Below are 56,733 nucleotides of genomic sequence, written 5' to 3' on the forward strand. Positions count from 1 at the left end.
CTCGAGTGCCCCCGTGCGCTGTCGTCCATACTCGCGTTCGGTTCCTGAAGATCAATAGCCCGTCGGTCCTCACTTGAGTTCGAGCGATCGGACGAACGGCAGGTCCGTGAGTTCGTTGATCAGATCGCCCGGGAGTGGCTGGTCAGTAACGATGTACAGCCGTGGCTCGTCGGTGAATTCGGGATCCTCGCTGATCGTCTGCCGGATCGAGACGCCCTCCTCCGCGAGCAGTGTCGTCACCGTCGCGACGATGCCTTCCTGTTCCGCGTCGGTGACCTGGATCGAGAGGACGGTGAGATCGAGGACCGGAGCCAGATCCATCAGGCTCGGCACCTGTGAGATGTTCTGGAAGATCCGACGTAGCTCCTCGTCGTCGAGTATCGCGTCGGTCGTCGAATCGACCACCCGACGGTCGACATCGATCTCGCGGGCGATACCGGTGTTGGGAATCTCGATCCCACCCGAGACGACGCGCCCCTCGTCGTTGACCGAGAAGCCACGCTCCAGCAACAGGCGAATAACTGCCTGCTGGGAGGGGCTTCCTCGAACTTCTCCATGATCTCGTCGAACATTCGTGTCCGTCCGAACGTCCGGGGCGCACTTATAAACAGGGTCACGGATCGACGCTCGACCGGGGAATGTGAACCACTCACATGTATTGATGGAGTTTATAAGTCGACCGCACTTGTGTGTAGATCAGTTCATGCGTCCCACGATGGACGTGGTCTACGCTGGCGAGGCGGCAACCGATCGTGACGCCCGATCGGTCCGGTCCTCAGGGCGAGACGGCGTGACCATACGAACGACCACAACGGTTGACGAAACCCTCGACGCGCTCAAAACGCGACTGCCGGACGTCCTCATCGTCGAGCACGAGTTAGCAGCCGATGGAACGACCTGAACGTGGTCATCGGCCACGCCGAACACCTGGCCAGAAACACCGACGACGAGGAGAGTGCCGCGCAGGCGAGGACGCTGATCGAGCAGGCCCAGTCGCTGGTTGACCTCGGCGACAAGGCGAGACAGACCGAACGAGTGCTGATCCCGATACCAAAGTGTACGCGGAGCGCGCACAGTCGCTCCTGACCGGCCTCGTCGAGGAGGACGAGAGCCAGCACGACGGCGTCTCGATGGTCACCGAGTTCGCCCACGACGAACCGTTCGAGATCGATCAGCGGGTCCGGATCGCCGTCGATAACCTCCTCGAGAACGCCATCGAGCACAATGAACGACCGGTGACGGTGACGCTCAGGACCGAACGGGACGGCGATGGCCGCCTCCGTATCAGCGTCGAGGATGACGGCTCCGGCATCCCCAAGACCGAGCAGTCCGTTCTCATGGGCGAACAGGAGATCACGCCACTCAGTCACGGCAGCGGTCTGGGGCTCTGGCTGGTCGTGTGGGTCGCACAGACCGTCGGCGGCGAGGTCGAGTTCGACGAGAGCGAAACGGGCGGAAGTGTAATAACGCTAATTATTCCTCACCGCCAGACGGATCTCGACGAGAGCGACGGGACGACCTCGGACGTTTAGAGTTCTCCTTTGGTGCTCGGCGTATCGCTGCGCCGCTCGTCGATCCGGGTCGCGTCGTCGAGCGCGCGGGCGGTCGCCTTGAACAGCGCCTCGATCTCGTGGTGGGCGTTCTCGCCAGTGACCTCCGCGTGCAGGGTGAGTCCGGCATTCATCGCCAGCGAGCGCAGGAAGTGTTTCGCCATGTGGCTGGTCATCCCGCCGACGGCACTCTGTGAGAACTCGCCGTCGAACTCGAACAGCGGGCGACCGGAGACGTCGACGACGATGCCGGCGACGGCCTCGTCGAGCGGTACTTTCCGGTCTGCGTAGCGGACGATACCGCGCTTGTCGCCGAGCGCCTCCGCGAAGGCCTCGCCGAGGACGATAGCCACGTCCTCTATCGTGTGGTGGTCGTCGATCTCCAGGTCGCCGTCGCAGTCGACGGTCAGATCGAACAGGCCGTGCTTGGCGAACGATTCGAGCATGTGATCGAAAAAGCCGATCCCGGTGTCGACGGCGGCGTCGCCGTCGCCATCGATTTCGACGGTGACGTCGATCTCGGTTTCGGCCGTCTCGCGGGTGGCTGCCGCGGCGCGGTCGGTCATACCGGCGTCAACGCACCCGAGCACTATGGTTCCTGCGTCTCTCGATGTCGACACGAGGGGCCGAAGGCTCAGTCCAGCGCCGCCCGCGCTTCGTCGAGGGTGAACTCGCCCTCGTACAGCGCGCTCCCCACCACGACCGCGCTCGCACCGGCCTCGCGCAGGTCGCGGATGTCCTCGATGGAGGCGACGCCGCCGCTGGCGATGACGGGGATGTCGACCGCCTCGACGACAGCGTTCACCGGTTCGGTCTGAACACCGTCCAGTCGCCCCTCGACGTCGACGTCAGTAAAGAGAATAGCGCCAGCACCGAGGTTCTCGTACCGGGCGGCGGCCTCGGCGGGGTCGATTCCCGTCCCCTCGGTCCAGCCCTCGACGACGACCTCGCCGTCTTTCGCATCGAGGCTCACGACGACGCTGCCGGGATAGGCCTCGCTGATCTCGGCAACGAGGTCGGGGTCGTTCACCGCGGCGGTGCCCATGATGACGCGGTCGAGACCGCGGTCGAGCAGGTCCGTGGCGTCCTCTGCGGTGCGGATGCCGCCGCCGAGTTGGAGGTCGACGCTGGTCGCCTGGAGGATTCGCTCGACGGCCTCGGCGTTCGCTCGCTCGCCCTCGAACGCCCCGTCCAGATCGACGAGATGGAGCGTCTCCGCGCCTTGGTCGATCCATCGCTCGGCGGCGTCGACGGGGTCGCCGTAGCGTTTCTCGGTGCCGCGCTCGCCCTGCACCAACTGGACGACCTCGCCGTCCTGTAAGTCCACCGCCGGAACGACCTCGAACTCGGGGAATGCACTCATGTGGGTCCGCAGGCGGGGCGGCGGCCTAAACCCTCCGAAGCAGTGGCGTCGGCTCTCCGACAAAAGCTACCGTTCACCACGACCGTCACTGTCAGGCGGTGTGGTTGGCGTATCGGGCAGATTAAGTTCTGGGTGGTACTCTATATGTTTATGATCGCACCTCTATTACTTATTGGCCTCGTCGTTGCGGTTTTTGTCGGCTACAATATCGGTGGTTCGACGACCGGACCGGCGTTCGGACCGGCAGTCGGGGCCGACGTAATCACCAAGACGGCAGCGGCGGCGTTCATGTCCCTCTTCTTTTTCATCGGCGCGTTCACCATCGGGCGACAGGTCGTCACGACGCTGAGCGAAGGGCTAGTCGAACCGGGCGTGTTCACACTCGAAACGAGCATCACCGTACTGTTTTTCATCGGCTTCGCACTGTTCATCGGGAACCTCTTCGGCGTCCCGGCATCGACGTCGATGACGACGGTCGGGGCAATCGGCGCGCTGGGCTACGTCAGCGGGACGCTGGACTGGGCGGAACTCGGAGAGATCGTTACCTGGTGGCTCGTCGCACCGCTGATCGGCTTCTGGGTCTGCGGAGTGATCGGACGGTATTTTTACCCCGGATCAACGCGTGGATCAACATCCAGCGCACTGACAACGAGTTATTTATCATCGACACGTCGAAGATGATTCCCCGGGTCGGCGTGAGCAGTGAGGCGACCAATCGCGAACTGTTCGGCGCAGGTACCGTCATCGCAATCGGCTGTCTGATGGCGTTCAGTTCGGGGACGAGCAACATCGCAAACGCCATTGCACCGCTGGTCGGGAGCGGTGATCTCGAAATGAACGCCGGGATCATCCTCGGCAGCATCGCCGTCGGCGTCGGCGCGTTCACGATCGGTCGCCGGACGATGGAGACGCTGGGCAACGATATCACCCATCTGCCGCTGACGGCGGCGATCGTCATCGCGACCGTTAGTTCCTTCATCGTCGTCTCGCTGTCGGCGCTGGGCATCCCCGCGAGTTTCGTCGTCATCGCGACGATGGGGATCGTTGGCCTCGGTTGGGGGCGGGCGACCCGAACCACGAGCGTCCGCGAGGGAGTGCGAGGAGAGAAATCGACGACCGTCTCCGTTGGCGCGCTGTCGGCCGACGAGGAGGGTGAAGAACTACCGGAGATCGGTGAAGAGGACCCCGAGGACATCCCGAGCGCGGGGGACCTGTTCAACCCGAGTACGACCGGTCGCGTGATTTTGCTTCAGAACCTCGTTCCCGGGATATCGACGGTCGGAGCGTATCTCGTCTTCGAGTTCGTGCCGGTGTTCGGGTTTTAAACCCTGCTAGAACAAATATAGGGCGTTACTAACTCGTACCGGGGGAAATCCGGACGTTCGGGAGGCCGTGCAAAACAATAACTTCTAACCGTTAGGACTTCTGAATGTCAGCCTGATGCCCACTGTAGAATACCTCAATTACGAAGTGCTGGACGACCAGGGCTGGGAGATGGACGACGACGACCTCTTCGATCAAGCCGCAGACGCTGGCCTCGACGCCGAGGACTACGGCTCTCTCGAAGTTAACGAAGGCGAGTATATCCTCGAAGCCGCCGAAGCGCAGGGCTACGATTGGCCGTTCTCGTGCCGTGCTGGCGCATGTGCGAACTGCGCAGCAATCGTCTACGAGGGCGAGATCGACATGGATATGCAGCAGATCCTCAGCGACGAGGAAGTCGAAGAGAAGAACGTTCGACTCACCTGCATCGGTAGCCCCGACGCCGAGGAAGTGCGGATCGTCTACAACGCGAAACACCTCGACTACCTGCAGAACCGCGTCATATAACGACAGTTCGGCCCGTTCTGGCCGACCATCATCTTTTATGCGGTAGCGGGCGCGAGCGGCTCGATAGCCGCTGCGCTCCTCGGATCGCAATCGGGGGCGCTTCCCGACTGCCGTGCGATCAGTCTGACGTACGATCGAGATATGCCCGGATCCGATCGTCGTCGATGTGGTCGAGTAGCCGCTCGTAGCCGCGCTGGCGTCGCTCCTCGATCTCTGCGTCCGACTGGCGGGTCCGGAACGCTCGGTCGATATACGCTTCACGCAGTTCGTCCAGGTCCTCGCGCTCGTCGTCGATCTGGTTATCGAACCACTCCCGCCAGCGGTCCCGATCAGCCCACTCGCCGGTGAACTCTGACGCAGGTCGGAGCCAGTCGTAGTGCGTCGCGACCGCATCGGGAAAACCCACCTCGGCGCGCACGTCCTTGATCAGGGACCGGGCAACGTGGGCTCCCTGGCCCGCCGAGACGATGGCCTGTGCGTTCCGGGTCCCGTTTGGCGACGCGACGTAGAGTCCGTCGATAGGCGTCCGTCCGTCCGCGTCGGGATACTCGGGGTCGAAGCGCTCCTCGCGCTCACCGTGGTGCTCATGCAGTTCGAACATCGCCTCGTCGTCGAGCGGTCGGAGATAGTCGCCGTCGTACCACGTCGCCGTGACGACATGGTCGGCCAGAACGGAGCTTCCGTCCTCGGTATCGACTGCGAACCGCCGGCCTGCGTCGCTTCGTTCGACGGAGTCGACCAGTTCCGGGACGATATCGGAGCCAGCCGCTTCGGCATGTGCATGCATCAGATCGTAGAACGTGTCGACCTCGATGCCGCCCGGAAAGCCGAGATAGTTCGTCAGATACGCACACCGACGTAGCGCCGAGTTCCCGCGGTCGAAGACGACGGTATCGAGTCCGTAGCGGGCGGTGAAGACGGCGGCCGAACAGCCTGCCGGTCCGCCACCAACGACCGCAACGTCGCACTCGCTCGGCACACGTCCGCCGGCGTCGCTGTCGGAAGCCATCAGATGTTCCCGTTGACGATGTCGCTGACTCGCTGGCGGTCGAAGAGCTGTTCGTCGCCGAACTCATCGGGGTAGACGTCCTGTGCGGCCTGTTCGAGCTGAAAGAGATTGATAATCGGTCCCTGATAGATCCGCCCGCCGTCGATTACGCGGCCGTTCTGCACCGCAGAGAGTTTGCTCGCGACGGGGTGGTCTTCCATGTGTTCGACGATGTCGCTCTGGAAGTCGGCGTCGTGAACGCCGTCGTCCTGCCGAATCGCGATGATGTCGGGGTCGACCTCCAGTAGCGTCTCGTAGTCGATGGTCCCGCGCGAGGCGGCGAAGTCGTCGACATCGCTCTCGGCCAGTGCGCGGCCCACGTTCAGGTCGTTCCACTGTTTGGATTGTGTCCCGGAGCCGATCGTGTACGGGTAGAACGCTTCCGGTGGGAGCGATTCGGGGAACAACACCGCCACGTCGGGACTCTGCTCGGGACGGCGGGACTGCACGTCCGACAGAACCTCGTCGTGGAGGTCTGTGAACGCCTCGTAGCGGTCCCGTTCCTGAAACACGTCTGCGACTTTCTCGAAGGCCTCGTACAGGCTGTAGCGGGTATAATCGTGCCAGTCGTACCCCCTGAGAAGATAGTGTTCCCCATGAACGGCGCGATATCGGTTTCGATATCGTCGATGTACTCCTCGTTCCAGTCGAGGCGGTTGATCATGAAGTTGGGGTCGATCAGATGGAGATCAGCGTTCAGGGAGTAGAATACCTCTCTGTCCGTGCTTCCCTGCCAGAGCTCCGTCAGATCCTCTTTCTCTACCGAGACGTCCGGTAGCTCGTCGTAGAAGTGGGTGGCGTATCGGTTCCGGATGCCGATCGCCGAAAGCCCGTCGCCATGACCCAGCGCGACGCCCATGTCCGCGTAGTCGGCAGTGTACGAGAACCACGTCTCGGGGACCGAGTCGAACTCGACGGTACCGACCGGCTCCATCGAGACCGAGTAGCTGCCGCTTTCCTCGGTCCCGTTCTCGTCGCTGTTTTCGGTCCCGTCCTCGTCGCCGTTTTCAGTCCCGTTCTCGTCGCCGTTTTCGGTCCCGTTCTCGTCGCCGTTGCCGGACCCGTCGTCCCCGTTGGGTTCGTCGAGCGTGGTACAGCCCGCGAAGACGCCGAACCCGGCCGCCCCCGCAGTCGTTCGAAGTACGTTTCGTCGCGTTCGGTCTGCTCTGTCGACCATCAATTTTTAGGTCAGCCTAAAAATTTAAAACTCTTCCGAAACGCCGGGCGGTCACTCCGATTCGTTCGACAGCGCTGCTTTCGGCTGGATACGCACGTCAGGGTCGTGTCGGACCGCCGCCTCGACGTCGAAGACATCCGCGAGCAACTCCTCGGTGACGACGTTTTCGGGCGGTCCCCAGTCGTATAGCTCTCCGTCGTCTAGCGCGATCAGGTAATCCGCGAACCGGGCGGCCTGGGAGATGTCGTGAAGGACGACCGCAACGGTGACGTCTTTTTCCTCGTTCAGTTGGCGGATCGTTTCCAGCACGCGAAGCTGATGGTACAGATCCAGAAACGTCGTGGGTTCGTCGAGCAGGAGGACATCGGTGTCCTGGGCCAGCACCATCGCGATCCAGGCGAGTTGCTTTTGCCCGCCGCTAAGCTGGCCGAGTTCCGCATCTCGGAGGTCGTCGACGCCTGCGAGTTCGAGGGCCCGGTCGACGGCATCCCGGTCGTCCGCGGTGACGCTATCGAAGAACCCGCGGTGCGGATAGCGCCCGTGGTAGGCCAGGTCCTCGACAGTGATGCTGTTTAGCGAATCGTTCTCCTGTGAGAGGTGACCGAGTTCACGGGCAGCTCTTTCTGGCTCATCGACTGGATCGACTCGCCGTGCAGATAGACCGCCCCGTCGTCCGGCGTGAGATGATTCGAGAGCGCTTTCAACAGCGTGCTCTTCCCGCTTCCGTTGGGGCCGACCAGTGCGGTTACCGCCCCTTCGGGGATGTCGAGTCTGCTACAATCGACGACGGCCTCGTCGCTCGTCGGATAACTCAGTGCGAGGTCCTCGGCGACGAGCGCGCTGTCGATAGCGACGCGGTCGGTTCCCGTTGGCTCCGTACTACCTTCGACATCCGCGTCAAGACCCTGTCGTGCCATTATAGTTCACCCATCGACTGCTGTTTGCGCATCAGATAGAGGAAATACGGCCCACCGAGGAGTCCGGTGACGACGCCGACCGGCATCTGTGCGCCCCCCAGCGCGAGTCGCGCACCGACGTCGGCGGTCACCATCAGCGCGGGCCCGGCGAAGAGACAGCCGAGCATCAACTGTCGGTAGTCACTGCCCACGATGTTGCGGACGATATGAGGGACGACGAGGCCGAAGAAGCCGACGATTCCGGCCACCGAGATGGCGGCGCTCGCAGCGAGGATCGCCACCGCCGACAGCAGGAATCGGACGCGTTCGACGCGCATCCCGAGCGAGCGGGCCGTCTGCTCGCCGAGCAACAGGACGTTCAGTTGTCGTGCGCCTGCGAGCGCGAAGACGATTGCCACGATTGCCGGAAGGATCGCGATCCGCACTTCCGACCAGCCGGTTCCCGTGAGCGACCCCGTCGTCCACGCGATAGCCGTCTGGACGACCCCGAGGTCCTCGGCGAAGAAGAACAGTCCCTGCTGAAGCGACTGAAACACCATATTGACGATGACGCCCGCCAGAACCAGCCGAACCGGACTCGTCCCCCCTTCCACGCGATGAAGTAGACGAGCAGAAACGCCAGCGTCCCGCCCATTGCGGCGATGAGCGGCAGGAACGGGGCAAACCCACTGAAGACGACGAGCGTCGCCAGCACGGCGAATCCAGCCCCCGAACTCACGCCGAGGACGAACGGGCTGGCGAGTTCGTTACGGGTCACCGCCTGAAAGATCGCACCCGATATCGCGAGCGTCGCGCCGGCGATGATTCCGACGACGACCCGTGGCACCCGAAGGTTCCAGACGACGGTACGCCGGGTGCTCATCTCGGGGAGTTCACCGTCGAGCAGAAACGCGTTCCAGACGTCGAGGTTGAACAGTACGGCCGGATCGATTACCGTGTCCCACGCCTGCGCGATGGTCATCGAGTACGTCCCGAAGCTAACCTGCACGATGCCTGCAACAACCGTAAGAACTGCACTCACCAGACAGAACCCGACGAGGGTGCTCGTCAGCCAGCCACGCGACGACCCACGAGCGTGAACTGCCGACGACTGCTGTTCGTTCATCGTTTTAGGTATACCTAAAACAGGATAAAACCGTTACGATGTAGGGACACACGGGGAGAATCATCGACGTCGGCCGGAATCCCTCGGCCTCAGTGGCGCTGGGCAACAGCCACGGAGCTATCTGCCGCGAAGCGCAGGTCCGCGTCTCACTCCGCCTCGGACGGTCCGGCGTGGTAGGACGTCTCGGCCGAGCGTTCGAGCAGGTCGTCGACAAGCCGTGTGAACCGGTCGACAAGTCGATCCGGGATCCGTGGAGTGACCTCCGGGAGCACTCTCGCAGTTCGCTCCCTGTTCTGCAAGGCGAGCGTCACCCGATTCCGCTCGTCGTAGCGTTTCTCGACGATGCCGCGTTCGACGAGGTGATCGAGATGGTGTTCGAGCGTGCTACGGGCGATACCGAGCGAGTCGGCGACGGCATCCGGCGTGGCCGGTTCGTGCTCGATCAGGTGGACGACGATCGACCGGGCAGTCTCGCGACGGAACAGCGCAAGCGCACCGCGCTCCCACTCGTCGTACGACGGCGGGTAGTAATGCGTCTGCCCGTAGAACTCGTCGCGGACCAGTTCGCCCGCGTCGATCAGTCGGCGGACGTGATACTGGATCTGTCCCGGCGCGTACTCCGACTCGCGGACGAGTTCGTTGAAGTGGATCCCGGCGTCGTCGTAGATCTGTGCGCGGATCTGTGGTCGTGTGTCGGTCATCTGTTCTCGACCGCAATAAGGAAAGCTACGAGTTCCATGATACAGGGTGTTTCGTTCCTTCCCAGCGGGCGAGAACGCTGACCGAAGAACATAGTACTGCACCGCTCTAGTCACCAACGAATGGCTCCAGTGAGTTGGATGGCACTTGTAAACCAGGTGCCAGCCGTGAGCACGCCCGGAAGCGCGTGGCTGACCCACAGCTGCCCCGGTGCTCGTTGCCGTCATCGTACTCGCCGTCGCCGGGACGACACTGCTGTTTCTGGCCGGTCTCGTCGCCTACTCGCGGCGGCAAACGCGACGGTATCTACTGATTACGGTCGTGCTGGGCCTGCTCGTCGGCCGCTCGGTCGTGGGACTGGGGACCGTCCTCGGTGCCGTTCCGATGACGGCCCACCACCTCGTCGAGCACGGCTTCGACTTCCTGATCGCCGTGCTCATCCTGTACGCTGTCTACCGGAGCGGGCCGGAGCAGACCACGCAAAGCGTCGGTACGACCGACGATTGATCCCCGAAGTCGGTACGTATAAATCGGTACCGGACAGCGTTGGGAACGTGATAGAGTTCGGACCGGTGTTTGCCGCGACGAGCGATCTACTGCGACTGCTTGCCGTCCCCGTCTTTGCGTGGGCCGCGTGGCGGGACATCCAGACCCGGCGCGTTCCCAACGTGATCTGGCCCCCACTGGCCCTGCTGGGGCTTCTGTTGCTCGTCTGGGACGGCTGGCGGGCGTTCGGCATCGGCGGCTACGACTGGCAGTTCTTTCTCGTTACGACGTCGATCAGTGTCGGTCTCGTGGTCCCACTGGCCTACGCCTTCTGGCGGATGGGCGGCTTCGGCGGCGCGGACGCGAAGGCGCTGATGACCATCGCCGTCCTGTTTCCCGCGTTTCCGTCCTACTACATCGGGACGAGCGTGTATCCGCCGATACAGACCGATGTCGGCGTCTTCTCGTTTACCATCCTCACGAACGCCGTCCTGGTCGCACTCGCGTTCCCGGTAGCGCTAACGCTCTACAACGCCCTACAGGGCCAGTTCGCGTCGGCGATGGTGGTCGGCCGCGTGCGACACTGGTCCGACCTCTCGACCGTCCACGGCCGGATGATGGAGGAGCCGGATGGCCTCACCCGCGACGGACTGGATCTCGACGCACTCCGGATGTATCTGCGCTGGCGCGGGCTAACGCTCGCCGAACTGCGAGAAACCCCGGAGCGCTACCGGGATCCCGAGACGCTATCCGACGAGCCGAATCCGCCGACTGACGGCGCTGTAACCGCCGGTGAGGCGCTCGTTCCGGACGGCGGCGAACCTACAGGGAGCGAGAGAGAGGAGCCAGCCTACGAGGACCCCTGGGGGGCGGCCGCGTTTCTCGACGATATCGAGGGGACGGCCTACGGGACGACGCCCGAAACGCTCCGGGACGCCCTCGACACGCTCGTCGAGCGAGATGAGGTGTGGGTCTCCCCAGGAATCCCGTTTATCGTCCCCATCTTTCTCGGGTTCGTCGTTGCACTCGTCTACGGCGACCTGCTCTTTCGGATTCTCGGGCTGCTGGGACTCGTATAGCGGCTCTCGCTCGTTCTGTCGACCAAAAAGCCTACCTCTCGGAGGGGCGTTCACTCGGCCATGAGCGAGACACGTGCCGACGTCGAGTTGGATTTCGGCGACGATGGGCTGGTCCCCGCGGTGGCACAGGATGCCGAAACCGGCGAGATCCTGATGCTCGCCTACGCCACCCGCGAGGCCCTCGAACGGAGCCGAGAGACCGGCCGGGCCCACTACTACTCCCGGAGCCGCGAGGAGCTATGGGACAAGGGCGCGTCTAGCGGTCACGTCCAGCATATCGAGGACATACTCGTCGACTGTGACGGCGACGCCATCGTCTACCAGGTCGACCAGGAGGGTGGCGCATGCCACACCGGCTACAACTCCTGTTTCTATCGGACCATCGACGGCGACGTCGTCGGCGAGAAAGTGTTCGACCCCGAAAGCGTCTACGAGTAACGTCGAGAGATGAGTGAGCACACTGCCAGGGAGTTCGACTCGGTCACGACACTCGATAGCGCCTATGATGAGCTACAGGAACTCCGCGAGGAGCTAGAGCGGATCGGCGAGAGCGAAGTCGAAGCGGCCGTCGACGCCTATCGTGACGCCCACCGAATCCTCGACCGGTACGCCGACGAGGCTACCGGAACTGGCGATTTTAGGTCCTACGTCGAGTTCCGGGGGCAGTACTCGACCTTCGTCGAGGACCTCCCCGAGTGGCTGCCACGGCGGGAGGTGTTCGAGAAGTCGCTCGAAGCGGTCGACAAACGACGGCTCAACGAGGGTGATTTCGCCCGCGCTCGCGAGACGCTCGACGGCGTCGACGACCTCGTCGCGATGATCGAAGACAGGGACGACGCCCGGGAGCGCTACCGCGAGGCCCGCCTCGACGCCGCCGACCGACTAGACGCCATCGACGAGGAGGTCGGCGATCTCGAACACGTCCTCGAACTCGGTGAGGCGGATCTGGATGCCCCGGTCGAGCGGCTCCGCGCCCCTATCGAGCAGTACAACGAGAGCGTTCGCAAGGCGTTCCGGGAGTACCGACACGAGGCGAGCGCCCGCGAGTTCCTGTCCTTCGTCGACCGGACGCAGTACTTCCCGCTGGTGGCCATGCCACGGCCGCCCGAGGAGCTTCTGGCGTTCGTGCGCGAGAGCCCCGACGGGACCGAGACGGTTCCGACACTGCTGGAGTACGCCGAGTACTCCCGCTCGAAGTTGGTTCATTACGCCGACGACGCCGATGCGCTCAAACGGAAGATAGCGACCCAGCAGACCTATCTCGACCGACTCGACGCCGATCCGCTGACGCTCGCATGGCCGCCAGCGGAGGCCTCCCTCCTGCGCTGGCGGGCCGACGAACTCCGCCGGGTGATCAGCCGGTTCGCCCCGGAGTCCGTGATCGCGAACCTCCGCAAGGTGCGGCGACTGACGACCGAGGAAGCGGAGTTCGAGCGGCTCCGGAGGGCCGCGATAGCGCTCGACGAACTCGACGAAGAGACTCGCCAGCGGCTCGAAGCGGGAGCGGTCGAGACGGATCTCGAACGGCTACGAGCCGAGAAACGTACGCTCCAGGAGCGCCTCGACGAGTTACCGGAGCCCTGAGCCGTTTTTTATACTGGTCAGCGAGGCGAATACCCCGACCCACCGTGGTCGGGGATGAAGCCGACAATCGCTGACACAAACCATTAAGTCAACACATTTCTAATCAGGAGATCGCGATGGAACACAGTCACCGCTACCACGCCTACCCGACAGAAGAGGTAGCGGAAGGGCTGGAACACCATCTCGACGTTCATCGCCAACTCTACAACCACGTCCGCTGGGACTACGAACAAGCCCCAAAAGACGACAAACCGAGCGAGTACGACCAGAACAACAAACTCCCCGAGTGGAAACGCAAGTGGTCGGTGTTCAGCGACCTGCACTCGAAAGCCGCCCAAGCCACCGTCGCACGCTTCCACCGAAATCTCTCGAACCTCCGCAAGCAGAAAGAGAAGGGATACAACGTCGGTCGGCTCAAACGACAATCACCCACCGAATACCGGAGCGTGACGTACAGTCAGTCTGGTTTCGACCTCGATGAAAAGAGGGGCCACGACAAGTACGCATACGTCCGCTTCAGCAAAATCGACTGGCTCAAAATCCGTTACTCGCGTCCGTTTCCCGACCACGCCACCATCAAAGAAGTCACGTTCAAGAAGGAGACGACCGGCGAGTGGTTCGTCTCCTTTGGCCTCGAAACCGACGACGCTGACCTACCCGAGAAACCCGACGTTGGCTCGTTGGATGCGGGCAATAGCGTCGGTGTTGACCTCGGTATTCTCAACTACATTCACACCAGCGACGGGAAGACTGTTGAATGGCTCGACCTCGAAGGCGAATACGAACGACTTCGCCGCGAACAACGGAAGTTGTCGCGGAAACAGAAGGGGTCGAACAACTACGAGAAGCAACGCCGAGAAGTGGCGAAGGTCAAGCGTCACATCAAGCGGAAGGTGCTGGACTACCAGCATAAGATAACGACGTGGCTCGTCAAAGAGTACGACGCCGTGTTCGTGGAAGACCTGAACGTCCAGAGTATGCTTCAGGGCGATGGAAACGCTCGCAACAAGCAGGATGCGGCGTGGCGACAATTCATCACCCTGCTCGAATACAAAGCCGACCTGCACGGAACGCACGTCGTGCAGGTCGAATCACGAGGGACGACCAAGGAGTGCGCGGCGTGTGGCGTGGAGACGGCGAAACCCATCTGGGTCAGGGAACACTCCTGCCCGAGTTGTGGATTCGAGACAGATAGAGACGCGAACGCGGTTGTCAGACTACGTCTGACGGGCAGCAAAATCGCGTGCGATTTTGCGACGGCGATGAACGTCCTGAAGCGTGGTTTTTCTGAATTAGGGCTGGGATGGCCCGAAGATACGCCTGTGGAGACTGTGACCGCTACGGACACGACTGATTTTCAATCAGTGTCTGCAAGTCACGTCGTAGAAACAGGAAGCCTACCCTCGTGAGAGCAGGATTCGCCGCGCCACCGTGCGCGGGGTAACATTCAATCGCTCCTGCGACCGCGTTCGAGCGCCTCGCGAGCCTCGGCGAGGAGTTCTTTGACACGCTCCTCGTCGTGGGCCTCCGCGTAGAGGCGGATCAGCGGCTCGGTGCCGCTGGCCCGCGTTAGTACCCACGCGTCGCCGAAGTCGAGCCGGACGCCGTCCATCGTCGAGCGCTCCGCATCGACGGTTTCGGCCCACTCGGCGGCGGCGTCGAGCATCGCGTCGCGCTCGGTGCGATCCGCGTACTCGACGTTGACACGAACGTTGTGATAGCCCGAGTACGGCGCGACGATGTCGCTCGCTCGACGGCTGGCGACCAGTTCGAGAAAGCGGGCGGCCGTGAACGCGCCGTCGCGGGCCAGCCGATAACGGGGGAAAAAGAGGCCGCCGTTGCCTTCGCCCGCGACCGGGATCGAGACGCCCTCTGCCTGGAGTTCGCGGATCCGGCTGACGATGTAGGTGCTGCCGATCGGCGTGAGTTCGAGTTCGCCGTCGGCTGCCGACACCGCGTCGACGAGCCGCTGTGAGACGTTGACCGCCGAGACCGTCGTCTCGCCGGGATCGAGTTCGGCTGCGACCAGCGCGGCCAGCGTCGCGTCGCCCTCGATGTACTCGCCCGTCTCGTCGAAGAAGATTGCGCGGTCACCGTCGCCGTCGTGGGCGATACCCAGATCAGCGTCCGTGGCGCGGACGAGGCGGCCGAGATCATCGAGGTTCTCCGGGATCGGCTCCGGATTCCGTCCCGGGAAGTGGCCGTCAGGCTGGGCGTTGACCGTGACGACCTCACAGCCAAGCGCGCGGAAGAACTCCGGACTCGTCAGTGAGCCAGCACCGTGACCCGGATCCAGCGCCACGGTCAGATCCGCCTCGGCGATCCGTTCGCGGTCGATGGCATCGAATAGCTCTGCCACGTAGTCGTCGTTCGCAGTCTCGATGCGTCTGGACATGCCGACCTCGTTCCACGGCGACGTGTCCGAACCGCCTTCGAGATACGTCTCCTCGATGCGTTCGAGTTCGGGAACGGCGAGGCCGATGCCATCCGCGCCGACGAGTTTGATGCCGTTGAACTCCGGCGGGTTATGTGATGCGGTGACGATCACCACGGGAACGCCGGCCCGCTCCGCGTAGGCCTGTGCCGCAGGCGTCGGCGTGACGCCGAGGCGGTCGACATCGGTGCCGATGCTCGCCAGTCCGCTGGCGACCGCGTCGGCCAGCATCTTGCCGGTGACTCGCGTATCGCGGGCGACGCCGACCCGCTCCTCGTCCCAGACCGTCCCCGCAGCCTGTGCGACCTGCATCGCGAACGTCGGCGTCAGCGACTCGTTGACGACCCCCGCGTTCCACTCGACCCGAAAACCTCCATATATTGGGATGTGTGTGGGCGATCTTCAAAGCCGTTCCGACACCGTCTGCGGGGGACAGACCCGCTCGGTCGAGACGAAAGCCGAATAGTTCATGGGGGCGGGTTACCTACCCAGCAGGTATGAGAGAGCAGCGTTCTCGTCGGCGGTTTCTGGCTATCGCGGCGACCGGCATCACCGGCGCAGTAGCCGGCTGTCTGGGTGGCGGATCGCCGGATACGGACGGAGAAACGGTGGACGAGCTACCGACACCGGTACAGGGCGATCCCGATGCCGACGTGACCGTCGCAGCCTACGAGGACTTCAGCTGTCCCCACTGTCAGACGTATCAGTTGAACGTCTACCCGTCGGTCAAAGAGGAGTTCGTCGATACCGAGCGCATCAGATACGAGCACCACGATTTCCCGGTCGTCAACGAGGACTGGTCGTACCAGATCCCGAGCGCGGCCCGGGCGGTACAGGATACCGAGGGTGACGACGCCTTCTTCGAGTTCGCGCAGGAGATTTTCACGTATCAGGGCGAGTACTCGTTCGACGTCGTCGAGCAGGTCGGAAACGAGGTCGGGGCCGACGGCGGAGTCGTCAGCGATGCTGCCGAGAACCTCACCTACTTGCCGGTGATCGAGGCCGATAGCGAGGCGGGACAGGATCTTGGTGTCAGTTCGACGCCGACGCTGACCGTCAATGGAGAACTCGTCACGCCCCAGCAGGGCGAGGACTTCTACCAGCAGATCGCAAGCGCCATCGAAGCGGCCGAGTAGCGGCGACTGAGACGGTACGCTTTTTTGTACGAGCGGCCCAGTATCGGTCGATGAGCGATCTCGACCGTGCGGCAGCCGCGATCCGCGATGGCGACCTCGTGGTCTACCCGACGGAGACGGTGTACGGCCTCGGAGCGGACGCTCTCGATCCGGCCGCCGTCGAACGCGTGTACGAGACGAAAGTACGGGATCGGTCGAACCCGATCTCGCTTGCAGTGCCGGACGTCGACGCGGCAACGTCCTACGTCCGGCCGACCGAGCGCGAACGGGCGTTCATGGAGCGGTTTCTCCCGGGGCCCGTCACCGTGCTCTGCGGGCGTCGTGAGGTAGTCCCGGACGTGCTGACCGCCGGTAGCGACCGGGTCGGCGTGCGCGTGCCCGATCACGACCTCGCGCTGACGTTGCTCGAACGCGTCGAACCGATCACTGCGACGAGCGCGAACGTCAGCGGCCGCCCGAGCGCGCGCCGCGTCGAGGATGTCGACGAGGAGGTCAAGGACGCAGCGAGTGCCGTCCTCGACGGCGGCAAGACGGGGGCGTCGAGAGCACTGTCGTCGACGTCGCATCGGGGGAGCTTCACCGCCTGGGCGCGCTTGGCGACGAGATCGAGACGTGGCTGGCCGACCACTGAGAAGCAGCACAGTCCTGGGTTCTGTTTGCTACCCGAACCCCAGTAGCGACCGCAACGTCCGCGTCTCGACGCCACACTGGTCGCTGTACTCGCAGGCCGAACACTTCGAGTCGTCCTGCAAGCGGGGTGGGGGTGAGCCCAGCGACTCGATGGTGCGGATCGTCTCTCTGTACCGGGCTTTTCGGCGGCCATCGATCGGAACCGAGCGGACGACGCCGTGTGTCGGGTACTCGACGTAGGCCCGCTCGACCGGTCGTTCTCGCTCCCAGGCGAGGGCTTTCGCCGCCGCGACGGCGTGGACCGACTGTGGCTGCCAGACGCCCTGTTCGGGCGGCGCGCCGGTCGAGACGAGCGACGGGACCGGCGGGTCGGCGAGACACTTGTGGACGACGCCGCGACACTCCCGCCCGGTGAGGAGGACGTCCCGCCGAGGGGGTCCACGAGGTCTTGCCAGTCCTCGACTCGGGAGCGAGCGCGCTGGAGGGTACGGCGAAACGTCGACGGGTCGACGGCAAGCGGGAGCGTTTCGAGCGTCGCATCGGATGCGTCTATCAGTTCGTCGTAGCGATAGGCCAGCGCTCGGCGGCGCTCGACATCCGGCGGCGGTGCGCGGTCGTCGTCACGGCGCGCATAGTAGAGCTGTCGCGGGCAAAACGCCGCGCGGCGGAGGTCGCTGAACGCGTGGGTAGCCATACCGGGGCTGGCTCGGGATCGGATAAAAGGGTCAGGCACAAACCGGCGGGAACTGGAGGTCAGGCGGCGATACGAGAAGACCGACCGAGGGTCAGAAGGAGACGTCTGTCTCCATACCCTCCGTGGCATCGTCGAGGCCGTCCTCCTGGACATCTTCGGTCAGATGCGCCGAGAGGTCGGCCTCGCCGATGATGCTGTCGAGTTCGTCACGATACCGGTCGTTGGCCTGTCGGGACTCGTTCTGTGTGGCGACGACCCGCCGATACCGCCGGATCGTCGACTCGCTGACGTCGAACTCCTCGGCGAGTTCGCTAGTCGAGGGGTCGTCGTTGACCCGACGGCGGAACTCGTCGAGGTCGAACGGCGCATCCGTGTCACGGTCCCGGATCAGGTGGATATCCAGACGGGCGCGGACGATAGTAGTACGCGACTCGTCGAGTTCGCGAGCGATTTCGGCGTCGGAATCCCCCGCGTAGAAGCCGTCGACCAGTTCGCAGAACTGTTCGTTCGAGAGATCGGTCTCGAACTCATAGCGGTCGCGCATGCTCTCGACAACGCTCTCGACACGTTCGCGGATCTCCTCGTTGTCGGTGTCTGTGATCGATCCACGGGTATCCTCCTGCGATTCCGTTACGGACTCTTCATCCGTCACGTCGATGAAGATGTCCCGGAGTTCTTCGGTCTTCTCGTCCATCGGTAAGAGGTGTATCAACCGGTGGCTGTATAAAAGCTTGTTGACGAAGGGGGCTTCGTAAACCGAAGTATTAACATTGGTTTACCAACATCGAACGGGTATGAACGAGACAGAAAGTGGCGTAGACCTCGTCGATGCCGAGAACGTCGTTGGGATCGCCGGTGCCGCGCTGATGGCTGCACTAACTGGTGTACTGGCGTATCTCGCGGTACCGTACCCGTACTCGCCGGCACCGATCACCCTCCAGATCCTCGGCGTGTTTCTCGTCGGACTGTTCCTGGGCGCGAAGTGGGGCGGCGTGTCGATGGTGCTGTACCTCGTCGCCGGTGCAGTCGGCGCACCAGTGTTCTCCCTGGGTGCCGCGGGAATCGGCCACCTGTTCGGAAATTCCGGCGGCTACCTGTTCTCGTTTCCGATCGCCGTGGTCGTGATCGGGTACGTGATCTACGGTGATAGCGGGATGCACTCGCCGGCCGACGTTGGGGTAGCGCGACTGATCGCCGGCCTCGTCGCCGGCGCGGCAGTCGTCTACGCGCTGGGGATCGTGGGACTGATGATCGTGCTGGAGGACTGGACCTCTCCGAAGCGATCATCGGGGGTGCGGTCGTGTTCTTCCCCGGCGAAGCCGCCAAGATGGTAGCGGCGATTGCCATCGCACAGGGCGGACACGTCGTCGGCTGGCCGCCACGGAGCATCACCGGGTGATCCAGTGACCGCCGAGCGAGGGGACGACCGATGATCGGGACCCGCAACCTCGTCTTCGAGTACGGCGACGTCCGCGTCCTTGACGAGGTCTCGCTACGGATCGACGACGGCGAATTCGTGGTCCTCGCGGGCGCAAACGGATCCGGGAAGACCACTCTCGTCCGCCAGTTCAACGGGCTATTGACACCTGACGAGGGGACCGTCACAGTCGACGGGACGGATGTCACCGAGGATCTGCTCTCCGCGCGCCAGCGCGTGGGAATGGTGTTCCAGTCACCCCGCGACCAGTTCGTCGCCACCACCGTGGGGACCGACGTCGCCTTCGGCCCGGAGAACCTCGGCCTCGAACGGACCGAGATCGACCGCCGCGTGGGAGAGGCGCTTTCGGCCGTCGGGATGGATGGGCGGGGTGACGAACGGATCGACCAGCTATCGGGCGGCGAGCAAGAGCGGGTCGCCATCGCGGGCGCGCTGGCGATGGAGCCGGACCACCTCGTGCTCGACGAACCGTTCACCGGCCTCGACGAGCCAGCGCGACAGTCGGTGTTACAAAAGCTGCGGCCCTCCGCGAGCGCGGGACCGGCATCGTCGTCGTCACACACGACCTGCGTGACGTGCTCGAACTGTCCGACCGCGTCGTCGCGCTCGTCGACGGGCAGGTAGCGGTCGATGCCACGCCGGACGCCGTCGGGACGGCCCTCGACGGGATCGGTATTCGGGTGCCGGCAGGCCGATGACGGGAGAACGCCAATGTTGAGCTACGAACCGGGCGAAACGCTCGCCCACCGGTTCGACGCGCGGGCGAAACTGGGCTTTCAGATCGCCTTCGCTATCGGGGCGTTCGGTCACTCGACGCCCGAGGCGATGGCGGTTCTCTCCGTGCTGGCGCTGGTCGTTCTCGCGTCGGCCCGCGTCTCGCCCCTCCGAGCGGTCTGGTCCATCAGGTTCCCGCTGATACTGCTGGCGTTCGCACCGCTTCTCGCCGCGGCGACGCTCGGCCCACCGTGGCTCGACGTCGAAGACGGTCTGGTGACGGCGCTCGCAAGCTATCGCGTCGTCCTGCTCCTCCTCGTCAGCACCGCGTACGTCGTCACGACCGCACCGCGGGCCTCGCGCGCCGCGATCCAGTGGGCGGTGCCCGGCCGCCCCGGCGTCGTTCTGGGAATCGGCGTCTCGCTCGTCTTCAGGTTCCTGCCGGTCCTGCAGGCGGATCTCCGGCGGATCCGCGACGCCATTGCGGCGCGAGGTGGCGAGACGGCCAGCTATCGACGGCGCGTGCAGTTGATCGGCGTGCTCGGCGTCGCGCGGACGTTCCGACGCGCGAACCGCCTCGCGCTCGCCTTACAGGCCCGGTGTTTCTCGTGGAACCCGACCCTGCCCGCGCTCTCGGCCGCTCGACTCGACGTTCCCGTGGTCGTGATGAGCGCCGTACTCTTGCTGTCGCCGCTTCTCTGAGTCGGTGATCACGGATTCACTCGGATCGCACGGCGAGGCGGGTGAGGTTTTTATAAACAGAGAACTTGTTTCAGATTCGCGCACGACGTGAACGGGTCAGTCATAATCCGTGGGAAGATTTATTTATCAGCTACTCCCGTGATAATACATGACATTTATCGCGCAAAGCGGTGGCGAGATAACTCGGCCGACGTTTTACGGGATCAGCCACGTCGGCGAGGTGATCTTCTACTACCTCGCAGTCGTCGCGATCCTGATACTGCTGTACGGCGCGTACGAGCGCGTGACCAGATACGCACAGGGCGCGGAGGACTCGAAGGATCGCCTCGACAACATCGTCGGTCGGATCGTTTCCGCGGTGAAGATCGTCGGCTCGAACGAGAAACAGTTCAACCGGGATTTCTACGCCGGCGTGATGCACACGTTCATCATGTGGGGCTTTCTGACGCTCCTGATGGGGACGACGATTCTCGCCATCGACATCGACTTCTACCGGCCGCTGACGGGCAGTTCGTTCTGGGTCGGCGACTTCTATCTCTCCTACGAGTTCGTGATGGACGCGATGGGCCTGTTGTTCGTCGTCGGTATCGGGATGGCGATGTACAGCCGATACTGGGTGCGGAAGGTTCGCCTGTGGGGGAAACACACGAGTCTGGAGGACGACCTGTTCATCTGGACGCTGTTCGTGCTCGGCGTCGGCGGATTCCTCCTCGAAGGGCTCGGTATCCTGGGCCGCGGGTTCCCCGGACACGAGACCGTGAGTTTCGTCGGCTACTTCATCGCGTCAACGCTCGACAGCGTCGGGCTGTCGGCAGGCGGTGCACAGAGCGTCTACACCGTCGTCTGGTGGGTCCACGCGATTCACGCGCTGGCTTTCGTCGCCGCGATTCCCTACGCCAAACCGTTCCATATGCTCTCCTCGTTTGCGAACGTCGTCACCCGCGACGAGAAGGCGGGCGCACGACTGCCCGGTGTCCCTGCCGACCTCGACGCGACCAACGCCGAATCGATTGACGACTTCACGTGGAAGGAGATCCTCGATCAGGACGCCTGCACGAAATGTGGGCGCTGTTCGTCGGTCTGTCCCGCGAAGGCCTCGGGCCGCCCGCTGGATCCGCGCGACGTGATCCTCGACCTGAAAGCCTACCGCGAGTCGCTGGAGGGCGACGGGGACGGCGGACCGAAGCCGATCATCGCCGACGGTGGAACGTCGGTGATCGACAGTTCGACCATGGAGTCCTGTGTCTCCTGTATGGCCTGCATGGACGCCTGTCCCGTCGAGATCGAGCATCTCGATTCCTTCACCCGGATGAACCGACAACTCGTCGACGAGGGCGCCGTCGACTCGAACATGCAGGACGTCTTCCAGGATGTCATGCAGAAGGGCAACACGTTCGGAGAGGCCCAGCGCAACCGGGCCGACTGGGCCGACGAACTGGAGTTCGAACCCACCGACGCCCGCGAGCAGGAAGTCGAGTATCTCTGGTACGTCGGCGATTACCCCAGTTTCGATGACCGGAACATGAAGGTGGCCCGCTCGCTGGCACGCCTGTTCGAGGAAGCCGACGTCGAGTGGGGGATCCTCTTCGACGACGAGAAACACGACGGCAACGACATCCGCCGGATCGGCGAGGAGTTCCTCTACCTCGAACTCGCCGGCCATCACGTCGAGACGTTCGAGGACTGCGAGTTCGAGACCATCGTCTGCACCGACCCGCATAGCTACAATACGATGAAAAACGAGTATCCGGAGGTCGACTTCGCCGAGTTCGCCGACGACCCCATGATGCCCTTCGAGTACGACGAGCAGTGGAACGCCGACGGCGACATCGACGTGAAACACTGGACACAGGTCGTCGAAGAGCTCGTCGAGGCGGGACGACTCGGCCTCTCCGGCGACGAACTCGACTACACCGTGACCTACCACGACCCCTGCCACCTCGGGCGGTACAACGACGAGTACGAGGCACCCCGCGAACTCGTGCGAGCAACGGGGGCCGACCTCTACGAGATGCCGCGTAGCCGCGAGAACTCCTTCTGTTGTGGCGGCGGTGGCGGCGGCCTCTGGATCGAGGTCGAAGAGGAGACAAAACCGAGCGAGGAACGACTGCGGGAAGCGCTGGAGGATACGGACGCCGGTGCCGAAATCGAGAAGTTCGTCGTCGCCTGCCCCATGTGCACGACGATGTTCGAGGACGGGCGGAAGACGGGTGGCTTCGAAGAAGAGATAGAGATCGTCGACGTCGCCGAATTGCTGATCGAAGCGGTCGAAGCGCAGGCGGCCGAGTAGAATCGCCGCGCTACCGATCGTCGTCGCCGCGCCAGGCGTCCGGTACTTCGATGGCGTAGCGGCCGTCCTCCATCAGCGAGACGATATACTCCTCGCGGTCGTACAGTTCCATCAGGTTGAGTTCGTACTCGCCGGGACGAACGATCTTGATGCTCTCGAACTGGTCGTTGAGTTCGGCGCGCAGTGCTTCAGGTCCGGACTATCGTCGTCGTCCGGAGTGCTCGCGATGCGGCCACCCGACGCGTCGGGGCGTGTCTGTCCGCCGGCGGACGGGGAATCGCGATGACTGTTGCCCTCGTCGGTCGGTCGCGTGGGTGGGCCCTCGGGGAGTTCGTCCGGCGAGACGACGTCGGATCGTGCACTCGCTTGCGCCGTGTCTTCGGACGTGTCGATGCTGGCTGCGTCCGCCTCGCTGGCGGGGTCGGCGGGAGGGGTGGAACCCTCGGACGGCTCTTCTTGCTCCGGTCGCTGTCCGACGTCCGGCCACTCTTTCGGATCCGATTCCGTCGGTTCCGGTCGATCCCGGTACGGGTCCTCGAAGCCATGATCCGGCCACTCGGTCGTTTCACTGGCGTCGTCCGGGGTAGGCGAATCGGGGTGCGATTCTGCGGAGTCGCTGGCTCCGGTGGATTCGTCGGGACCGGTCACGGCGGGATTTGACGACTGGGTCGACGCATCGGCCGTCCGGGTTGATGCATCGCCCGTCTGACTCCGTGTAGTTCCACTCGAAGCGGAGCCCTCCTGTGACGTAGAATCGACCGGATGCTCCTGCTGTGGCTGTCCACTGTCGTCGCCACTCACCCAGTCACGAACCGTCCGGGTTGCCTGGGTGACCGTGTTCGCCACGCCGGAGCGGTCCGGTGGTTCGGAACGGCCCGGACTGGGGTCGTCGGCCGGACGATCACCCGGGTTGAACTGGAACTTGTTCCCGCCACAGTCCGGACAGCCCGACAGCATCTCCTTGGAGCCGTCGGGGAACGTTCGACCACAGTTCGTACACTGGTGGGGCATTATTTCCGGGAGACCAAGGCGCTAATGAGCGTCTCGTCCTTGTGGAGTGTCTCGATCTGGTTTGCCGGGCCGATCACGGTCAGTTTCGAGGATTCGTTTTTCCCCATCAGACGCGAGAACAGCCCCGCGTCCGTTTCGCCGCGCGGGTACGTCTCGATCTCGATCCCGTTGAAGTCCTCGGGATCGGCGGGAGTGATTTCGGTCATGGTCACCTCGATGAGTTTCGACTCCTCGTCGGGCGTCAGCCCCTGTTCGAGGATGACGATGTTGCCCTCGCGAACCCCATCGAGAATCATCCTGATCTTCTCCATTCCGGTCATTCCCTCCATCCGCTCACCGCTGATCAGGTCGATCTGAACGCCGTCGGACGGGTCTTTTACTTCCGGCATTATCCGAAGTACTCCGCTATCTTGTCGTACACTTCGTCCATATTGTCGCCTTCGAGCGCAGACAGCTCGACCGTTTCGTGCTGCGGGAAGGCGTTGGCGATCTGTTGGACGTTCGATCCATTGAGGTCGATCTTATTGGCAAAGATCAGAACTGGTAGATCCTGGCTCTCGATGATCCCCACGAGCATCGTGTTCACCTGGGTGAACGGATCCTCCGTCGAGTCGAGCACGTAGATGACGCCATCGACGTCTTCGCGGAGCCAGTGCATCGCCTCGGCGACGCCCTCGGTGGCCTCCCGGGAGCGCCGGACGGCGTCTTCCTCCTCGATGTCGTACTCGAGGAACTCCTCGTAGTCCACTTTCGTCGTCACGCCGGGCGTGTCGACGATGTCGATCGAGACGGAGTTGCCGTTGCGCTCGATATCGACGTTTTCCTTGCGTCGAGCACGCCTCGTTTCGTGTGGAACGTGGCTTTCCGGGCCGACGGCGTCGCCGGTCCAGTCACGAGCGATGCGGTTGGCCAACGTCGTGTTGTGAACGACGAGGCCATCACGTGTCGTGAACGTATGGTGCTCGTCGACGGTGAGGTCGTAAATATACCCGTCGTGTTCGATCGGTTCGATTGAGACGACCTCGTCCCAGTACACGTCGCTCCCTGCGATGTCGTGGATCAGTCGAGTCTCCTCAGTCTCGGGAAGCTGCTCTGCCATCGATTCGAGTCGGTCGATGCTGATACTGTTCTGTCGCCGCATCCGTGCGACGTGCTTATTGTCGCCGTAAAACTCGGTCTGGGTCGCATCGAGCGTTTCCCGGATCCGTTCGAGTGTATCCATCAACGGAAGGGTATCCACTGTGGGATCTGAATCCGCGTTACAGAGCCTGTCGAGACGGGTTGCTTTCGCCTCATCGTCGAAGCCAACGTGTTCGCGGAACGCACGGTGTTGATCGCTCCGTCCGATTCTGAACTCGTAGTACGTTTCCCCGTCGTGGGTTTTCTCACGTAGCTTTCCGACAATTCCGAACCGGAGCAGGAGTATCTGGACGCCTACGAGTAGCTCTCTGCTGGCACTTGAGATGGTGACGTACCGCCCTCTGTCAGCGCTCCCTGCGCCCTGAACGCTCCCCTCGCAATCAAACATCGCCCGTAGGAACGGTCGAACAGTCCCGTCGGACGCGGTCAGAATCGCTTCCGGGATGTACTTCTCTAGATGCGCCCGGCGGACAATCGAGTCGGCGGAGATGCTCGACGAGTGATTTGCTATTGATACGGACGATGGGCGTCTTGCCATCGTACTCGTAGGTCGTCGCTTCCAGACCGAACTGTTTTGCGAGCCGTTCGTACTCGTCTCGCAGTTCCGGGTCCTTGTTGGCGAAGGCGACGAAGCGTTCGTCGTGCTGTGCTTCCGCAATGGTCAGCGCCAAAAACCTCGCCACCTCGGGATCGATTGAGAGGGGTTTGACCGATTTGGGATCGTGGAAGGTCGAGTCTATACTGACGGTTCCACCATCAGTACAGAGCGTGTCTGAGGGATCGAGTTGCCACCGTGTACCTCCTGCAGTCGAAAACGAGGACAGCAGTGCAATCGGAAGTCCCTGGTCGACGTTTCGTGCTGGGACCTGTTCGACACCTGCGTCGGTGACGCCAATAAACGGGTGGTTCGGACTGACAGTGATCTCCCTGCCCATTCGGTTCGAACGCGATACAGCTCGCCCTCATACCGCTGTCTGAAAACGTGTGTGACGTTTCCGACGGTCGATCGGAGGTCGTCGGTCAACGCCGGTACTGAGAGGTCGTTGTCCGAGCATTCCAGCCATGTCTCGTCCGGACTATCGCTGACATCCGTTGTCTCCACATCCGAGCGTGCTACCGACTCGAACACGTCCCGAATCGGTTTGTAACTGCCGTCGGACAGCAACACCTCTTCGTCCGGCGCAAGACATTTTCCCGCGTTCGGCGGCCCATAGATACCTATTCGTTTCTGTTCGTCCTCGGAGAAGAGTCGATTTGTGACGCGGGATACGCTATCCCTGAGTTCTGTAAATAGTCCCATCCTTTTTCACCGTGTTTCACCCCGCACCCGCGTGTGGGCAGGTGCTATGGCGCTACAACGACACCCGACCTACTTAAGCCTTGGTCAGACGGATATCAACTAATCAATATATTATCCGAAAGCGACAGTTTCTCCCGGCGTCGAGACGGGACGAGACACTTCCCAACAGCCAGATCGAGACAGTTCACGACGAAAGACAGTCGAGTTCGAGTAGCGCCCAAGACAGTCGAATTCGGGGAAGAGTTGGTCGGAGAAGAGTCGATTAGCGGGACGTCTCATCGGTTCCGATTGCCGTGGTAGATAATTCAGTCTCCGGTGGCGGATTCTGCTGGTCGGAGTCGGTCGGTCGTTCCTTGTTAGCATTACTGCTGTTCTTTGCCCGGAGCTTACCGGGCGACCCCCCACCCCTTCGTTTCGGGTGGAACACGAGTAGAGACCCATCCCCCCACCCCTGTGTTCGTCGACGAGCCGGGCAGAGACGTGTGGGTAGCTATCACGATTGCGGCGGGAACGACCGTAACTGTAGGCTGTACTAGAAATACAACAGACACTAACCCCCTGAAACACGGTTTTGTCTGTGTTGCGGATACTGTTTCTATGCAACCATAATAAAGCTTTGTGCCGCACTAGATGTTGCATCATCTCCGACCCCCTGGCCCCTCTTAATCCCGTCTCCACCCGAAACGAAGGGGTGGGGGTTGGCAGATATCCTCCGCAACCCCCCATTTCGTCTGGAACTCTCTCACACACCTGTCATCGACTCGCTGGGACCTCACCAGATGAGGTCCGATATCCCCCGACCGAGTTATGTATTCGAAGTGACTCGACAAACTGCTTGAACACAGCGAAAGAGTCGCCTTTCAATGCGAGAGGGGGCGTATTGAGGCACTGGGAACCCACACCAACCCCTCCGTTTCATCTGGAACTTCTCTGTATACGGCCCTCTAGCTACCGTTCACGTGTCCACGCCCGATCGCATGCGTTTCGACCGTGCATAGCTCCCATCGAGCGCGGATCCGTCGGCAGATCAACGGTCAGCAACTATACTCGTGCCAGACTGTCCCAACAATCGTCCAGGAAAACCATCTGTCGGACCGGTACGACTGACCGGATTGAACTGCTGATGGAAAATGAGAAGAATTTAAGACCCTGCTTCACCTTTGGTTCGTCTGCATCAACTGGACGATCTGGCACAGTTCGGACCCGATATACACGTCGTACACACTATCTGACGGCGACTCTGGAGATTTGGGCTGTTGTGTCCACGTGAAACGGAGGGGTCAAACGACACCAGACTGCCGGAGCAGATTGACAGATGGCTGACAACGAACGAGGATCCGACGGCGACAGTGAGAAGGGCGATAGCGCACAGTCTATCGACCTCGATCTCGACGAAGTCGTGCTCGACGACGAGGTCGAAGGGGATAACCAGGGCCTGTTCGACGACCTGCTCGACAGCGAACCGATCTTCGAGAACAAGGAAGTGCTCAGGCCGTCTTACACACCACACGAACTCCCCCATCGAAAAGAACAGATCAACAAGATGGCGACGATTCTCGTCGCCGCGCTTCGCGGTGAAACGCCCTCGAATATCCTCATTTACGGGAAGACCGGAACCGGAAAGACTGCGAGCGCGAAGTTCGTCAGCCAGGAGCTAGAGAGCACGTCACAGAAGTACAGTGTCCCGTGTGACGTCGAGTATATCAACTGCGAGGTCACCGACACGCAGTATCGGGTCCTCGCCCAGCTACCAACAAGTTCATCGACAAGAACGAGGAGTTGATCGACGAACGTCTGGAGAAGTTCGAGTCGCTCCGGGCGGACGTGACCGCAAACGAGACATCCGAGGACACGGGTGCGTCCGCCGATTTCGAGAGAAAGGATTCGACGGCCACTCCAGCAGTTCTCGACGATACGGAGTTCGACTCCGTCGAGGGGCTCGACGACCGCATCGAGGAACTGAAGGCGGATCGCGAGGAGATGGAACAGGTCCCGATGACTGGGTGGCCGACGGACCGTGTGTATAGCGTCTTCTTCGATGCCGTCGACTACCGCGAACGCGTCGTCGTGATCATGCTCGACGAGATCGACAAACTCGTCGAGAAGAGCGGCGACGACACCCTCTACAACCTCTCGCGGATGAACTCCGAACTCAGCAACTCCCGCGTCTCGATCATGGGGATCAGTAACGACCTGAAGTTCACCGACTTTCTGGACCCTCGCGTCAAGTCGAGTCTCGGCGAGGAAGAGATCGTTTTCCCGCCCTACGACGCCAATCAACTCCGCGACATCCTCCAGCACCGCGCGGACGTCGCGTTCAAACCCGACGCGCTGACCGACGACGTGATTCCGCTGTGTGCGGCCTTCGCCGCGCAGGAACACGGCGACGCACGACGCGCGCTCGACCTCCTCCGTACCGCGGGGGAACTCGCCGAGCGCGACCAGTCCGAGCGCGTCCTTGAAGAACACGTCCGGCAGGCACAGGACAAGATCGAACTCGACCGAGTCGTGGAGGTCGTCCGCACCCTCCCGACCCAGTCGAAACTCGTCCTCTTCTCGACGATCCTGCTCGAAAAGAACGGCGTCCACAACATCAACACCGGCGAGGTGTACAACATCTACAAGAGTCTGTGTGAGGAGATCGATGCGGACGTCCTCACGCAGCGACGAGTCACCGATCTGATCAGCGAACTCGACATGCTCGGTATCGTCAATGCCGTCGTCGTCTCCAAGGGGCGTTACGGCCGGACGAAAGAGATCAGCCTCTCGGTCCCGATCGAGGAGACCGAAGCGGTGCTCATGTCCGATTCCCGGATCGGCGACATCGAGGACGTCCAACCGTTCGTGCAGGCACGGTTCGACAACTGAACCGTCGGAGCCGTCCTGAGTTACGTATTACGAGCGAGTCAGCGACGCGCTAGAGCCGACAGGACTCCGTCTCGGAGAACTCCAGGCGGATACAGCCGAGATACGGGACGCGTACCTCCGCCGTTCCTTCGACCCACTCGGGTTTGACGATCTGATACCGGTCCACCTGGTCGTAGTGTCGGTTCGTGTTCGGGTTGTCGCCTTTCGTCACGAAGCCGTCGTGTGGGGCCGGACAGTTGCTCAGTTCGGCGCAGTTGTCCGCGCGCATGTAGTCGCTGTTGGCCCTGTCGTACCAGTTCTCGTTCTCTTCGACATACAGGTGCGCGCGGTGTATTATCGGCGTCTGTTGCTGCCCGTTCGGTCTAAAGATGATCACGTCGCCGTGGTCACCGAACTTGGTGTAGCCGGACTGTTCACCGGCTTCGTGGGTTACGACGCCCGCCGCCACCGCGTCGCTCGATGCGAGCCGGTCGTTCTCCGTCAGGAAGACCAAATCGCCTTTCTCCATGTGTGGCTCCATGCTCCCGCTTTCGATGGCGACAAGTGGTGGCCAGACGCCGCTGATCGAGAACAGCACGAGTCCGATGATCGCGACGATTGCGATACTGCTGGCGATGTCTTTGAACAGTAGCACCGAACTGTTTCGCGTGTTCAGAAACCAGCCGACCGGGTCTTCCCCGGGGGCCGGCACGTCCTCGCCGCTACCGTTTCCGGCGGCAGTCGCTTCCCGTTCGGTACTGGGCTCGGGGCCCAGCATTTCGTGTCGGCCCTGGCGTGACGTTTCGTCGAGGCCTGCCTCGTCCGGCACAGTCTCGTCGGTGTCGGCCTCCTCGCCGTGACTCCCGTCGTCGCCGGAGTGCGTTCGGTCTCGGTGGCCGACGTTCTCGTCACCATCGTCATCCGACGGCGATGGAGGGTCCGTCTCGTCGCCGTCCCGCCTGTCGTTCATTGCTCTTGCTTATTCGGCCACCGAAAATCAACCTTCTGCTCGCTACCGGAACGGTCCGGCACGTTTTTGACTGCCTGACGGTATCCTATGTGTAGTGCCGCTGGAAGCTCCCGCCAGAATCGTTCGCGAACTGACCAGACATGGCTACAACGCGGACCGCGAAGCCGTGACGCTGATCGCGTCCGCCGAGAACCCCGCGCGAACGTTACAGGCAGTGGTCGAGTCGACCCCGGACGACGCGCTGACTGTCACTAAAGAGCGAGTCCGGCGCGTGACGGAGGCAGGAGCGACCGAATCAGGGGACGGAACGGTCTCTACCCCACCCGACGACCCCCGGTTTCAACTGGAGATGGAGAGCCGGAACAGGCAGATGGAGTCCGGGATGCTCCACCTGAAACGAAGGGGGTGACAGGCGATCCCACGGACGATACCGAGACGACTGTCAGGGCGACGGACTCGTCGACCGCGTTCGAGGGGGCCGACGGCGCGAACCGTGGCGATGCTGCCCACCGATCGATCGAGATAGCGAACGATATGACGGGCCAGAGCACGGGGACGGGCGAGTACGACGATTTCGTCGACGTGTTTCGCGACCGCTTCGAGCGACTGAGCGGGCAGTTGCGCGGCCGAGTCAACCACCGGCCGACGGATACGCTCGAATCGATGGGCGGCAACACCGACGCCGCCATCGTCGGCATGGTCAACGATATCCGGTCGACAGCGAGCGGTCACTGGCTGGTCGAACTCGAAGACACCGCCGGAACGTTCCCCTGTCTCGTCATGAAAGACCGCGAGTTCGCGGACCTGGTCGACGAACTGCTCCTCGACGAAGTGATCGCCGTGGAGGGAACGCTCGCCGACGACGGCGGGATCCTCTTCGTGGACTCGCTGTACTTTCCGGACGTGCCGCGAACGTTCGAGCCGTCGACCGCTGACCGGCACGTCCAGGCCGCGCTGATCAGCGATATCCACGTCGGCAGCCAGGAGTTCATGACCGAGGCCTGGAACCGGTTTGCGAACTGGCTTCACACCGAAGCGGCCGAAGCGATCGAGTATCTCCTGATCGCCGGCGACATGGTCGAGGGGGTCGGCGTCTACCCCGATCAGGACGAGGAACTCGATATCGTCGATATCTACGAACAGTACGAGCAGTTCTCGGAACATCTCAAGGCCGTTCCCGGCGACATCGAGATCGTGATGATCCCGGGCAACCACGACGCCGTCCGTCTGGCAGAGCCCCAGCCAGGGTTCACCGAGGAACTGCGCGACATCATGACCGCCCACGACGCACGGATCACGAGCAACCCCTCGACCGTTACCATCGAGGGTGTCTCCGTGCTGATGTACCACGGTGTCTCGCTCGACGAGATTATCGCGGAATTCCCGGACGAGAAAGCGACCTACGAGGAGCCCGAAAAGCCGATGTATCACCTGCTGAAGAAACGTCACGTCGCGCCGCAGTACGGCGGGCATATGCGACTGGCTCCCGAGGAAAAAGATTACCTCGTCATCGACGAGGTGCCGGACATCTTTCACACGGGCCACGTCCATAAACTCGGCTACGGCAAGTACCGGAACGTTCTCGCGATCAACTCCGGCTGTTGGCAGGCCCAGACTGACTTCCAGAAGAGCGTCAACATCGACCCCGACGCCGGCTATGCGCCGATCGTCGACCTCGACACGCTCGACACCACGATACGAAAGTTTTACTGATCAGAACTGTTGGTGTTGGCGATAACAAGCGAATTAACATCTGAATCTGTTACTCAGCGCTGACTGTTTGGACAAAATTTATATTCTCTCGGTGTGTGTACGACTATCATGCCTACCTGCGAAACCTGCGGCGACGACGTCCCGCACCGGTTCGAGCACCGTCTCAGAGATGCCGTAATGACCCATACGCGGATACGGATGGTCTGTGCCGAATGTCACCCGAACCTCGCCGCCGACCTGAAGTACGAATCCCCTGTCGGCGCTACCGGGGGCACCGCCGACTGACGTCTTCCGTATCGCTCCCCTCGCGGCTCCACCGACGCGTTACAGGTCGAGCCGATACCGAACTGTCGAGGTGCCGGAGAACTTCGGCCCCTTTCCCGCCGCGACGAAGCCGAGCTCCTCGGCCGCAGTCGCTACCGCAGGTTCGGAGGTCGGAGCGAGCAGTTCGACGTCCATCCCCTCCTGTCTGGCGAACCGGATCGGTTCGGCGAGGAGTGCCTGACATGCTTCCGTGGTCCCGTCCAGTTGCGTGACGTGGACCGTATTCGTCTTCGCGTCGAAGCTAACGAACCCGAGCAACTCGCGCTCCGAGCGGTCCGTATCCGTGTTCGGATCCGTCGCCGTCCCCTCGGGTTCGGCGACACGAACCGTCCGGTCGTGGACGAGGTTGCGCATCACGTCCGTCGGTGAGTCCGCGATGGCTGCGAGGTCGTCGGCGTCCGCTTCGACTGCGTCCCGTATCTCCATGCTATGTGCTATTGATCCACGTAGATAAACCGTTTGTGACGCTCCCGGCCGCGTTTCGACGGTTTGCTTCTGAAACTGACCTCTCTGTGGGGGATCGCTGAGAGTATCACGAACGACAATCCCGGTCGGAGCGCAATGGACACAGTTATCCGCTCCCCTTGGTTACTGACCCGCATGAGCCACAGTCACACGAGCGGCCGGGTGGTAGTATGCGAGTAGTCGTGAAGTTCGGTGGGACGAGTCTCGGCAGCGGCGACCGGATCGACCGTGCCGCAGACTCTATCGCCAAGGCCGTCGAACAGGGCCACGAGATCGCCATCGTAGCCAGCGCGATGGGAAGTACGACCGACGATCTGCTTTCTGAGATCTCTTTTGAGGCCGATCCCGCGGACCGCGCCGAGATCGTCAGCATGGGCGAACGGACCAGCGTCCGGATGCTCAAGGCAGCGCTCGGCGCGCGCGGCGTCGACGCCGATTTCCTCGAACCGGGCAGCGACGAGTGGCCGGTGCTGACCGACGTGGACGGCGAGGTCAACGTGGAGGAGACCCACAAACGGGCCCAGGACGTCGCCGGACGGCTTGGCGATGTCGTACCGGTCATTACCGGCTTTCTCGCACAGGCTCCGGACGGATCGCTGACCACGCTCGGGCGCGGTGGCAGTGATACGACCGCCGTCATGCTCGGCAAGTACATGGACGCGGACGAGGTCGTCATCGTCACTGACGTCGAGGGCGTCATGACGGGCGACCCCCGTGTCGTCGAAGGAGCACGCAACGTCGGCGAGATCACCGTCGACGAACTCCGAAACCTCTCGTTCCGCGGCGCCGAGGTCGTCGCGCCCAGCGCACTGGCATACAAAGAGGGGAACATGGGCGTTCGGGTGGTCCACTACCAGCACGGCGACCTGCTCACTGGCGGGACGCAGGTCGAGGGCCAGTTCCGCAGTCTCGTCGACATGCGGGACGAACCGCTCGCCTGCATGACCGTCGCCGGTCGTGCGATCCGCAACAGTCCGGGCGTCCTGCAGGAACTCACCACGGCGCTCGGCCAGGGCGACATCAACGTCGACGCCGTCGCCTCGGGAATGGACTCGATCACCTTCTACGTCGACGAGCGACAGGCCGAAGACGCCGAGACCGTCCTGCATCGCGAGGTCGTCGATCAGGAACCGCTGTCGAGCATCACCGTCGACGATGGCATCGCCGTCATTCGCGTCACCGGCGGCCAGCTCCCGAACCAGCCGGGCGTACTCTCGGATATCATCGACCCCCTCAGTGAGGACGGTATCAACATCCTCGACGTCATCACGAGTGCGACCAGTATCGCCGTGTTCGTCGACTGGACGGACCGCGAGGCCGCCCTCGAGATCATGCAAACGCGGTTCTAGATCACTGCCCCTTTTTCAATCGTTGGCCGATCCGATCGGGTAGCTCCGTCCCTCTGACGGCCTCTATCACGGCGTCGATATCGTACTCGACACGGTGAAGATCGACGTCCATCCCATCGAGGTCGACGACGGCGTAGGCTGCCCGCGGATCGCCGTCGCGTGGCTGGCCCACACTGCCGGGGTTGAGTACGATCCCCTCGCCGAATCGCTCGCAGTGCTGAATGTGGGTGTGGCCCATCACCAGCACGTCCTCCTCGTCGAGCATCCGGGCGCTGAACTCGTCGGGGTAGGTGTACCGGTCCGGGTCATCGGGATGGCCGTGGACGAGTTTCATCCGCCCGCCGAAATCGATCCGTTCGTCCGGCAGCGCGTCTGCCACGCCAGTTGCTCGTCGTCGAGTTCCTTGCGGGCGTGTTCGACCCCCGCCGCGGCCATGTTGTTGAACCGGAACGACGTCCCGCTCGCCACTGCCCGGTCGTGATTGCCCATCACCGTCGGCACCCTCCGCTCGCGTAGTTCGTCGACACACTCGGCGGGCCACGGGTTGTAGCCGACGACGTCGCCGGCACACACCAGCGCGTCCACCGGTGGCATGTCCGCGAGGACGGTATCGAGCGCGACCCTGTTTCCGTGCACGTCCGAGATGACGCCGATGTCCATGGGCATCGCTACACGCTCTATCTCCTTCAGAATTCGCCCGCAGTCGCTTACTCGCCGTTCTCGATAGCCAGCGAGACGCCCTCGTCGGTTCGCTCGATACCCGCCGCACAGACCGCGTGTTCGAGGTCGAGGTCGTACGCCTGGCCTGCGGCCGCCGCCGCGCTATCGGCGTCGAACGCGAACGCCTCCGGCGAGTCCTTCTCGTAGGTCGCGACCAGCGTCGGCTCCTCGACCTGCTCGACGAGCAACGCGTCCTTCCGAACGATTCCGATGTAGGCATCCTCGCCGATCACGCCGGCGACGCGCGGCGTGTCGTAGTCGTCCTTCTCGTAATCCATCGCGAGCAGGCTCTCGGCGAGCGCGTCACGAGCGGGATAGCCCAGTTCGAGTTTTTCCGTGATCGGATCGACGTGCGAACCGTTGCCGAGGACGGCCGCGTCGCCCGCCGTCCGCACACAGTTGTAGGAGACGTACGGGTTGTCGGTCTCCTCGGCCTCGGCGGTCGGGACGACGGTCAGCGCGCCGTCGCGCTCGACGACCTTTCGGTTCGGAAACGACCGTGACGATACTCGATACGCGCCCACTGAGGGGCCGACGACGACGAAGCGTCCAACGTACATATACAGGGATCCGAGATCGAGTACAAAGTCGGTGTCGGTCACACATGATCAGGTACGGAAGTCGCTATCGGCTCGCTTGGCCTAACTGCATACTCATACCTGACTTCTCGTTTGGTCCCTCTTTTAGCGATACGTTCGCGCGTTCTCACAGACTCGCTCGTTTTTCATAATCGGCTCTATTGGCCGGTAGTGGCTGTCTCATGGGACCACGAATCGAACTAGGTCGGAAAGAACAATCGATCGACGTCGAGATCGACACTGTTGCCCGGAGATGGGTAGCTCTCTCCGAGTATATCGTCTGCATCGCTCGATACTGAGCCAATCGTCTCTTGCTCGTTGGGACAGGCTCACCCGTGTGGGGCCTCGCTCGTTCGGTCAAACCGGCAGACGGGAACCAATTATGAACAATTCTACTCTCACGTGGTGAGCCCGCAATCGCGTAGATTACACTCTCTGGAGGCTCTTCCGGTAAAAAACGGCCGTCTCCTCACTGCTCGGGCAGAGCGCTCATCCAGTCTCTGGCACCTAGACGTCCGTCTACTCGTTTACTGTCGAGTGCTTTTCGGACGAGGCCACCGAGTATGACCCGATTCTGACTCGTCCCATGCTCCGAACGCCACTATGTACACGTCTTAACGTCTCTAATCGATTATGAACTGATCTACGCATCCTACTGGGCGTACGTTCCCCGCTCGTTTTGTCACGCGCCCCAACGGGTGGGGCGCGAGTATTCATCCGAGATGACGCGCCAGGATTTGTATGATCACACAAGAGACTTGCTTCAAATCACTCCGCGAAGCTGCACAGCGACTGGGTGAATCGCCGACGAAAGCACAGTACGAACAACTGGGATTGACGCCCTCGGCGTCGACCATCCTACGAGTCACGGACGGCTGGAACGCAGCGAAAGAGCAAGCCGAGCTCGAAACCGCGTACTCGCGCGGCTCTCGACTTGATGCCCAACCAGACGACGTCACCATCCCCGACGAACTGGAGTGGAGCGACCTCACAGCCGACCAGCGCTGGCATTACCGACATCGCGAGACGAACAATGAACGCACCAAAACCCGCCGTGCTGCCAACCGAGCATGGGTATACGCGTACAAACGCGACGTCGCCGTCTGCACTCGGTGTGGCGAGGCCGACCCGGCCTGTCTCGACTTCCACCACCTCGACAGTGCAGACAAAAAGATGGCAATCGGCCAGATGGTCACGTATGGCTACTCACGAGAGAAGATCCGTGCCGAGATGGAAAAATGCAGCATCCTCTGTTCGAACTGCCATCGGAAAGAACACTACACCGTTCCAGAGGGCGCCGACGCGTTCGACTCAGCCTCGGATGACTGATCTCTATCCGATCAGGTAGGCGCTTTCGGGGACTCTTCCGACTCACACCGGAAGAGTTCGAAACCCTCAAATAGCAAAGGGCAGTACAAACTGATGAAGCGCTCGCGTAAGTGAGCGGTTAGAGACATGTCAGTCCATTGGGGTAGGGGCCAATCCTGAAGCCTTCTGGGGGCTTCGACCCTGGTTCAGAATCCAGGATGGACTATTCTTCTGGCGAACGTACCTCTGAGCGACAGAATCATCGACGAGTGGATCCGAATTCCGAGAGACGAGCGGTAGCGAGTCTGCAGTCGGTTCAGAATCGAGACTAGACTATTTTTAGTTCTTGACCGAACACGCACCTGTACGTTTTGAAATCACGGCGATTGGAACACATACGTCGACCGTATATATGAATTATTGTCTGGAAACACCCTTTTCAGCGTCCAGCACCTGTGTTTCTCTGTATGACACGGAATAGCTACGAGATCATCGAAACGATCGGTGGCTTGAAGAAGGGGAGATTCTCGACGTAACCGCGCGGTTTGGCGACTGGCACACCTACGATCTGAAACTCGAATCGCGACCCACGGAGGGTCGCTCGAAGACGGTCGTCGTCACCGAGAGCGATGTTGGCTTTAGCGAGGCGGAGATACTCGACGAGACCGCCCGGATCGGCGACTGGCACGAGTACGCGCTCTCGTTCGATCCGGTCTCCGGATCGGCCGATCCCGACGGCCAGATCGAGATCACCGTCGACGAACTACACGAGATCGCCGAACCGGTCGAAAGCTAATCGGCGACTCCGCGGCCATCCTTTTCGTTGCTCGTTGGCCGACTTAACAGCAGTCGCCAGCGTCACAGGCTTCGCCGTACTTGATGCCGGTCTCTTCAGTGATTGCCTCGTTGCACTCCACGAGTAACGACTCGAACTGGCGTTCAGAAGCGTCCGTCTCTGACGCGGCGAGTTCCTCGCCGAGGGCCTCGGCTGCCGCCAGCACGTCCTCGTCGGTGGAGCTCAACAGCACCCACCTCCGAGTGACTGCGCGAACTCGCGACCGATCTGCTCGCTGATGGCGTCGTTGGTCTCCTGTAGCAGGCCGACGAACGCCTCTTGAGCCTCGCGGTGGGCCTGAATCGTCTCGTTGTCGTTTAGCTCCTCCTGAAGCTCTCGCAGTTCACTCATTACGGACTCGTCGAACTCGCCCGTCTGTAGCTGGCGCTGTGTCTGCTGGTACTCCTGGAGTAGCGCCATCGCGTCGGAGTCCTGCTCGAGGCGCTCGTTGGCTGCCATGAACGCCTCGTAGGTCTCGGAGTCTTTGATAGTCTCGACGAACGTCTGTAGCGTCTCCTCGACTGCTTGCTCGTTGGATACTTCCTGGCTCATTGAATAGTCACCTCTTCCCGTCTGCTGATGTCTGACAGTCCGGTGATCTCCTCGCCGAACGCGCCCAGTTCGTCGAGGCCGATCGGCTCGTCCTGTCGGAGCGGCGCGAGCATCATCGGCACCTCGAAGCGGTCGCTGATCTCGCCGAGGTACTGTTGTTGCTGGGCGCGGCGGTTCGCGAAGAAGGCGTTGTCGCCGTACTCCTCGGGGAGCAGGTAGTTCGCGACGACGAAGGCCGTCTCGATGCCGACCTGCTCGTTGAGGTCCTCGGCTGCCCGGTAGGCCTCCATCATCGGCGTGTACTCCGGATACATGACGAAGGCGAACGAGCTCTTCTGGGGGTTCTGCATCGTCTCGATGACCTCGTCGTACTTGTCGCCTTTCGCCGGGGCCGCCCCTTTCGTCAGCGACCCGAGATCCATGAAGCCCTTCCAGTCGGAGGGCAGTTCGAGCAGGCGCAGGGTGTGTCCGGTCGGGGCGGTGTCGAAGACGACGATGTCGTAGCCGTCCTCGTCGAAGTAGCTGACGAACTTCTCCAGGGCCGCCATCTCCTCGGCACATGGCGACTCCAACTCCTCTTCGACGTTGGCGATTGCGGCCTCGACGTCGATCTGTGTGTCTTCTTTCTCGCCGTACATCTCGCGGACGTGGCTGAGGACGTCCTCGCGGTACTCCTCGAGCGCTTTCTCCTGGTCGATGCGGGCCGCGTCGAGGTTCTCCTTCCCGACCGAGGTCGGCGCGTGGCTGACCGGTTCGCCGAAGATGTCCTCCAGGTGGGCGGCCGGATCGGTCGTGACGACGAGCGTCTCGTAGCCGCTATCGGCGAGTTTCGTCGCCGCCGTCGACGCGATGGTGCTCTTGCCAACGCCGCCTTTCCCGGTAAAGAAGAGGTAGCGCGTCCCGTCGACAGGCCGTAGCTGGTCGGCGACGGCGTCGGGATCGGCCAGCGCGTTGAAGTCGACCCCCTCGTCGACCTCGACGTTGTCCGCGGTGCCGACGTCGACCGTCGCCTCGTCGCCGTCATAGAGCACGCCGCCGACGTCGTCGAGCAGGTCCAGACCCGCAATCTCGCCGGGCTGGAGTGGGTAGGTCGCCATTGCGTCGGCGTCGAACTCGGTGTTCGCTCGGGCGATAACGTCCTGCTCGTCCTCACGTTTCCCCTCGAAGAAGGGGTCCTCACAGACCGTCTCGGGCAGGTAGCCGTTGACGATCAGTAGCTGGGACTCGATGCCGAGTTCGCCGAGGTCGCTCGCGCTCCGTTCGATCTCGTCGATCGAGGAGTCCTCGGGTTTTCCGACGAACGCGAACGAGGTTCGGTCGGGATCCTGGAGCGTGTCGATTGCGCGCTCGTAATCCTTCTTTCTCTCCTCCATCGAGGCGGCCGGACCGATACATGTCGAGCCGCCCTTCTCCAGTTCGGCGTTCCAGTCGGAGGGGAGCTCCATCAGCCGGATCGTGTGTCCGGTCGGCGCGGTGTCGAAGACAACCACGTCGTAGTCGGGGCTGTCCATGAAGTCGACGAAGTTGTCGAAGGCGGCAATCTCCTCGACACAGGGGCTGTTGAGCTGTTCCTCGACGGCCTGGATCTCGTCCTCGCCGAGCAGTTCGCGCATCGGCTCGATCGTTTCCTGGCGGTACTCCTCGGCCGCGGCGTCGGGATCGATCTCGATAGCCGAGAGGTTCTCGATGCCGTCGATAGCGGTGACCGCGTGGCCGATCTCCTGCTCGAAGATGTCCGAGAGGTTCGGTGCGGGATCGGTGGTGACCAGCAGGGTATCGTAGTCGTTGTCGGCGAGCCAGGTGGCGGTCGCACAGCTGACCGTGCTCTTGCCGACGCCGCCTTTGCCGCTGAAGAAGACGAACTCGGTGTCCTCGCTGCTCGGTTCGACGATCTCTCGGGCCTCGTGTGTGGTTTCGGGCATGTATTAGGCCTCCTGGGGCTGGGCGTGGCTCTCGAGGCTGGCTTCGAGTTCGTCGTAGGAGAGGTATTCTTCCTTGGCGACGATCTCGTCGTCGACGACCGTGATCGGCAGGACGGACGGGCCGTGGTCCTGTACGAGGTCGTAGATCCGCTGGGTCTCGAGGAACTGCTCGATGTTGTGTTGCATGTTCACACGGCTGATCTCGACGGTCTCGAACTCGTCGTCGAGTTGGTCCAGCGCCGCGCTTACTTCGACGAGTTCGTCGTCTGGATCGGGGCCACAGACGCCCGTGGAGCAACACATCGCTTCTTCATAGAGGGTTAGTTCGGTCATTCGTTGAATCGTAGTATTCGTTCAATCGTTCGGGCAGTGTATGTCCGGCGACTACTCGTCTAGCAATCGGCTTGTTGCCGAATTCATTTGAACACTTGCTCAAACATACTGTTAAACGCTTCGATACCGATGAGGGGATAGTTAGCCGACGAACCCTTCGGTCGACCAGAAGTCCTCCTCGCCCTCGCAGGTCGCGGCGACGCAGCGTGATGCCGGCGCACTGACAAGCACGAAGGCGCTCTCCATGTCGCTGTTTCTGATCTGGCGCGTCGAACTCGGGGGATCCAGACTGCGTCGCCGCTTTCCATCTCGACGTGCTCGTCGTCGATTACGACTGTCGCCTGGCCCTCGAGCAGGAGGTAGATCTCCTCGTGACCGTTCTCGGCGTGGCCGTGCGGTTTGTTTCTCCAGCCAGGATCACAGCGGACGACTGAGACGCCGACCTGCCTGCTGTCGAGCGAGTCACTCAACATGCGCATCGCGCCCGAGACCGGTTCGAGGTCCTGGTAGTTGACCTGCTTGTGGGTAGCCATCAGTCCGGACACCCCGCTCGACGGCGTTTCGACGTTCCGCAGCGATCCGTGCGGATCGGCCTCCAGTCACTCGTCCAGTTTCGCCGTTCGATTATTTCGGCCATGAGCTAGAGTCATATCAGTGAATACTAAATTGTTTGGACTAGTGATCTACTGGGATTTCGAGAGACACTCCAAAACCCTTAATTCAGTATCCGTTCAAATCCGGGTATGTCGTCCAACGAACGCCTCCAGCGGTACCTCGCCGACGACCGGGACGCGTGTGCCGACGAGGAGGTGACCAAGCGACTGGCCGAACTCGAATCGCTCGACGCCGTAGCGGGTGGCTCCGACCTCGATACCGACGTTGAACTACTCTCTGCACTGGCGAACGAGACCCGTTACAAGATCGTTCGAATGCTCCACGCCGCGGACGACGAACTCTGCGTCTGTGAGTTCGCGCCGCTGCTCGACGTCAGCGATAGCGCGATCAGCCACGCACTCTCGAAGCTAACCGACGCTGGTCTCGTCACGCGTCGCAAAGACGGCAAGTGGCGCAAGTACCGTGCAACCCCGCGTGCAAACGCCGTTCTCGTCGCGCTTGATGGTTCGCGACAGCTATAGCCGCCCCGTAGTTTAAATACGATCTCGCCCCAGTACCCGGTAGATGGATGTCCGGGACCTGTCGCTCGCGTCGGAGTTCGTAGCGCACTTCGAGGAGCGGGGGATCGAATCGCTGTACCCGCCGCAGGTGGCCGCGGTCGAGGCCGGAATCACGCGCGGCGAGCGCGTCGTGGCGGCGATGCCGACCGCCAGCGGGAAGACGCTTGTCGCGCAGTTAGCTATGCTGTCGACCGGTGGCTCCTCGCTGTACGTCGTCCCGCTCCGGGCGCTTGCTACGGAAAAGTACGAAACGTTCTCGAAGCTTCCGGACGTAAGCGTCGGCGTCGCGACGGGCGATTACGACACCGACGACGAGACGCTCGGCAAGCACGACATCGTCGTCGCCACGAGCGAGAAGGTCGACTCGGCGATCCGGAACGGTGCCGGCTGGGTCGAAGCGATAGAGTGCGTCGTCGTCGACGAGGTCCACCTGCTGACGCCCAGGGCCGGGGCCCGACGCTCGAAGTCACGCTCGCGAAACTCCAGCGACTCGTTCCGGACCAGCAGATCGTCGCGCTGTCGGCCACCGTCGGGAACGCGGGAGAGATCGCCGACTGGCTGGAGGCCGAACTCGTCCACTCGACCTGGCGACCGATCGATCTCCGGACCGGCGTCTACGACGACGGAAGCGTTGCGTTCGACGACGGCGACCGCCTACGTATCGAACTGGGAGACGAACCGCCGACGACGGCCCTGGTCGCCGACGCGATCGAGGACGGCGGCCAGTCGCTCGTGTTCGTCAACTCCCGTCGCGAGGCGGAGACGCTCGCCCGGACGCTGGCCGCCAAAGAGTTCCGGCAGGCTCCGGCGGTAGCGAGCGATATCGGCGAGACTGCGACGACCAGCACCGGGCGGTCGCTCTCGGAGGCCACGGAGGGCGGCGTCGCGTTTCACCACGCGGGACTGCGCGCCGAGCATCGCTCGGTCGTCGAGCAGGCGTTCAGAGACCGTGATCTCGCCGTACTCTGTGCGACGCCGACGCTCGCCGCTGGCGTCAACGTCCCCGCGCGACGGGTGATCGTCCGGGATCACGAGCGCTTCACGGGCGACGGCTACGAACCCCTGCCCATCCTGGAGGTCCACCAGATGTTCGGGCGGGCCGGCCGGCCGGGTCTGGACCCCTACGGCGAGGCGATGCTGGTCGCGACCGGGGTCGACGCCGCTGATCTCCGTGAGCGCTACATCGGCGCGGATCCCGAGCGTGTCGAGTCGAAACTCGCCTCCAGAGAGGCGCTTCGCACGCACGCTCTCGCGACGCTCGCTGCGGCTTCGCGGACGACCGCGAGGGGCTTCGGGACGTGCTCGCCTCGACGTTTTTCGCTCACCAGCGCGACGCCGAGGAACTGGTCGACCTCACGGACGAAGTGCTCTCGTATCTCGACGCGACGGGGATGCTCCGCCGTGACAATGGACTGGTTGCGACCGATCTCGGCCGCCTCGTCTCGCGGGTCTACGTCGACCCGCTCACGGGTGCGGAGGTCGTAGAGGCGCTCGGGACGGCGGCGACGATGGACCGCGTCACGACGCTGACGGTGCTCGAACTGGTCTGTGATACGGAAGACATGAGCACTCAGCACGTCCGCAGCGAGGAGGCGGGCCGCCTCAGCGAGTTCGCCATGCGCAACGAAGCCCAGTTCACCAAGTCCGTCCGCGATTTCGATGGCAACTTCCAGTCCTGGCTCGCGACGGTCAAGACTGCACGCATCCTCGACGACTGGATCGCAGGCGTCGATCCCGGGCAGCTAGACGACCGCTACGGGGTCGCACCGGGCGATGTCAGACGGCTGGCCGATCGGGCCGAATGGCTCCTCTCGGCGACGGAGGTGATCGCCGAACAGCTATCGGATGGTGTGATCGAACGGCTGTCCTCCGACACCGAGTCGGAACTGGCCTACGACGCCGTGCTCGACCGGCTTCGGGAGACCCGCTCGGCACTGCTCGACGCCGTCGAGGAGTAACTGTCACTACCCATCTCTCGTTGAACCATTCCCGACCTCGCACACCCAATCACTCCCGATCCAGATACTCCTGCTGGACCGCGACGACGTCGCTCGAATCCTCGCAGTTGGCGTAGCGCCGCAGGGGTTCCTCGTTCATCTCCAGAAAGGTCTCGCCCCACGTGAACTTCGCCAGGATTCGCTCGGCGTGGTCGCGCTCGCCCAAAATACACAGCGCGGCGGCCAGCGCTTCCACGGTCGTCAACTGGAACGGCTTCCCGAAGTTGATCGGGTTTGCCGCGACGAGGAAGGGTAACGCCCGGTGTTCGCCGTCGACGGTAAACTGCGCCTCGCGGGCGCTCTCCCACGAGCAGTCGAGCGCGACCAGCCGATCGCTCACCGTCGTATCGGCGGGCGAGAGCGCCTGTTCGGCGTGTGGGTTCAACACGACGCCATAGGGCGTCGCCCGGTCGCTCTTGTGCAGGGTCGCCAGATCGAACCGCTCGAGCTTTTTCGCAGTACACTTATCCGGGTCGTCGTCGCCCTCGTACCGGACGTGGAGGTTCACTACCGCCCGGTACGGCGTCGTTCGGCAAAAGCGCCGCGGCTTCGGTGCTCTATTACGACCTCTTGTCAGGACGAACCTTTGTGCGTCTCCGCACCGTAGGCCGTCCATGCGCGCCGAAGACGACGGACAGTACGACGCCGCTATTGCTGCGCTCTCCGACCGCGAGTATCCACTGGCTGGCGACGCCTACACCCGCGCCGGGCGCCGGGTCCTCTCGGGTCCCCGCGAAGACGTCGGCCCGTTCGACGACGACGAACGCGGCTGGGTCGGCATCGGCCTCGGCTACCTCTGTACCGCCGCGATCTGTTACCGCGTTGCCGGTCGTGACGTCCGTGCCACTCGCCGAGCAGTCGAGGGCATCGCCGTTGCCCGCGACCTCGCCCACGTCACGGAGCGACCGGTACAGGCCGCCTGCTTCGAGGAGTTCGTCGCTGACCTCCACGTCGCTGGAGACCTGAGCGGCACAGAGGACGCCTACGAGGATGCGAGTACGGCCTACGAGGACGCGAGCGACGGCATTGACGATCCACAGCGCTGGGGGACGACACCGCTGTTCGAGGCCGCCGCAACGCCGATTAAACAGGTCGCTCGAAGCCTCGCTGACGGCGAAATCGCCATCAAGTGGGAGCAGTTACACGGCTCAGACCCCGCCGCTCCTGGCAACTTTCTCGCCCACCGCGCCCGGTACAAACGCCGCCGGTTTCCGTCCCTGCTCGAACGAGTCGTCGAGACGGGCTATCTCGCCGCTCCCCGGGGATCGACGGAGTACGATACGGACCACCACTACTGCCCGAACTGTGACTCGACGAGCGTTAACTGGGTCGGCGAGGACGTGCTCTGCATGCGGTGTTCGAGCGTCGCACGCCCCCAGTGAGCACTCCCTGCCGATCAGGTGTCGAACGAGCCGAGTCCGGTGAACTCTCCGTAATCGCGGGCCACACAGGATGTCGGCCGGGAGTTTGCTGAGTGGAGCGAAGCAAACGTTGATCGACGGCGTCGATCAGAAGTGAGCAAACGCTGTTTGTTTGCGAACATCGGGCGGCAAACGACCGAAGGGAGTTTGCTGAGCAAAGCGAAGCAAACGTCGACTGACTGTGTCAGTCGGAAGTGCGCCGGCCGGGAATCGAACCGGAGGAAGACGGTCGCCATCGCGTTGCTCGGCGCTGCGACTTCCAGGGTTCGATTCAGTAGCGATTTCACTGCTTACTGATGTTCGCAGTAGAAATGCGCCGGCCGGGAGTGAGCAAACGCTGTTTGTTTGCGAACATCGGGCGGCAAACGACCGAAGGGAGTTTGCTGAGCAAAGCGAAGCAAACGTCGGCTGACTGTGTCAGTCGGAAGTGCGCCGGCCGGGAATCGAACCCGGGCTATTAGCTTGGGAAGCTAATGTCCTACCACTGGACCACCGGCGCTCACTTCGTTCGCGCCGCAGTTCGCGAGTTCGTCGAACTCGCTTACCACCGGCGCGCTCGTACCTCGCGCGCCGAGGCTCGCAAACTCAGGGGGTTTGCTTACCACCGGCGCTCACTTCGAGGTCCGTTACATATCGGAGTTGACTACCCCGATACTTGAACGTAGCGCTTCCGTCGGGTGATCGACGAGGCGACGATACCGGCTGCTCGCAGGGCGGGGCGATGGTGCAGTCTTTTCCGTCGAAACGGCTACTTTCACCCCACGAATCCCGATAAGGTTTGCATCAAACGAACATGATTTACACGTCTGGGCACGTAGTGTGGTATAATGGTTGAGCTTCGACTATCGGACGACGAACTCGGGGAGCGACGTGACCACATCACGACGTTCATTGCGGAGACGGTCGACGATGCAGGAGCAGATGGGGCAGTGCTGGGTCTCTCCGGCGGTATCGACAGCACGACGGTTGCACACCTTGCCGTCGAGGCACTGGGTGCTGACAAACTCAAGGGGCTGGTGATGCCCGGCACCGTAAGCCGTGAGGACAACATGAGCGACGCCGAACGCGTCGCCGAGATGCTCGGCATCGAGTACGAGGTCATCGAAATCGCGCCGATCATCGAGCAGTTCGTCGCGGCCTATCCCGATGCGAAGGGGGACGACATCGCAGTGGGGAACGCCCGGGCACGGAGCCGTGCCGTGCTGAACTATCTGGTGGGCAACCACGAGAACCGCGTCGTGCTCGGGACGGGGAACCGGAGCGAGGCGCAGGTAGGCTACTACACCAAGTACGGCGACGGCGCGGTCGACTGTCACCCGATCGGTAACCTCTACAAGGTGCAGGTGCGCCAGTTGGCGCGTGACCTCGATGTCCCAGAGGATCTGGTCGAGAAGACGCCGACGGCCGGGCTCTGGAGCGGCCAGACCGACGAAGAGGAGATGGGCATCGGCTACGACACGCTCGATCCGATTCTCGCGCTACATATTGACGGGCCGCTCTCGGCCAGCGCGACCGCCGAGACGCTCGGTATCGACCTCGCGCCCATCGAGACGGTTCGCGAGATGTACGAACGGAGCGCGCACAAGCGCGCGATGCCGCCCGCGCCGCCAGAGCACGACTGACCCGTTTCAGTCGCCGGTTTCGTTCGTTCGTTTGCGCTCCATCACCAGCTCCGCGAACGCGGCCGCCTCGCGACGCTCCTGTTCGGCCCTGGACGACGTATCATGCAGTCGCTTTTTGAGCACGGCGAGCGCCGCCGGGTCGTTCTCTGCGATCTCGCGGGCAACGGCATCCGGCCGCTCGACGAGCCGTGAGACCAGTCCGATCCGCCGGGCCTCTTCGGCGTCGAGTTCGCGGCCAGTCACCGAGAACTCCATCGCGTCACCGAGACCGACGACCTCCGGCAGGCGGACTGTCCCGCCCCAGGCCCCGAACAGGCCGAAGCTAACTCCCGGTTCGCCGAACGTCGCGTCTGAGGTCGCGATGCGGACGTCACAGGCCAGCGCGAGTTCGACGCCGCCGCCACGGGCCGGGCCGTCGATCCCGGCAACGACGATCGGCTCTGCGGTCTCGATCGCTCTCGCGACCTGCTGGCCGCGGGCGGCGAACTCGGCGGCGGCACCGGAATCGTCGAGGGCGTCGACGACGTCGAGATCCGCGCCTGCACAGAACGCCGAGCCTGCACCGTGGAGATAGACGACCGGCTCCTCAGCCCCCGTAATCGCATCCTCTAGCTCGTCCAATCCCTCCGAAGTCAGTGCGTTCCGACGCTCCGGTCGTGCTGCGTTACCGTCCGGACATCGCCGGCGGCGCTCTCGTCGATCATACGCTGACTGCGGTCCCGCCCATCCTGTAAGTTACGTCGATGGGGGTGGTCCAGTGGCTGCCTCTCCTGTCGGATTGCCTAGACTGGCGGTCTCTCACTCGTTTCCAGCGAGTGTCAGGTCTCCCGAATGGACCCGGCGCTGGCATGCGGTTGGGATGACTGTGGGACAGGCAGACTTTCCAAAGGTCTTTGCCCCTCCTCTCCCTGCCCGGACTGATGGATGAGGCCGTGCGGACTCGGCAGGCAGCACACGACGCAGTCACCGATATCGAGCCGGACGCCCTACGTGAGCTTCTCGAAGACCGACTCCACGAGGGCTCGATGGCTCCCGGGGCGCTCACCCTGTCGAGTGCACGAGCGATCGACGGGTCGGCAACCGCCGGCTCCGTCGCGGAACGTGGTGCAGGCGTCCAGCTCATCTACGAGGGGCTCCGCCTGACCCGTACGCTGGCTCACGAGCAGCCGTGGGCCCAGCGCGATCCGAACGATCACACCGAGCCGAACCTCGAAATACTCGCCGCCGACGTCCTCGTTTCCCGCGGCTTCTACCTGCTCGCGCGGACCGAAGCCGCCGACAAGGCCGTCGAGACGGTCCAGGCCTTCGGCCGCGACCAGACGCTCCGCCGGAGCGCCGAGAGCACCGAAGCTGCCGCCTCGCTCGACCGGTCGCTCGAACGGAACGTCTTCGAGCAGCAGTCATCGCTGGCGCGACCGCAGGCGACAGTCCGTGGCCGACGGCGGACGCCGGCCTGGTCCCGCCGCAACTACTCGACCTCGCCACGGAACTCGGAGGCGCCGATGCTCCGCTCCCACCGGCCGACGAACTACTTCCCAACGACCTCGATACCACGCTCGGTTCGCGCTCTGCGACGGCGCCGACGACCACGTCCAGCAGTCGGCGACCGATCACTGACTCTCAAGCCGGGATCACGGTACTGCATGCCGCGCCGTCCCCGAATCGAAACGCATAAAGTCAATTCCCGACAATCGGAGTATACCTGGCGCCTGGGTAGCTTAGCGGTAAAGCGCGTCCTTGGTAAGGACGAGAGCCCGGGTTCAAATCCCGGCCTGGCTTACACGGTATTACAGGCTCTCTCGGCTGATTTCGCCCTTCTCAGGAGAGCCAAACGATGTCCAATAACGTACGAAAACGCTACAACCCGACAGCTACGCCGTCTTGCGATTCAAGAAAGTGTCATGGCACACAAACAACCGGAGGTGCGCGCGGGTGACCAACCAGCCCGATCCGCTGGACAACCTCCCCGCCGGTGATGGCACCCCCAAGGACGGCCTTCCATCGGCTCCGGAACCAGTGGAACTCGATTTCCCGCTCATTAGTGAACGATCACGCGAAGACCTCGAAGCATACGGGCTCAACATGGTCGACGATTACCGCGACTTCAAACAGGAGGTACTCTCGTGGCTCGGCTCGTACGGGAAACACCCAGAGAAAGGCCAGGGCCTCGCACAGAGTACGCTTCAGTCGACACACTACAAGCTCGAAATTGTCTTCCGGTGGCTCTGGGAGGACGAAGACGCCTACACGACAGAGTTTACTCCCGACCACGCGGATCGGTTTATCCGACTCCTCAACCGCTCAGACGGGATGGCCGATTCAAGCGTACTCCACTACGGGAAGGCTGTCCAGCGGCTATTCAAGTATCAAAACCATATCCACGGAACCGATTACGACTGGGAACCGAAGCCGGAATTGAGTCAAGCAACTGGCGACGAGCGCGATTATCTTCGCCGGACGGCTTTCAAGCCGCTCTATCAGGCGGCGCTGGAGTACAACTCAATCAAGAGCTACCATAGCGACATGTCCTCCGAGGAGCGTGATCGGCTGAAGACATTCGTCTCCCAGCGACTCGGTGTGCCCAAGTCCGAGGTCGGCCCCGAGCACTTCAAACAGGCCAACTCTTGGAAAGAACCGTCGATCATCGCTGTGACGTTGGACACTGGGCTCCGTCCCATTGAGGTGGGCCGAGCTACTACGGAGTGGGTCAATCTTGAGAACAACGAGCTCAACATTCCCAAGGACGAGTCCACGAAGAACGAAGCTCACTGGAATTGTTCGATCAAGGGACGCACAGCAAGAGTGCTTGAACGGTGGTTAAAGGAGCGAGCAACGTACGATAAGTACAGTGGTCGGGATGAGCTCTGGCTCACGAAGCAAGGGACTACGTACAGTTCAGAAGTCATGTAACTACCTACTGAGTCGGCTCGTCGACGACGGTGATCTTCCTATCCCAGATCACAAAGACATAACGTGGTACGCGATTCGTCACGGGGTTGCGACATACTGGGCGAATCACATTGGGCCACACCACGCCAAGGAGCAACTTCGGCACAAGAGCGTCACGACGACGATGAAGTATCTTCACTCAGACGCGGAAACGCGGAACGACGCCGCTGAACAAATCTGGTGACGCTCACTTCAGAAAGGGTGAGTAACGGGCTACCACAGCCCGGCCGGAGCCTCTGATCTCTCCCTCAAACGGCCGGTCCTGACCATCGGGATAGACAGCCCGACTCCACCAGTCCGTTTCTGGCTCCCCTGATGTGGGGCGGCAACCCACCAAAGAGGTCGACATACCCATCCAGACGCCCAGCCAAACCACCCCGACCGTTGCTTTGGGCCGTCGTCGCCCACGCCGTCAGTTACCGCCCGTCGCCCGTGAAGACCTCATGTCCGGTCTTAACGAGATTCACAAACTCGTTTGCCACTTCCTCCAAGAACGCATCATCGCTCAGTACGTCCGTAGACTCCACTTCCCAGTTTCTCCGGACAATTCGATCCCGTGTACGGTCCTGACTGATTTGGAAGCCTCGCTCCTCGAATAGTTCCGCATTACGGCGAAGCGTATCCAGCGTCTCGTCTTCCTCGCCCCAATAATCCATGCCAACTATCACAAGTCCCCACTCGACAGGACGGAGGTACAGCGTGTACACCAGATCATCTGGGTGGTTGGGATGCTTCGACCGTAGGTGAGGTCTGTGGCTTTCTATGTCTTGAAACGCCGTCTCGGCGCTGTCTACTCCGATGACGGACTGGAGTTCCGGGAACACTCTTTCGACAAGGTCTCGAACTACATCAGGGTATATCGGGTTCAGTTTCCGGTCTGGACGCACACGCGAGAGGTGATGATCCACAACTGTGTTGGTCGCAAGAACAGTGTGGTCGGTTATCTCGGAATTAAACCGCTGAATTTCGATACACTGGATGTTGAGGCCTTGGTCCAGAAGATACCGTGCATTACTCTGGGTCCGTGGCGTGATTTGTTCAGCGACGATGACCATCCGCTGGTCGGGGTTGAACTCGTCTGGCTCCAGTGACTCTCCGAATACGTCTTTGAAGGCTGACTGAAGATCATCAGTGGGCACAGCGGCGTCACTGACCGCCCACCGCCCACTCTGGATGTCTTCCCGGTAATCTTGGTAGATGTCGTCCAAGCGGTCGTACGTGTACGATTCGAGTGACTGAGCGTAGTTCTGTGGCTGGCTCAAAATGGTCTCCTCGCTTGCACTCCCGGAACCACTTTGCCCGACTTTCAGTTCGATAATGAGGAGATTCCCGTATTGATCGAGGGCGAGAAGATCGAGGATTCCGGTGTCGACCGCTGGTTGTCGCCCGAAAATAAACACCGGCTCATCCAGGATAGTTTGAGGATTCGCGTGTAGGAGCGATTCAAGCACGGACTCGTTTCGAATGTCAGACCTCGCCAACTCGTCAGCGGCAAACTCCGAGTTGCTCTGAGCGAGGTCAAAGGTTCGCATGCAACTTCTGTCTCTTACCACCAAGATATTTCTAATGCATCTGATTTTCTAACCGGTCAGGATTTCTTTTATATACCTTACCGAAAACCGGACAGGATTTTCTTGGAGATGAGTCTGATAGGCAAGACGAAGCACAATATTCTTCGAGAACTCAAGAACGGCCCCGCTCACGGCTATGCAATCGCTGAGGAGATCGGAGTTTCATCGGGTGGAATCTACACACATCTGAATGAACTGGAGGAAGAAGGGATGATCGCTGTCACCGAACAACGCGAGGAGGGTCGGCAACAGAAGTACTACAAGCTAACCGAGAATGGTGAGCTACTTCTGAAGGCTTTAGGGGAAAATTGAGAGACGACGTCGACAAGAAGTTGCTTACACATCTGGGTGTAGTGTTCTCTTTATTAGATGCCAAGTTCCTCACGAATGTCCGCGGCGGAAAGGATACCACTCTCAGCGAAGAAGTCCTGAATCCCTGGACCGCTGGCATCACCCGGACCAAGGCTAAACATCGGATCACGCAAGCGATTCTCAAGTAGAGCCAGAAGTGCATCGGCTTCGACAAGCCGGACTTCCTGAATATCAGTTGTAATCTTGAGAGTACGAACCGCCTCTTGGCTCTCATCGGAGATGGTTCCCGAGATGACCGCGAAATAGATGTTCCGGAAGCCCTGGTTTCGGAGCGTTGGTACCTCTCTATTGATATAGTCCTGAAACTGTCTCTCGTCTCCTGTGTTTATGCTGTACCCGTTGCGACGTACTTTCGCATCGTAGATAATCGCGTAATTGTGCATCCGGTCTTTGGCAACACCATCGGGGTTGCGGCCCATCCCCTGGCCGAGCTCCTCAACCTCGAACCCGATCATTCGGAGGCACTTCGCCAGACGGTTCTCGAACAGTGTTTCAACAGCGTTGCCAGTCTCCTCGGCAAGTTCCTCCATCTCCTCGGTGTTGTCAGCAAGGTCAGGGAGAATAGACACAATAGGTGGTGTGTAGCTATCCGGGAGTGTTTGGTGTGTTGTCTCCACCGAATCATCGTCGTCATCTTCATCGAACTCATCGCGCTGTTGCCAGTACCAGAAGACATGCTCAACGGTCCACAGATGCATATCTCGCCCAGTATAGTCGGCCAACGATTCCCGCATCTCCTCGTTTAACTCCCAGAACTCAGCATAGCTGTCAGCCAGGTCGTCTTTCGGCTCCCAGATTGCAAGGTCAGAGAGCGCATTCACCATCGACGTGTAATAGATGGGGTATCGGTTAGGGTCGTGTACTTGCCAAAAGTACGAGAGAAAGTACGGGATTGAGCCTGGACGAGGTGCTTTTCTGAGGTCATCCACCTCATTGCGAAGCCGTTCGACGAACCCTTCCAGAGTCCGAATTTTCTCTTTGGCCGCACTCTCGTCTTCTGGTGGTTGGATAAGGTTCCGGAGAAGATCAGCAAGTTCGTCCCGCCGACCTTCGCCAGCGGAACTGTAGAGCATATTGAAAAACATCATCCCGTTCATACCTTTGAATCCCCAGTACGGGAATCGCTTGTTTTGCCCATCAATCTCTGACTTGAACTCACCCAGCGCCATGTCCTCATCGAGGAAAGCGTCTATGAGGTCACAGAGACGGGGGAGTCTATCACGTCGGCGCTCATCGGCCGTCTCCATATCGACAATATCACCCTGGCTATCTTCCATCCGATATTCATTTTCCTCGAATGCATCCCAGACGCGAGTTAGTTGTTGGTTATCAGCAAGCGGCATCTTATCTGGTTTTCAGACCACGTGCTCAAGGTAGTTGCCCCTCCCTAAACTGGAAACACTCAGTCGATTGTATCAGATAGTAAAGATTTATTATACTATACTTCTTATTTTTATCCGGGAAACACCGTGAGTGACAACAGTGACCAGCTTCGCTTCGGCGAGGATGGAGAGTTAGAAGAAGGCGAGGAAGACGAACAGGCAACTAAGAATGTAGGAGACGATGGAGAGCCCACTGGAAGATTCCAGACAGATGCCCGATACAACATCTTCGACGTGAGCTCGTTGCTACAGAAGTCGGTGAGGCGATCCGACGAGGAGGTCGCGGCGTGGGCCGCTTGGGAACTCGTTAGGTCGGGATACGACAATATGTACTGGAAGCGCATTGTAACAATAGCGACTGAGGATACCAGTGTCGAGAGCGATGTGACTTCACAGGTCCGATCTCTCTACCAACTTGGAACCGGACAGGTAGATGTCGTCGAGGGTTGGTCCGCTGAGACCGAGCGGGGACGTGTCTGTGCCCTCAGAGCGGCCGTGGTATGTGCCCAGGCACAGTCCAGTCGGTTATGCGACTATCTCAACAATACCTTCTCCCGGATTGCTGAGGAGCGCGTGAACGCCGCTGAAGAAGGCCGTGAGCCACGATACGATTTCCCGGCCGGCGACCTCGATCCCGGCGGCGAGCACGACGTGGTATTCGATACTCATACGTCCCAAGGATCGGGAATGAACCGGGGTTACCGCCACTTCCTCGTCCACAGCTCCCGGACAGACTCGATGGCCGATATGGAGGCGCGGTTCAAGCGAATCAATATGGAGCTGGTCGCCGACGCCGACGACACCACCGCGGAGTTCACCGGTACTGAGTTCGATCACGCGCTGAGCACAGTCGACCCGGACGACCCGTGGGAGGAGCCGAACCTCGAACAAGAGACACTCGACCCCGAGTGAACCAACCCCAAATTTCGACGCCCCCTAAACACCCCGATGAAGGTCTCTGGCACCCCCACGGCCAATTTTTACAGACGGTCCTGATATTATACAAGGATGGCGGATGAGTGAGCACGATATGTAGAGGCTTGCAATCTACACCCCCTGATTTCCTAAGTCTCCCGAGTACTCAACACCCCCTGATTTCCTTAGTCTTTGATACCGGGTTGGATACTCTCGTGTTACTCGCCACCGCAATTGATGGCATGTCAGCATCGGATTAGTCTATCTAACTATCTAAATTTCGAGAAGAAGATGTGATTCTATAGTGGCAAAGCGAGGCTTCTTCGTAGGGCCGGTGTCAGCTCACCGTATATGATGAAATTAAATATCCAGTCTGGCGGAGTCTGGTGGTTTAGTTGTTCTACGGAAGGAAGAATCACTAATCTTGTGAATACAGAGCCACGCCGCGAGCTTGGGAAAACTTGTATATATACATCACTGTCTTGACTATGATAGGTGAGTGAGAGAAAATGAATATCACCACACTCGGTCCGATCACTAAGACACGGCGCGACGAAGTGAAGGACCTACGTGATAGCCTGGAACACGAAAACTACAATGAGACAATTGGCTATCTCTTAGAAAATCTAAACGAAAGTGCCAGCGCCACTGACGATTAATTGAATCTGAATTGAAAGCCGTCCAGACGGGTTGGGTCGTCCGGACAGCGTCGAACTGAATGTGGGAGCCAATTCGACCAGAAGTGGAGCTTCCGTGTTATCGTACGTCACGGAACTGTATGTCAGTTTTGGTCGGATAGGTTCATTCGGTTAGCCGCTACCGTAGAAGATCAAAACATGACCAATCAGAACCCGGACGCCAACTCAGCAAGTAAGTCACACTTGACAAAAAGAGAAGTATTGACAATTCAGAGAGACAAGTGCAACAGTAATCGAACAACTTTGGGTGGTTCTGAATAGATGTCCCCCGTTAGTGATGTGCCAGACGACCTCCTCAGCTACGACGAGGTCGTTGCGGTTCTCGAAGAAAACGGTGGGAGCCCGCAAGCGCTCCTCAAGCATCGCGGTGCTGGTCCGACCATCGCCGCCTGGAAAGACGACCCCTTCGAGCATGACTTCCAGTACGAGGACCTGATGGAAGAAATCGAGTTCAACCGAGTCGATATGCCGATCGCTGACTGGCGGGAGTACGTCGAGAAGACGGTCGACCGATTCCAGAATGGCGACAGCGATGAGTTGGCTGAGAACGACGAACCACCCCTCGGCGAACTCTCGGCTACCCAGTTCCATAACGAGTTCAACTGGAATCAAATGCAAGACCGAGCGATGGCGAACAAGTGCCACCAGTGGGTCAAAGAGAACGAAGACATAATCTTCACCAACGACCGAGTTCTTGTCTACGACGACGGTATCTGGGGAGAAGACGAGGGGAAGATCGCCCGTATCCTCCAGAATCTCCTGAACGAGCACTACGGTGACAACGTCAAAAAGGAGTTCCTCAACGGGTACATCCGCGCCCACGAGGAATACCGCGTCGAGTGGGAGGAGATGGGCATCCGTGGCACCCAGGTCGCCGTCGAGAATGGCCTCCTGGACCTGATGGAAGGCGAGATTGTCCGCGAGCTTGAGCCCGACGACTACGCCATCATGCGGCTCCCCGTCGCCTGGAAAGGCCCGGACGCTGAAGCACCGATGTGGGACGACTTCATCAGCAAGAGTGTCGAACCTGAGAGTCAGATGATGGTTCAGGAGTACGCTGGGTCGTGTCTCCACACCAACGAATACCCCTTCAAGAAGGCTCTGATGCTCCTCGGTGGCGGTGACAACGGGAAGGGCGTCTTCGAGAACGTCCTCACCGCGATGCTCGGTCACGACAACGTGAGCCACGACGACCTGACCGACATGGCCGGCGCACAGTTCGGACTCCAGCGGCTTCGTCACAAGACGGCGAATATGAACTCCGACATCCGAGGCGGGACGATCGAGGAGACGTCGATGTTCAAGAAGCTCACGGGCGGCGACCGTGTCCGTGTCGAGCCGAAGTACCAGACCGCGTTCGAGATGGAGAACCCAGCCAAGATGATATTCGCGGCGAACAGTGTCCCAAAGGTCAAGAACGCCGAGCGAGCGTTCTACCGCCGCTGGCTGTTTGTGGAGTTCCCGAACCGGTTCACCTTCGACGAAGACGACCAGTACATGGACGCCATCCGTGGACTCGACGACAAGATCGTCGAGCAAGAACTCCCTGGTGTGCTTGCGTGGGCGGTCGAAGGCTATCAGCGTCTCCAGGAGAACCAGAAGTTCACGGGCGAGAAGAACGCCGACGAGATTCGTGAGAACTGGCATAACTACCAGGACACCACCGCGACGTTCGTCCGGAACTTCATCACCAGCGGTGACCCCCAGGTCGACGACGAGCTTGACCACCCGATGCGCGTCGACACGCTCTACCGGTACTACAAGAAGTACATCCGGTCGACGCCCACGGCGGCCCAGAGCAAGCACAAACTGAACAACTACATTACGGCCGAGCATCAGTACCCGGACGCTGAGACGAAATCGAACCGGGCGGCGGCGACCGACGACGACACCTCCGACGTGGTCCGGGTCTGGGACGGCGTCTATATCCCGAAGGACGCTCGGGAGAAGATCAGCGAACGGTACAAGGACGCACTCACGGCCGATGAATAGCCGTTTTCCCTGAACGTAACAGCGTAGTTTGTTCAATTCTCGACTTTCAACCCTGTACGACAGGTAGAGGACCTGAGATACCGTGTAACAACCACCGAAAAAGACTGTTACACGAACTACACACCCTCTGGACGCCGAAATTAGGCAATATCGCACTCCCTTCGTCACCACTACTCTACAAATACTTTGTGTGGAACTGAAAGGGGGTATGGGGTAGAAAATGGATATACACCCCTTGGTAGAGTACAGAGAAGGTTTTCAGATTTTTCGGCTCTGGCCAGCACCCTAATACGCCTGTTATCTGGTCGTTCACATACCTAAAATCCGCGTAACAGCCTTTTCGGAAGGTTGTTACATAGAGTTTCAGAGTCTCTACAGGCGATTAGAGTGCAAATC

At 61.4% G+C, this 56,733-nt stretch carries 46 protein-coding genes, 2 tRNA genes and 18 pseudogenes; 31 read left to right on the top strand and 35 right to left on the bottom strand.

Translation table 11 applies throughout. The features are described 5' to 3' along the window. Positions 1-69 precede the first annotated feature (69 nt). A pseudogene (locus ACFQH2_RS01870) lies at positions 70-572 on the bottom strand (amino acid-binding protein). A gap of 143 nt (positions 573-715) precedes the next feature. On the opposite strand from ACFQH2_RS01870, the gene ACFQH2_RS01875 reads away from it, so the two are divergent. The 3 genes from ACFQH2_RS01875 to ACFQH2_RS01885 are packed head-to-tail and all read left to right on the top strand — an operon-like array spanning position 716 to position 1,532. After that, a complete protein-coding gene (locus tag ACFQH2_RS01875) occupies positions 716-901 on the top strand; it encodes a hypothetical protein (RefSeq protein WP_377076386.1) in 186 nt (61 codons plus the stop codon). Between the two features lie 2 nt (positions 902-903). Further along, positions 904-1,086: a hypothetical protein gene (locus tag ACFQH2_RS01880; protein WP_377076387.1), complete on the top strand. Its 183-nt coding sequence runs from the start codon at positions 904-906 to the stop codon at positions 1,084-1,086. After that, complete coding sequence (locus tag ACFQH2_RS01885; protein WP_377076388.1) at positions 1,056-1,532, top strand: ATP-binding protein; 477 nt, start codon at positions 1,056-1,058, stop codon at positions 1,530-1,532. Before ACFQH2_RS01880 ends, ACFQH2_RS01885 begins: the two co-directional genes overlap by 31 nt. Here the strand turns inward: ACFQH2_RS01885 and hisB are convergent. After that, the gene (gene hisB / locus ACFQH2_RS01890; protein WP_377056286.1) at positions 1,529-2,116 is read right to left on the bottom strand and encodes an imidazoleglycerol-phosphate dehydratase HisB; all 588 of its coding nucleotides are present in this window, start codon (positions 2,114-2,116) and stop codon (positions 1,529-1,531) included. The two genes, ACFQH2_RS01885 and hisB, sit on opposite strands and share 4 nt — an antisense overlap. Positions 2,117-2,184: 68 nt before the next feature. Continuing rightward, positions 2,185-2,913 carry a 1-(5-phosphoribosyl)-5-[(5-phosphoribosylamino)methylideneamino]imidazole-4-carboxamide isomerase gene (hisA, locus tag ACFQH2_RS01895; RefSeq protein WP_377056288.1) on the bottom strand — a complete coding sequence of 243 codons (729 nt, stop codon included), beginning with the start codon at positions 2,911-2,913 and terminating at the stop codon, positions 2,185-2,187. A 150-nt stretch (positions 2,914-3,063) separates the two neighbouring features. Between hisA and ACFQH2_RS01900 the strand changes: the two are divergent. Together ACFQH2_RS01900 and fer are read left to right on the top strand one after the other, a co-directional pair. Then, positions 3,064-4,238 (top strand): annotated as a pseudogene (locus ACFQH2_RS01900) (anion permease). A 115-nt stretch (positions 4,239-4,353) separates the two neighbouring features. Continuing rightward, on the top strand, positions 4,354-4,743 hold the full coding sequence (gene fer, locus ACFQH2_RS01905) for a ferredoxin Fer (protein WP_377056290.1): 390 nt from the start codon (positions 4,354-4,356) through the stop codon (positions 4,741-4,743). 118 nt (positions 4,744-4,861) lie between these two features. Here the strand turns inward: fer and ACFQH2_RS01910 are convergent, their stop codons facing one another. From ACFQH2_RS01910 to ACFQH2_RS01930, 5 genes and pseudogenes are all read right to left on the bottom strand, one after another. After that, entirely contained in the window at positions 4,862-5,752 is an 891-nt protein-coding gene (locus ACFQH2_RS01910; protein ID WP_377056292.1) for an NAD(P)/FAD-dependent oxidoreductase, read from the bottom strand. Further along, a pseudogene (locus ACFQH2_RS01915) lies at positions 5,752-6,968 on the bottom strand (ABC transporter substrate-binding protein). The gene ACFQH2_RS01910 and the pseudogene ACFQH2_RS01915 overlap by 1 nt, the downstream one beginning before the upstream one ends. A gap of 51 nt (positions 6,969-7,019) precedes the next feature. Then, positions 7,020-7,885: pseudogene (locus tag ACFQH2_RS01920) on the bottom strand (ABC transporter ATP-binding protein). Then, a pseudogene (locus tag ACFQH2_RS01925) lies at positions 7,885-8,990 on the bottom strand (FecCD family ABC transporter permease). The pseudogenes ACFQH2_RS01920 and ACFQH2_RS01925 overlap by 1 nt, the downstream one beginning before the upstream one ends. 146 nt (positions 8,991-9,136) lie before the next feature. Next, a complete protein-coding gene (locus tag ACFQH2_RS01930; RefSeq protein ID WP_377056300.1) occupies positions 9,137-9,691 on the bottom strand; it encodes a winged helix-turn-helix transcriptional regulator in 555 nt (184 codons plus the stop codon). Positions 9,692-9,899: 208 nt separating this feature from the next. On the opposite strand from ACFQH2_RS01930, the gene ACFQH2_RS01935 reads away from it, so the two are divergent. The 5 genes from ACFQH2_RS01935 to ACFQH2_RS01955 all read left to right on the top strand — a co-directional run bounded on the left by ACFQH2_RS01935 (position 9,900) and on the right by ACFQH2_RS01955 (position 14,247). Then, entirely contained in the window at positions 9,900-10,196 is a 297-nt protein-coding gene (locus ACFQH2_RS01935; RefSeq protein ID WP_377076389.1) for a DUF7471 family protein, read from the top strand. 47 nt (positions 10,197-10,243) lie between these two features. Then, positions 10,244-11,254: an A24 family peptidase gene (locus ACFQH2_RS01940; RefSeq protein ID WP_377056304.1), complete on the top strand. Its 1,011-nt coding sequence runs from the start codon at positions 10,244-10,246 to the stop codon at positions 11,252-11,254. Between the two features lie 60 nt (positions 11,255-11,314). After that, a complete protein-coding gene (gene hisI, locus ACFQH2_RS01945; protein ID WP_377056306.1) occupies positions 11,315-11,692 on the top strand; it encodes a phosphoribosyl-AMP cyclohydrolase in 378 nt (125 codons plus the stop codon). Positions 11,693-11,701: 9 nt separating this feature from the next. Beyond that, positions 11,702-12,838, top strand: coding sequence for a DUF7118 family protein (locus ACFQH2_RS01950; protein ID WP_377056308.1), 1,137 nt, complete (start codon positions 11,702-11,704; stop codon positions 12,836-12,838). Positions 12,839-12,954: 116 nt separating this feature from the next. Beyond that, positions 12,955-14,247 (top strand): RNA-guided endonuclease InsQ/TnpB family protein, encoded by a 1,293-nt coding sequence (locus ACFQH2_RS01955; protein WP_377056310.1) that lies wholly within the window; start codon positions 12,955-12,957, stop codon positions 14,245-14,247. A 38-nt stretch (positions 14,248-14,285) separates the two neighbouring features. On the opposite strand, the pseudogene glmM reads toward ACFQH2_RS01955, so the two are convergent. After that, positions 14,286-15,649 (bottom strand): annotated as a pseudogene (gene glmM, locus ACFQH2_RS01960) (phosphoglucosamine mutase). 120 nt (positions 15,650-15,769) lie between these two features. Between glmM and ACFQH2_RS01965 the strand changes: the two are divergent. Beyond that, positions 15,770-16,408, top strand: a complete 639-nt coding sequence (locus tag ACFQH2_RS01965; protein ID WP_377056314.1) for a thioredoxin domain-containing protein — start codon at positions 15,770-15,772, stop codon at positions 16,406-16,408. A 50-nt stretch (positions 16,409-16,458) separates the two neighbouring features. Beyond that, a pseudogene (locus ACFQH2_RS01970) lies at positions 16,459-17,039 on the top strand (L-threonylcarbamoyladenylate synthase). A gap of 28 nt (positions 17,040-17,067) precedes the next feature. Here the strand turns inward: ACFQH2_RS01970 and ACFQH2_RS01975 are convergent. Continuing rightward, positions 17,068-17,732, bottom strand: a pseudogene (locus ACFQH2_RS01975) (CRISPR-associated protein Cas4). A 91-nt stretch (positions 17,733-17,823) separates the two neighbouring features. Next, positions 17,824-18,426, bottom strand: coding sequence for a conditioned medium-induced protein 4 (locus ACFQH2_RS01980; protein ID WP_377056320.1), 603 nt, complete (start codon positions 18,424-18,426; stop codon positions 17,824-17,826). A gap of 100 nt (positions 18,427-18,526) precedes the next feature. Between ACFQH2_RS01980 and ACFQH2_RS01985 the strand changes: the two genes are divergently transcribed. The 4 genes and pseudogenes from ACFQH2_RS01985 to ACFQH2_RS02000 all read left to right on the top strand — a co-directional run bounded on the left by ACFQH2_RS01985 (position 18,527) and on the right by ACFQH2_RS02000 (position 22,876). Further along, complete coding sequence (locus tag ACFQH2_RS01985; protein ID WP_377076390.1) at positions 18,527-19,066, top strand: biotin transporter BioY; 540 nt, start codon at positions 18,527-18,529, stop codon at positions 19,064-19,066. A 95-nt stretch (positions 19,067-19,161) separates the two neighbouring features. Next, positions 19,162-19,868 (top strand): annotated as a pseudogene (locus ACFQH2_RS01990) (energy-coupling factor ABC transporter ATP-binding protein). 13 nt (positions 19,869-19,881) lie between these two features. Further along, positions 19,882-20,586 (top strand): energy-coupling factor transporter transmembrane component T family protein, encoded by a 705-nt coding sequence (locus ACFQH2_RS01995; RefSeq protein ID WP_377056326.1) that lies wholly within the window; start codon positions 19,882-19,884, stop codon positions 20,584-20,586. Between the two features lie 148 nt (positions 20,587-20,734). Next, complete coding sequence (locus tag ACFQH2_RS02000; protein WP_377056328.1) at positions 20,735-22,876, top strand: (Fe-S)-binding protein; 2,142 nt, start codon at positions 20,735-20,737, stop codon at positions 22,874-22,876. A gap of 10 nt (positions 22,877-22,886) precedes the next feature. Here ACFQH2_RS02000 and ACFQH2_RS02005 read toward each other — a convergent pair whose 3' ends face one another. The 8 genes and pseudogenes from ACFQH2_RS02005 to ACFQH2_RS02040 form a co-directional block, all read right to left on the bottom strand. Then, the gene (locus ACFQH2_RS02005) at positions 22,887-23,060 is read right to left on the bottom strand and encodes an OapC/ArvC family zinc-ribbon domain-containing protein (RefSeq protein WP_377076961.1); all 174 of its coding nucleotides are present in this window, start codon (positions 23,058-23,060) and stop codon (positions 22,887-22,889) included. After that, positions 22,988-23,887 carry an OapC/ArvC family zinc-ribbon domain-containing protein gene (locus ACFQH2_RS02010; protein ID WP_377076391.1) on the bottom strand — a complete coding sequence of 300 codons (900 nt, stop codon included), beginning with the start codon at positions 23,885-23,887 and terminating at the stop codon, positions 22,988-22,990. The genes ACFQH2_RS02005 and ACFQH2_RS02010 overlap by 73 nt, the downstream gene beginning before the upstream one ends. Next, positions 23,887-24,276, bottom strand: coding sequence for a DUF2073 domain-containing protein (locus ACFQH2_RS02015; protein WP_377056332.1), 390 nt, complete (start codon positions 24,274-24,276; stop codon positions 23,887-23,889). Before ACFQH2_RS02015 ends, ACFQH2_RS02010 begins: the two co-directional genes overlap by 1 nt. Continuing rightward, positions 24,276-24,806: pseudogene (locus tag ACFQH2_RS02020) on the bottom strand (GTPase); the annotation flags it as partial. The pseudogene ACFQH2_RS02020 and the gene ACFQH2_RS02015, both read right to left, overlap by 1 nt. 6 nt (positions 24,807-24,812) lie before the next feature. After that, positions 24,813-25,415, bottom strand: a pseudogene (locus ACFQH2_RS02025) (LAGLIDADG family homing endonuclease); the annotation flags it as partial. Beyond that, complete coding sequence (locus ACFQH2_RS02030) at positions 25,408-25,962, bottom strand: LAGLIDADG family homing endonuclease (RefSeq protein ID WP_377076392.1); 555 nt, start codon at positions 25,960-25,962, stop codon at positions 25,408-25,410. The pseudogene ACFQH2_RS02025 and the gene ACFQH2_RS02030, both read right to left, overlap by 8 nt. 38 nt (positions 25,963-26,000) lie before the next feature. Continuing rightward, positions 26,001-26,195: pseudogene (locus ACFQH2_RS02035) on the bottom strand (hypothetical protein); the annotation flags it as partial. A 21-nt stretch (positions 26,196-26,216) separates the two neighbouring features. Continuing rightward, positions 26,217-26,327, bottom strand: a pseudogene (locus tag ACFQH2_RS02040) (GTP-binding protein); the annotation flags it as partial. Positions 26,328-27,642: 1,315 nt separating this feature from the next. On the opposite strand from ACFQH2_RS02040, the pseudogene ACFQH2_RS02045 reads away from it, so the two are divergent. Further along, a pseudogene (locus ACFQH2_RS02045) lies at positions 27,643-29,195 on the top strand (Cdc6/Cdc18 family protein). Between the two features lie 49 nt (positions 29,196-29,244). Here the strand turns inward: ACFQH2_RS02045 and ACFQH2_RS02050 are convergent. Then, complete coding sequence (locus ACFQH2_RS02050) at positions 29,245-30,144, bottom strand: S26 family signal peptidase (protein ID WP_377056336.1); 900 nt, start codon at positions 30,142-30,144, stop codon at positions 29,245-29,247. 94 nt (positions 30,145-30,238) lie between these two features. Here ACFQH2_RS02050 and ACFQH2_RS02055 point away from each other — a divergent pair, with 94 nt between their 5' ends. From ACFQH2_RS02055 to ACFQH2_RS02065, 3 genes are all read left to right on the top strand, one after another. After that, complete coding sequence (locus tag ACFQH2_RS02055) at positions 30,239-30,553, top strand: hypothetical protein (RefSeq protein ID WP_377076393.1); 315 nt, start codon at positions 30,239-30,241, stop codon at positions 30,551-30,553. After that, on the top strand, positions 30,550-31,857 hold the full coding sequence (locus ACFQH2_RS02060) for a DNA-directed DNA polymerase II small subunit (RefSeq protein ID WP_377076394.1): 1,308 nt from the start codon (positions 30,550-30,552) through the stop codon (positions 31,855-31,857). The genes ACFQH2_RS02055 and ACFQH2_RS02060 overlap by 4 nt, the downstream gene beginning before the upstream one ends. A gap of 108 nt (positions 31,858-31,965) precedes the next feature. Then, positions 31,966-32,142, top strand: coding sequence for a hypothetical protein (locus tag ACFQH2_RS02065; protein ID WP_377056340.1), 177 nt, complete (start codon positions 31,966-31,968; stop codon positions 32,140-32,142). Between the two features lie 39 nt (positions 32,143-32,181). On the opposite strand, the gene ACFQH2_RS02070 is transcribed toward ACFQH2_RS02065, so the two are convergent. Beyond that, a complete protein-coding gene (locus ACFQH2_RS02070; RefSeq protein ID WP_377056342.1) occupies positions 32,182-32,607 on the bottom strand; it encodes a hypothetical protein in 426 nt (141 codons plus the stop codon). A 209-nt stretch (positions 32,608-32,816) separates the two neighbouring features. Here ACFQH2_RS02070 and ACFQH2_RS02075 point away from each other — a divergent pair, with 209 nt between their 5' ends. Further along, complete coding sequence (locus ACFQH2_RS02075; RefSeq protein ID WP_377056344.1) at positions 32,817-33,995, top strand: aspartate kinase; 1,179 nt, start codon at positions 32,817-32,819, stop codon at positions 33,993-33,995. A 1-nt stretch (position 33,996) separates the two neighbouring features. Here the strand turns inward: ACFQH2_RS02075 and ACFQH2_RS02080 are convergent. After that, positions 33,997-34,655 (bottom strand): annotated as a pseudogene (locus ACFQH2_RS02080) (metallophosphoesterase family protein). A gap of 47 nt (positions 34,656-34,702) precedes the next feature. After that, positions 34,703-35,275 (bottom strand): IMP cyclohydrolase, encoded by a 573-nt coding sequence (locus ACFQH2_RS02085; RefSeq protein WP_377056346.1) that lies wholly within the window; start codon positions 35,273-35,275, stop codon positions 34,703-34,705. Positions 35,276-36,034: 759 nt separating this feature from the next. Here ACFQH2_RS02085 and ACFQH2_RS02090 point away from each other — a divergent pair. Further along, complete coding sequence (locus ACFQH2_RS02090) at positions 36,035-36,622, top strand: homing endonuclease associated repeat-containing protein (RefSeq protein ID WP_377056348.1); 588 nt, start codon at positions 36,035-36,037, stop codon at positions 36,620-36,622. Positions 36,623-37,162: 540 nt separating this feature from the next. Here the strand turns inward: ACFQH2_RS02090 and ACFQH2_RS02095 are convergent. The 6 genes and pseudogenes from ACFQH2_RS02095 to ACFQH2_RS02120 form a co-directional block, all read right to left on the bottom strand. Next, positions 37,163-37,354, bottom strand: a complete 192-nt coding sequence (locus ACFQH2_RS02095; RefSeq protein ID WP_377076395.1) for a hypothetical protein — start codon at positions 37,352-37,354, stop codon at positions 37,163-37,165. An 86-nt stretch (positions 37,355-37,440) separates the two neighbouring features. Next, positions 37,441-37,629, bottom strand: a complete 189-nt coding sequence (gene hcsS, locus ACFQH2_RS02100; RefSeq protein ID WP_377056352.1) for a halo-CC-star protein HcsS — start codon at positions 37,627-37,629, stop codon at positions 37,441-37,443. Next, positions 37,620-37,988, bottom strand: coding sequence for a halo-CC-star protein HcsL (gene hcsL / locus ACFQH2_RS02105; protein WP_377056354.1), 369 nt, complete (start codon positions 37,986-37,988; stop codon positions 37,620-37,622). Before hcsL ends, hcsS begins: the two co-directional genes overlap by 10 nt. Next, positions 37,985-39,910, bottom strand: a complete 1,926-nt coding sequence (gene arsA, locus ACFQH2_RS02110) for an arsenical pump-driving ATPase (RefSeq protein ID WP_377056356.1) — start codon at positions 39,908-39,910, stop codon at positions 37,985-37,987. The genes hcsL and arsA overlap by 4 nt, the downstream gene beginning before the upstream one ends. Before the next feature lie 3 nt (positions 39,911-39,913). Beyond that, a complete protein-coding gene (gene arsD / locus ACFQH2_RS02115; RefSeq protein WP_377056358.1) occupies positions 39,914-40,243 on the bottom strand; it encodes an arsenite efflux transporter metallochaperone ArsD in 330 nt (109 codons plus the stop codon). A 141-nt stretch (positions 40,244-40,384) separates the two neighbouring features. Then, positions 40,385-40,776 (bottom strand): annotated as a pseudogene (locus tag ACFQH2_RS02120) (cupin domain-containing protein). 210 nt (positions 40,777-40,986) lie between these two features. Here ACFQH2_RS02120 and ACFQH2_RS02125 point away from each other — a divergent pair. Continuing rightward, positions 40,987-41,379, top strand: coding sequence for an ArsR/SmtB family transcription factor (locus ACFQH2_RS02125; RefSeq protein ID WP_377056362.1), 393 nt, complete (start codon positions 40,987-40,989; stop codon positions 41,377-41,379). 43 nt (positions 41,380-41,422) lie between these two features. Next, positions 41,423-43,277 (top strand): annotated as a pseudogene (locus ACFQH2_RS02130) (DEAD/DEAH box helicase); the annotation flags it as partial. Between the two features lie 148 nt (positions 43,278-43,425). On the opposite strand, the gene ACFQH2_RS02135 reads toward ACFQH2_RS02130, so the two are convergent. Beyond that, positions 43,426-43,923, bottom strand: a complete 498-nt coding sequence (locus tag ACFQH2_RS02135; RefSeq protein ID WP_377056366.1) for a DUF367 family protein — start codon at positions 43,921-43,923, stop codon at positions 43,426-43,428. A gap of 106 nt (positions 43,924-44,029) precedes the next feature. Between ACFQH2_RS02135 and ACFQH2_RS02140 the strand changes: the two genes are divergently transcribed. After that, on the top strand, positions 44,030-44,797 hold the full coding sequence (locus ACFQH2_RS02140) for a hypothetical protein (protein ID WP_377056368.1): 768 nt from the start codon (positions 44,030-44,032) through the stop codon (positions 44,795-44,797). A 467-nt stretch (positions 44,798-45,264) separates the two neighbouring features. On the opposite strand, the gene ACFQH2_RS02145 is transcribed toward ACFQH2_RS02140, so the two are convergent. Continuing rightward, positions 45,265-45,335 (bottom strand) — tRNA-Gly (locus ACFQH2_RS02145). A 328-nt stretch (positions 45,336-45,663) separates the two neighbouring features. Between ACFQH2_RS02145 and ACFQH2_RS02150 the strand changes: the two genes are divergently transcribed. Then, a complete protein-coding gene (locus tag ACFQH2_RS02150; RefSeq protein WP_377056370.1) occupies positions 45,664-46,458 on the top strand; it encodes an NAD+ synthase in 795 nt (264 codons plus the stop codon). A gap of 6 nt (positions 46,459-46,464) precedes the next feature. Here the strand turns inward: ACFQH2_RS02150 and ACFQH2_RS02155 are convergent. Further along, a pseudogene (locus ACFQH2_RS02155) lies at positions 46,465-47,162 on the bottom strand (enoyl-CoA hydratase/isomerase family protein). A 545-nt stretch (positions 47,163-47,707) separates the two neighbouring features. Continuing rightward, positions 47,708-47,926 (bottom strand): hypothetical protein, encoded by a 219-nt coding sequence (locus ACFQH2_RS02160; protein WP_377076396.1) that lies wholly within the window; start codon positions 47,924-47,926, stop codon positions 47,708-47,710. Between the two features lie 239 nt (positions 47,927-48,165). Between ACFQH2_RS02160 and ACFQH2_RS02165 the strand changes: the two genes are divergently transcribed. Together ACFQH2_RS02165 and ACFQH2_RS02170 are read left to right on the top strand one after the other, a co-directional pair. Beyond that, positions 48,166-48,236 (top strand) — tRNA-Thr (locus ACFQH2_RS02165). Positions 48,237-48,540: 304 nt separating this feature from the next. After that, positions 48,541-49,368, top strand: coding sequence for a site-specific integrase (locus ACFQH2_RS02170; RefSeq protein ID WP_377076397.1), 828 nt, complete (start codon positions 48,541-48,543; stop codon positions 49,366-49,368). 455 nt (positions 49,369-49,823) lie between these two features. On the opposite strand, the gene ACFQH2_RS02175 is transcribed toward ACFQH2_RS02170, so the two are convergent. Further along, on the bottom strand, positions 49,824-50,939 hold the full coding sequence (locus ACFQH2_RS02175; RefSeq protein ID WP_377056378.1) for a hypothetical protein: 1,116 nt from the start codon (positions 50,937-50,939) through the stop codon (positions 49,824-49,826). Positions 50,940-51,047: 108 nt separating this feature from the next. Between ACFQH2_RS02175 and ACFQH2_RS02180 the strand changes: the two genes are divergently transcribed. Beyond that, on the top strand, positions 51,048-51,290 hold the full coding sequence (locus ACFQH2_RS02180) for a PadR family transcriptional regulator (RefSeq protein WP_377056380.1): 243 nt from the start codon (positions 51,048-51,050) through the stop codon (positions 51,288-51,290). A gap of 53 nt (positions 51,291-51,343) precedes the next feature. On the opposite strand, the gene ACFQH2_RS02185 is transcribed toward ACFQH2_RS02180, so the two are convergent. Continuing rightward, entirely contained in the window at positions 51,344-52,627 is a 1,284-nt protein-coding gene (locus ACFQH2_RS02185; protein WP_377076398.1) for a hypothetical protein, read from the bottom strand. A 192-nt stretch (positions 52,628-52,819) separates the two neighbouring features. On the opposite strand from ACFQH2_RS02185, the gene ACFQH2_RS02190 reads away from it, so the two are divergent. Next, complete coding sequence (locus ACFQH2_RS02190) at positions 52,820-53,644, top strand: hypothetical protein (RefSeq protein WP_377056384.1); 825 nt, start codon at positions 52,820-52,822, stop codon at positions 53,642-53,644. 980 nt (positions 53,645-54,624) lie between these two features. Then, on the top strand, positions 54,625-56,337 hold the full coding sequence (locus ACFQH2_RS02195) for a DNA primase family protein (protein ID WP_377076399.1): 1,713 nt from the start codon (positions 54,625-54,627) through the stop codon (positions 56,335-56,337). The last annotated feature ends 396 nt before the right edge of the window (positions 56,338-56,733 follow it).

It is taken from the genome of Natronoarchaeum sp. GCM10025703 (assembly GCF_042661985.1).
Lineage (GTDB): Archaea > Halobacteriota > Halobacteria > Halobacteriales > Natronoarchaeaceae > Natranaeroarchaeum.

Bases quoted from the DNA above. Each gene is read 5' to 3' on its own strand.
- ACFQH2_RS01875 (WP_377076386.1), top strand. From the start codon at position 716: ATGGACGTGGTCTACGCTGGCGAGGCGGCAACCGATCGTGACGCCCGA.
- hisB (WP_377056286.1), bottom strand. From the start codon at position 2,116: ATGACCGACCGCGCCGCGGCAGCCACCCGCGAGACGGCCGAAACCGAG.
- hisA (WP_377056288.1), bottom strand. From the start codon at position 2,913: ATGAGTGCATTCCCCGAGTTCGAGGTCGTTCCGGCGGTGGACTTACAG.
- fer (WP_377056290.1), top strand. From the start codon at position 4,354: ATGCCCACTGTAGAATACCTCAATTACGAAGTGCTGGACGACCAGGGC.
- ACFQH2_RS01910 (WP_377056292.1), bottom strand. From the start codon at position 5,752: ATGGCTTCCGACAGCGACGCCGGCGGACGTGTGCCGAGCGAGTGCGAC.
- ACFQH2_RS01930 (WP_377056300.1), bottom strand. From the start codon at position 9,691: ATGACCGACACACGACCACAGATCCGCGCACAGATCTACGACGACGCC.
- hisI (WP_377056306.1), top strand. From the start codon at position 11,315: ATGAGCGAGACACGTGCCGACGTCGAGTTGGATTTCGGCGACGATGGG.
- ACFQH2_RS01950 (WP_377056308.1), top strand. From the start codon at position 11,702: ATGAGTGAGCACACTGCCAGGGAGTTCGACTCGGTCACGACACTCGAT.
- ACFQH2_RS01955 (WP_377056310.1), top strand. From the start codon at position 12,955: ATGGAACACAGTCACCGCTACCACGCCTACCCGACAGAAGAGGTAGCG.
- ACFQH2_RS01965 (WP_377056314.1), top strand. From the start codon at position 15,770: ATGAGAGAGCAGCGTTCTCGTCGGCGGTTTCTGGCTATCGCGGCGACC.
- ACFQH2_RS01980 (WP_377056320.1), bottom strand. From the start codon at position 18,426: ATGGACGAGAAGACCGAAGAACTCCGGGACATCTTCATCGACGTGACG.
- ACFQH2_RS01985 (WP_377076390.1), top strand. From the start codon at position 18,527: ATGAACGAGACAGAAAGTGGCGTAGACCTCGTCGATGCCGAGAACGTC.
- ACFQH2_RS01995 (WP_377056326.1), top strand. From the start codon at position 19,882: ATGTTGAGCTACGAACCGGGCGAAACGCTCGCCCACCGGTTCGACGCG.
- ACFQH2_RS02000 (WP_377056328.1), top strand. From the start codon at position 20,735: ATGACATTTATCGCGCAAAGCGGTGGCGAGATAACTCGGCCGACGTTT.
- ACFQH2_RS02010 (WP_377076391.1), bottom strand. From the start codon at position 23,887: ATGCCCCACCAGTGTACGAACTGTGGTCGAACGTTCCCCGACGGCTCC.
- ACFQH2_RS02015 (WP_377056332.1), bottom strand. From the start codon at position 24,276: ATGCCGGAAGTAAAAGACCCGTCCGACGGCGTTCAGATCGACCTGATC.
- ACFQH2_RS02030 (WP_377076392.1), bottom strand. From the start codon at position 25,962: ATGGGCAGGGAGATCACTGTCAGTCCGAACCACCCGTTTATTGGCGTC.
- ACFQH2_RS02050 (WP_377056336.1), bottom strand. From the start codon at position 30,144: ATGAACGACAGGCGGGACGGCGACGAGACGGACCCTCCATCGCCGTCG.
- ACFQH2_RS02065 (WP_377056340.1), top strand. From the start codon at position 31,966: ATGCCTACCTGCGAAACCTGCGGCGACGACGTCCCGCACCGGTTCGAG.
- ACFQH2_RS02070 (WP_377056342.1), bottom strand. From the start codon at position 32,607: ATGGAGATACGGGACGCAGTCGAAGCGGACGCCGACGACCTCGCAGCC.
- ACFQH2_RS02075 (WP_377056344.1), top strand. From the start codon at position 32,817: ATGCGAGTAGTCGTGAAGTTCGGTGGGACGAGTCTCGGCAGCGGCGAC.
- ACFQH2_RS02085 (WP_377056346.1), bottom strand. From the start codon at position 35,275: ATGTACGTTGGACGCTTCGTCGTCGTCGGCCCCTCAGTGGGCGCGTAT.
- ACFQH2_RS02090 (WP_377056348.1), top strand. From the start codon at position 36,035: ATGATCACACAAGAGACTTGCTTCAAATCACTCCGCGAAGCTGCACAG.
- hcsL (WP_377056354.1), bottom strand. From the start codon at position 37,988: ATGAGCCAGGAAGTATCCAACGAGCAAGCAGTCGAGGAGACGCTACAG.
- arsA (WP_377056356.1), bottom strand. From the start codon at position 39,910: ATGCCCGAAACCACACACGAGGCCCGAGAGATCGTCGAACCGAGCAGC.
- arsD (WP_377056358.1), bottom strand. From the start codon at position 40,243: ATGACCGAACTAACCCTCTATGAAGAAGCGATGTGTTGCTCCACGGGC.
- ACFQH2_RS02125 (WP_377056362.1), top strand. From the start codon at position 40,987: ATGTCGTCCAACGAACGCCTCCAGCGGTACCTCGCCGACGACCGGGAC.
- ACFQH2_RS02140 (WP_377056368.1), top strand. From the start codon at position 44,030: ATGCGCGCCGAAGACGACGGACAGTACGACGCCGCTATTGCTGCGCTC.
- ACFQH2_RS02150 (WP_377056370.1), top strand. From the start codon at position 45,664: ATGGTTGAGCTTCGACTATCGGACGACGAACTCGGGGAGCGACGTGAC.
- ACFQH2_RS02170 (WP_377076397.1), top strand. From the start codon at position 48,541: ATGGTCGACGATTACCGCGACTTCAAACAGGAGGTACTCTCGTGGCTC.
- ACFQH2_RS02175 (WP_377056378.1), bottom strand. From the start codon at position 50,939: ATGCGAACCTTTGACCTCGCTCAGAGCAACTCGGAGTTTGCCGCTGAC.
- ACFQH2_RS02180 (WP_377056380.1), top strand. From the start codon at position 51,048: ATGAGTCTGATAGGCAAGACGAAGCACAATATTCTTCGAGAACTCAAG.
- ACFQH2_RS02185 (WP_377076398.1), bottom strand. From the start codon at position 52,627: ATGGAAGATAGCCAGGGTGATATTGTCGATATGGAGACGGCCGATGAG.